Source organism: Luteibacter flocculans (assembly GCF_023612255.1).
Classification (GTDB): Bacteria; Pseudomonadota; Gammaproteobacteria; order Xanthomonadales; family Rhodanobacteraceae; genus Luteibacter; species Luteibacter flocculans.
Map to the genome: position 1 here is coordinate 3,433,276 of NZ_CP063231.1, position 57,671 is coordinate 3,490,946.

Sequence of the window (57,671 nt, forward strand, 5' to 3'; positions counted from 1 at the left end):
GGGGATGCTTTTCAGCTAACCGGCCATGGGGCACATTGGCGCTGGGCCGCCGCAACCGCTAGTCTCGCCGGACTTCACTGGGGAGACACGCATGTTCCGACGACTCACCCTCGCCGCCGCCGTGACCTTCGCGGTCGGCAGCCTGCACGCCGAGACCGCCACGCAACCCGCCTGGATCGCCCGCAGCAACGCCGACGCACAGCCGCTGCTCGACGTCACCGCGCGGTTCAGTCCCGAATCGGCCACCGACATCGGCCTCAAGGGTTACGACGAGAAAACGGTGGACCTCGGCCCCGACGTGGACAAGCGCCAGCGCGCGGCTCTCGTGGCAGTACGCGACACCGTGAACAAGCGCCTCGCTGTGGAGAAGGATCCCAACGTGAAGCAGGATTTGCAGATCCTGCTCAAGCAGATCGACGGCAGCATCAAGGGCATCGATCTGAACGGGAAATACCTGCTTCCCTGGTACGACGCGGGACAGATCGTCTTCAGCGGCGAATTCTCGCTGCTCAACGCCGAGAGCACCCCGGAACAGAACAAGGCGGCCCTGGGTCGCCTGAAGTGCTACGTGGGCATCGCGCCGGGCTGTACGGCACTGGTCGACCAGGCACGTGCACGGACCACGGAAAAACTCAGCGATACGAAGCTGCTCGGCCCCGTGAAGGCCGACGTGGAGCAGAAGCTGGGCAATACGCAGCGCTACGTCGACGGCATCCGCAAGCTGTTTGCGGAAAAGAAGATCGCTGGCAGCGACGAGGCGATGGCCAAGCTCGACCAGCAGCTCAAGGATTACAACGCGTGGGTGAAGAAGGTGGTGCTCCCGCGTGCACGCACGGACTTCCGGCTGCCCGAGCCACTCTACGCATATAACCTCGAACAGGTCGGTCTGGACATTTCACCGCGCGAACTCATCGACCGCGCGCAGCTCGAGTTCATGGAAACCACGTACGCCTTGCAGATGCTCGCGCCCGTGGTGGCGAAAGCCGAAGGCCTCCCCGATGGCGACTACCGCGACGTGCTGAAGGCGCTCAAGAAGAAGCAACTCGCGAAGGACAAGGTCGAGCCCACGTACCACGCGGTCATCGGCAAGATCGAGGACACCATCCGCGCGCAGCGCATCGTGGAGCTGCCGAAGCGCGAGATGGCGATGCGACTTGCCTCCGAAGCCGAGAACGCACGCACGCCGGCACCGCATATGGACCCGCCTCCGTTCGTCGGAAACACGGGCCAGCGCGGCACCTTCGTGCTCACCACGGGCAATCCGCCCGCGGATGGCGACAAGACCCAGACCTACGACGACTTCACCTTCGAGGCCGCAGCCTGGACGCTCACGGCGCACGAGGGCCGCCCGGGGCACGAGCTGCAATTCGCCGCGATGGTGGAACAGGGGGTGTCGCTCACGCGCAGTCTGTTCGCCTTCAACAGCGTGAACGTGGAAGGCTGGGCGCTGTATGCGGAAGCGGAGATGATGCCGTACGAGCCGCCGGCCGGACAGTTCATCGCACTGCAATTCCGCTTGCTGCGCGCGGCGCGCGCGTTCCTCGATCCGATGCTCAACCTGGGCATGATCACGCGGGATCGCGCACACGACATCCTGGTTCATGACGTAGGCCTGTCCGAGCCGATGGCGCGGCAGGAACTGGATCGCTACACGCTGAACTCGCCCGGTCAGGCCACCGCCTATTTCTATGGCTACAGCCGCATCCTGGAACTGCGTGCGGAAACGCAGACCCGGCTCGGCACGAAGTTCGACCGCAAGGCGTTCAACGACTTCCTGATCGCGCAAGGCCTGCTGCCGCCGGATCTGCTCGCCGAAGCCGTGCGCACGCAGTTCGTCCCGGCGCAGGAAAAGAAGTCCCCGTAAGGGCCGCTCCGCTCTAACGGTGAGAGGCCAACGAAGCAAAGGTGGGAGCCACCCTGGTGGCGAAAAGCCAACGAAGCGGTGTAGCGGCGAGGCAAGCCCCATCGCCAGCAGGCTGGCTCCCACCGACAAGCCTCTCGCTGTCCTCAGCGGTCGGACGCCCCGGGGATCACGTACAGCAGCACCGCCAGATAGTGCAGCACGCTGCCGACCAGCACGAAAAGGTGCCAGATCGCGTGGTGATAGGGCAGCCGGCGCGCGACGTAGAACGGCACGCCGGCCGTATAGGCAACGCCGCCACCGAACAGCAGCACGAGGCCGCCGGTAGGTACGTTGGCGCGAAGCGGTTCCACCGCGACCAGCGCGACCCAACCCATGGCCACGTACATCGCCACGGCGGCCTTGCGATAGCGCTTGAGCAGACCCAGTTCGGCCGCGCTGCCGATCAGCGCGAGCGCCCAGATCGTGCCAAACAATCCCCAACCCCATGCGCCGGGCAAGGCCAGCAGGGTGAAGGGCGTGTACGTGCCGGCGATGAGCAGGAAGATGGCGATGTGATCGAGTGTGCGCAGCACGCGCTTGGCAGCCACGCCAGGCACGGAGTGATAAAGCGTCGACGCCGTGTACAACAGAATCAGCGTCGTGCCGAACACTGAACTGGCGACGACGGCTCGTGCGTCGCCCTGCATGGCCGAGAACGCCACCAGCACAGCCAGCCCCGCGATGCTGAGCACCCAGCCGATGCCATGAATCACGCTGCTGGCAATCTCTTCGCCGAACGGATAGCGCGGTTGTGCGCTGTCGATGACCATCACTGACTCCACGAGAACCCGTATCCGAGGGTACCCGATGCGACGGGTTATCGAGAACCGCTCGCAACGAGCGCGGCAATTGACCGCGACGTCCTGTCGGTGTTCCATGGCGCCATGACCCTCGAATTGCTCGTGCACATCCCCCGTCTGCCACCCCAGGGCGCCGGCCTTCGCGCAGCGCTCGCCATGGCGTCGCGCCTGGGCGCGCGGCTCGACGCGATGCATGTGGTGGATCTTCCCGCCGCCGCGTTCACGGTGCCGGAAGCAGTCCCTATGCAACTGGACGCGGTGCGACAACGTGCCAGCGATGCCAAGGCGGTAGCGAGCGATTGGGCCACCCTCCTCCAGTCACGCAGGCTGCAGGGCAACTGGCGGGTGGGCAACGGCGATACGGTGACCTTGCTGGCCCATGCCTCGGCCGGCTACGACCTTGTGGTCATGGAGCGCTCCTCGACGATGCGTGGCGATGCCCCGGTCGGATTCGGCGTCGTTTCGCGCACCGTCTTCGCCTCGAGCCGCGGCGTGCTCGTGGTGCCCGAGGCCGCGCCTGTGGAGACGCTCGGCGATCACGTGCTCGTGGCGTGGAGCGGTAGCCGTGAGTCCGCCCTCGCGGTGCGCTCGTCGTTGCCCCTGCTGCGCAAGGCGTCGCGGGTGACCGTGATCGACGGCAGCCGCGACGAGGACGTCGGCACCTGCGCTCTGCCGGATACCGACATCTGCGGCTGGCTGCAGACCCATGGGGTCACAGCCGAGGTGCGCCGCCTCGACGACGCGGCGCTGCCGTCGCCGGGCCCCGCCCTGCTGGAACTGGCGCACGCGGAGAACGCGGATCTCATCGTCATGGGCGCATGGGGTCGGTCACGACTGTCGGAAATGGTGCTCGGCGGCACCACGCGCTACCTCTTCATGCAGTCCGACGTACCGATGCTCGTGGCGCACTGACGGCCGCCTGGACGTCCATACATCCCTATTGCAAGTTCTCGCAACGCACGCCTAATCTGCAACCGGACCCGAACACGATCCCCGCCGGCCCCCACCGGCCGTGTTCCCGACCGCGCATCACCTTCCCCCCACGTTGCAGGAGGTGGCTCATGTCGTTCGCTCGTCCGCAGTCCCTGGCCGGAGTCCATCCGGATACCGTCCGCATCGTCGCCATGAGTGCGGCCATTGCGCTCAATGCCGCCGCCCTGCTTGCCGTGATGCGGCCCATAGTGGCGACGTTGTCGCCTGCCCCGCTCCCATCGCCGACCATTCGCCTGATCGACCATCCGGTGGAGCCAACGGTGGTTCCACCTCCATCGATTCTTCTGAAGCCCCTTCCACCGAAGGTACAGGCGCAACCCACCCGGACGCCGAAGACGGTCGAAGTCGTGCCGCAACAGGTGCAGGCACCGAGCGACGAAGGGCATGTGCCCGTAACGCTCACGACGCCGACCGAGGTGGCCCCGACGTCACCCACCACCGAACAGGCAGCACCAGCGGAGGAACGGCTGGCCTACGTCTCGGCACCCGTCCCGGCATATCCACGCGCGGCGATCGGCGCCCGCATGCAGGGCACGGTGACGCTCCGCGTGCTGGTCGACGAAACGGGCAAGCCTATCGATGTGGTCGTGGAGAACACCAGCGGCCACGAACTGCTCGACAAGGCGGCGCGCGATCAGGTCCTGGCCCGGTGGCGATTCCAGCCAGCCACCGCGAACGGCCATGCAGTCAAGGCGTGGGCGCGTGTGCCGATCACCTTCGACCTGCGTCATACCTGACGAAACCGGGAGGGCGCCGCGCTGCGGTCCCTCCCTTTCCGCGCCGGTGATCAGCGCGGCATGACCACCACGTCGGGCTTGCGGTTGGCCCGGGCGATGGCCCAGACCAACAGGGCCAGAAGCCCCACGGGGATCAGGATGGGCAGCAGTGCCACCATCACGACCGGCGCCACGAGCAGCATCACCACGCCGCCGATCACGGCGCCCAGGATGCTGCCGAGCAGGCTGAACACACCGCCGATGATGCCGAAAGCGAGCTTCAGCACCGCGCCGACCAGCGCAAAGACCAGGCAGAAGCCCGCGGCGAGGATGACGAGCGAGGTAAGGACGATCATGGCGGTTCTCCGTGGACGGGACGACCGCGCGAGGGCGGTCGCCGGTTCGATGCACGGTTTCGTGAAAGGGTTTAACCCTCTCGCGAAAGCCCGAGGTTACGACGGTTTAACAGGCCCCATGCTCCACTCCCCGCCAGTCGATCTACCGGACGCGCCTTCATGGGCAAGCGTTTTTCCATCATCCGAACCTTGCGCGACATCGCGTTCGACCTGTCGGACGCCGCACACCCCGACCTCGCCTCCATGGGGCGCGAGATCGGGCGCGTGTTGCATGGTCGCAGCACCGAGCTGGCCTCCACGCTGGGCCCGCTGCGCGAGCGTCGACGCGGGTTCGAGCGCTGGATGCTGGCCGAGCGGACGCGTCCGCCCGTCAGTGTGCTGGTGCTCGCGTGGCCGCCGGGCTATGCCACGCCGGTGCACGATCACGGTGGGCTATGGGGCCTCGAGGCCACCATCGCGGGCGCTATCGAAGTGGAGTCCTTCGATAAGGACGACGCCGATGCCTCGCTGCGCAGCACCGGCCGGACGTGGCTGGGCCCTGGGGATGCCACGTGGTTCGACGCCACCGAGCAGCATGCCCATCGATGCCGCAATTTGTCGCGGCACGACACAGCCCTCACGCTTCACGTATACGGTGGCGATCTGGCACAGTACCTCGCGTATGAGCAGCCCGGTCCCTCCGGACACTGGATCGCACGACCGAGGCAATCGATCATTGCGGGACGCCTGACGGCCTGACGGTCTCACGGCCCTCCACCCCCCAAGAACGGGCGAAGGACCAAAGCATGTTTCACAAGGTCGCCATCATTGGCGGTGGCGCAGCAGCGGCGACGCTGGTGAGCGAGTTGTTGGAGCGACGCACACCGCGTCCGCTCCATCTCGACTGGTATTGCGGCGCTCCGGGCGCCGGTCGCGGCGTGGCTTACGGCACGCCGTCGGAACGCCATCTGCTCAACGTACGCGCCGCGTCGATGGGCATGTTCGTCAGCAAACCCGGTGGGTTCCTCGAATACGCCCAGGCGCTCGATCCCACCGTGAAGGGCTCGGACTTCCTGCCGCGGCGCATGTACGGCGATTTCCTGCAGTCGCGCGTCACGCAGGCGGTGAAGAACGCCCCCTCGCTCGGTCACGACGTCAACGTGTTGCCCTTTCCCGCCGATTCGCTGGTGCCTTCGGCGGACGGCGTCACCATCGGCTACGGCGACGAGACCTCCCAGGCCGACGCCGCGGTGCTCGCCATCGGCTCGCTGCCACCGCGCCCGTTGCCCGGCGTGGAAGACGCCGCCATCGCGAGCGGCCGTTACGTCACCGATCCCTGGCCGTTCCTCGCCTCGGCCGAGGACGACGATCGCCCGTTGCGCGTGCTGGTCATCGGCCTCGGCCTCACGGCTGTCGATGTGCTGCTGGAGCTGTCCAGTCGCTGGCCCAACGCACACTTCGATGCGCTGTCGCGCCATGGCAAGTTGCCCGAACCGCATCTCTCCGCCGCGTCGGCACCCAACGACGATGGCGGCGAACTGATCGAATCCATGCGCGACGATCCGAATCTGCGCGTCTGGCTGCGCCGTCTGCGCGACGCCGCCGCACAGGCCGAGGACTGGCGCACGGTAGTGGACGGCATGCGTCCGCATACGCAGTCGCTGTGGCGCGAACTGCCTGCCAAGGAACGCGCACGCTTCCTGCGCCACGCCCGCTGGGCGTGGGAGCGGGCACGCCATCGCATGCCACCGCAGGTCGCGGCACGCGTCGCGGCGCTCGAAGCCGAAGGTCGTCTGCACCGGGGTCGCGGTCGCATGCGCTCGGTTCACCTCACGCCGCAAGGCAAGCTCGACGTGGCGAGCGCCGTGCCCGGTGGCAATGAAACGATTGCCGGGTACGACATCGTGATCCAGACCGTGGGTCTCAACACCGATACGCAGCGCACCGAGCACCGCCTCATTCGTCAGTTGGTGCTCGGTGGTCTCGTGACGCCGGACCCGCAAGGGCTGGGCCTCGCGGCGCTGCCGGACGGTCATCTGCTGGACGGTGCGGGCAAGCCCCGGGCGAACCTCTTCGCCATCGGCAGTCTCCTGCGTGGTGCGTTGTGGGAATCCACGGCAATCCCCGAGATCCGCAAGCAGGCGCAGGGCGTGGCGAACATGCTTCTCGCCGAAAAGCCGGAACGCGTCGCGGCACGCTGAATCGCGTGGCCGCCCCGCCGCTGGAGCGTGCTCCAGCGGCGATTACTTTCATCAGGTGCAAGAGGCCGCAACGAGCGGTGCACGCCGTTCGATGGCAACGCTCGCGATCGTCGCCAGCAGCCCCGCCACGGTGACCGCCGCGCCAGCAAGGCTCACCACCGGCATGGCATAGCCCGCGGCAAGCACGGCGCCACCCAACCACGCCCCACCGGCATTGCCGAGATTGAAGGCGGCAATGTTGAGCGTGGACGCCAGATTCGGTGCCTCGCCCGCCACGTGCACGACACGCGACTGCAGCGGCGCGACCGTGGCGAAGGCCGCGATGCCCCACACGAACACCGTGACGATAGCGCCGACCGTCGAGTGCATGGTCCATGCGAACAGAACCAGCAGGAGTGTCAACACCACAAGGATGCCCGCCAGCGACGGCATGAGCTTCCAGTCCGCCAGACGACCGCCAAGGATGTTGCCCAACGTGGTACCTAGCCCGAACAGCACCAGCACGGCGCCGGTCCAGTGCGGGCTGATGTGCGACTGCTGCTGCAGGATCGGGGCGATATAGGTGAACACGGTGAACACGCCGCCGAATCCGAGCACCGTCATGCCCAGGGCGATGAGCACCTGCGGCTCGCGCAGTACGCGCATCTCGCGCGCCATGTGCGGCGCCTTCAGCCCCGGCAAGGCCGGAACGAAACGCGCCACCGCGAACGCCGCGGCCACGCCGAGGCCGGTCACCGCCCAGAACGTCGCCCGCCAACCGGCCCATTGGCCGAGAAAGGTGCCAAAGGGCACGCCCAGCACGTTCGCCAACGTGAGGCCCGCGAACATGAGCGCGATGGCACGCGAGCGCTGGCTGGTCGGGACGAGGTGCGCGGCTACCACGGCACCGATGCCGAAGAACGAGCCGTGGCAGAACGCGGCGACGATACGCGCCACCATCAGCACGCCGTAGCTCGGTGCCACGGCACAGAGCAGGTTGCCGACGATGAACAGGCCCATCAGCAGAAGCAGAGCGCTCTTGCGCTCCAGCCTCGCGGTCAGCGCGGCGAGAATGGGAGCGCCCACTGCCACGCCGAGGGCGTAGCCGGACACCAGCATGCCTGCGGCGGGAATGTCCACGCGGAGGTCGGCCGCCACTTCGGGCAGCAGACCCATGATCACGAATTCGGTGGTGCCGATGGCGAAAGCCGCCACGGCGAGTGCCATCAGTGGCAGGCGGGACGAAGGGAGGTTCATGGGTTAGGCTCGGTGGAAAGCGATACCGCCCATTGTCCCGACATGAGAACCATGCAAAAACGCTCCCTGGCGCCAAAGACTGTTGCCGCAGATGCGAAAGTGGGGGTCACTGCGCCGTGATCGCCACTGTCATCGCCATCACGGCACTCGCCCTGCATGTGGCGGGCGTGTTCGCCGCCATGCATGCCGTCATGCATACGCGCACCGCGCAGGGAGCATTCGCCTGGGTGCTGGGCCTGGTCCTGCTTCCCTACGTGACCCTGGTGCCTTACCTGTTCCTGGGTTCCAGCCACTTCGGCGGATACGTGGACCTGCATCGGCAGCGGCAGTCGCGCTTCTTCGTGCTGCATGAGGAGGCCGCGCAGTCCACCTGGCTCGGCACGCTGGCCCACTCGGAACCCGTGCGCGACGCCCGCTACGACGCGATCGGGCGGATGCTGAAGACGGCGATGCACGGCGGCAACGCGCTGTCTCTGCACGTAGACGGCGAAGCAGCCTTCACGGCTATGTTCGAAGCGATCGCACGCGCGGAACGCTATGTGCTGGTGCAGTTCTTCATCATCCACGACGACGTGCTGGGCCGTCGCCTGCGCGACGCCTTGCTCGAACGGGCCGCCGCGGGCGTCGAGGTCTGTCTTCTCTACGACAGCGTCGGCAGCCACGCCTTGCCCGACGCGTACGTCGATCGGCTCCGCGACGGAGGCGTGCGCGTGCGCCGCTTCGCCACGCGTCGCTGGCGCAACCGCTTTCAGCTGAACTTCCGCAATCATCGCAAGGTGCTCGTGATCGATGGCGTGCGCGGCTTCGTCGGCGGGCTCAATGCCGGCGACGAATACCTGGGTGCAAAGCCGCCGCTGTCGCCATGGCGCGACACCCACATGCAGATCGAAGGCCCCGCCGTGGCCGACCTCCAACGTGCGTTCGCGGAAGACTGGTACTGGGTCACCGGCGAGCGCCCGCCGCATGCACCGCCACCGGAACGCTGTGGCCGTGCAGCAAGCATGATCGTCGCGACGGGCCCGGCTGACCGGCAGGAAAGCTGCTCGCTGTTCTTCACCCAGGCGATCCACGCTGCGACGAAACGCGTGTGGATCACCACGCCCTACTTCGTGCCGGACCAGGCCGTATTCGGCGCGTTGCGCCTGGCGGTGTTCCGCGGTGTGGACGTACGCATCCTCATTCCGTCCCGCCCCGATCACCGCACGGTCTTCATGGCGTCCACGCTCTACGCGCATGAAGCCATCGTGGCGGGTATCCGCATGTTCCGCTACCAGCCGGGCTTCGTGCATCAGAAGGTGATGCTGATCGACGACGACACGGCGGTCGTCGGCAGCATGAATCTCGACAACCGCAGCTTCCGGCTCAACTTCGAGATCGCAGCGTTGAACGTCGACCAAGCCTTTGCCGCCGACGTCGAGGCCATGCTCGAAGCCGACTTCGCAAGAAGTGACGAAGTGAATCCCAACGACTATCGACGGCTCTCGTATTTCCGCCGCGTGGCGCTGCACGTCGCACGATTGTTCGACCCCATCCTCTAGGGATAGGGTGACGTTCGTACCTTGCGCACACCGGCCGTTCGCGCCAGTCTTGCGACACGCCAATGGCGTCGCGCGCAACGCGCACTCCCTCACACCGGCCCTGGGAAACCCGTCCACATGCTTCGCATTCTTGCCGCTCTCACTGCCATGGTCGCGACTGCTGCCGCAGCCGATCCTTCCCATTTCGTCGAACGCTCGGTCGATCTGCACGGCAAGACCTACCGCTACCAGGTCTTCGTTCCCGCCGATCTGCACAAGCCGCCCGCGGTGGTGCTGTTCCTCCACGGTAGTGGCGAGCGCGGCAACGACAACCAGAAGCAGATGTCGCAGGGCCTGCCGCCGTGGTTGAAGCAACACACCGATTTTCCCGCGGTCGTCGTGATCCCGCAGGCGCCCGATGACACCGAATGGACCGATCCCGCCGACACCGCGCTGGCCATGGCCGCGTTGGAGAAAAGCGTGAAGGAATTCCACGGCGATCGTAAGCGCCTCTACGTCACCGGCCTGTCCATGGGCGGCTATGGGGCGTGGCAACTCGCGGTGGATCATCCGGGCACGTTCGCGGCTGCGGCCATCATCTGCGGGGGCATCGAGGTGCTCGATCCCGAAGATCGCGATCTCTACGTGCATGCACCGAAAGGCAGCGATCCGTTTGCCTGGGTGGCCGAACACATCGGCAAACTACCGGTTTGGATCTTCCATGGTGGCGACGACAACGTCGTGCCCACCGAGCAGTCGCGCAAGATGCATGCGGCGCTGGTCAAGCTCGGCAAGGACGTGAAGTACACCGAGTTTCCCGGTGTGAATCATGGTTCGTGGGAGAAGGCGTATGCCACGCCGGATCTGTGGGACTGGATGTTCAGCCACACGCTGTAATCGCAGCAGGCAGGCATGCGCCAGTCAGGACTGGCGCATGCTCGCGAAGAGGCGCTTCAAGCCGCCGGAGAACATGGCCCAACCCAGGCACACGCCCACCAGCGCGCCGACGAACTCGAAGAACACGCGCAGGCCGATCGCGTCCGGATCGTGCACGGCGGCAAGCTTGGCCTTCAACAAGGTCAGCGACTGCAACGGCGCCATGTTGAAATAGAACAGATCCCACATGTCCTGGCCCGAGGCCAGCGCCACGGCAAAGACGTAGGCAATGGCGAGTTCCTTACCCGGGCTCCAGCCGTCGTTCCTGACGATGGCACGCAGCACACCGTAGGCGATGATGCCCACGAGCAAGGCGATGGCGCCCGTTTCCAAGGCACCCACCATGCCGTAGCCCATCCAACTGCGATCGTATGGCATGCGGAACCTCTAGCGGGGGGACAGGCGCATTATGCCCGGGCGCCGGCTCGCTTATCCCGCCCTTCGATATCACGACCGAAACGCAGGTACAGCGAAGCGGCCAGCAAGGCGGCGGCGAGCGCGGCGAAGCCGGCCAGCAGGAAGATCGCAGGATAGTCATAACGCCCCGCGATCCAGCCGCCCACGGGTCCCGTGAGGCCCAGGGCCACATCGAGGAAAACCGAATACGCGCCCAGTGCGGCACCCCGGTTGTGCGTGCTGACGCGCCCCACCGCTTCCACGCCCAGCGCCGGAAACACCAGCGCGAAACCCGCGCCCGTCAATGCGGCACCCATCAGGGCGGCGTGCGGCGTGGTGCCCTGCCAGAGCAGGACGAGTCCCACACACTCCACGATCAGCGACGCCATCGCCACGCGATAACCGCCGAACCGATCGATCGCGTTGCCAAAGACCAGGCGTATGCCGATGAAGCAGCCGCCGAACACGGACAGCGACAGCGCCGCGTCCGCCCAGTCGCGGCTCGCGTAGTAAAGGGCCACGAAGGTGGACAGCGAACCGAAACCGATGGAGCCCAGGGCCAGCCCGATGCCATAGGGCATCACGCGAGTGAGCACGCTCTTGAACGGAAGACGCTCGCCATGGCTCGGCGCAACGCGCGCTTTCCACAGCGCGAACGGCAAGGCCACGAGACCCAGCGCGAAGGTCAGGATACCCAGGGCGATGAACCCGTGATCGCGCGCCAGCATCACGCCGAGCGGCGCACCCAGTGCAATCCCGCCATAGGTGGCGATGCCGTTCCAGGAGATCACCCGTGCGGTGTGCTCGCCGCCGATGCCGCCGATGCCCCAGGTGATCGATCCCGTGCTCACCCAGCTTTCCGCAAATCCCAAGCCGAGTCGGCTCAACAGGATCAGCGCGAGGGCGAGCGCAGGGATGGTCGGCACCAGCGCTGCCAGCGCCAGGAACAACCCCGACAGAGCCAGCACCACGAGACCTGCCACGACGGTACGTTTCGGCCCCATCGCATCCGCCATGCGTCCCGCATGAGGGCGACTGAGCAGCGTCGCAAGATACTGCGCGCTCACCGCCAGCCCGGCCACGATCGTCGAATAACCGAGATCGAGATGCGCGAATCCCGGCAGGACGGCCAGCGGAATACCGATGCAGAGGTAACAAACGAACGAGAAGACGACCGCCGAAAGAATTCGCGCGGTCACCGCAAGTCGCCGACCACGATGGGGGACGAGAGAAGGAAGGGACATGGCGACGGATTATAGCGTCACGTTGTTGCAGCGCGTCATTGCCGATCTGCCTGAGTTGGCAGTTGTTTGAGCTGTGGCGGTAGCCATGCCTCGGTGGGAACCATGCCTCGGTGGGAACCATGCCTCGGTGGGAACCATGCCTCGGTGGGAACCATGCCTCGGTGGGAACCATGCCTTCGGTGGGAACCATGCCTTCGGTGGGAACCATGCCTTCGGTGGGAACCATGCCTTCGGTGGGAGCCAGCCTGCTGGCGATGGGCGCTTGCCGCGAGCACCCATCGCCAGCAGGCTGGCTCCCACCATGTCTCTCTCCACCATGGCTGACTCCCACCATGTTTATCCCCACCATGTTTATCCCCACCATGGTTAGGTCCCACCATGGTTAGGTCCCACCATGACTAGGTCCCACTGTGGCTAGCTCCCACCATGACTGGTTCCACTTTGGCTGGTTCTCACTAAGGCTGGCCCCACCATGGCAAACCTCGGCCCATCACTGCAGGTGCACGGGTTCGCCGCTGTGCAACGATTCGCGCAGGGCCACGGCGATGCGCGTCGCCTCCACCGCGTCGTCCATGGTGAGATCGAACGGCGTACCGTCCAGCACCGCGTCGACGAAGTGACGCGCCTGCGTAACGAAGGCCGGCGAGAAGCGCTCGTAGAACGTCGGCAGCACGGTGTTGCGCACGCCGGACGCATCCGCGATCTCCACGCGATCTGCGCGCGGATTGCGGCCCACGCTCACACGGCCGGCGGTGCCGATCACGTCGGTATGCGTGTCGTGCCCATGCGCCTGCGTTCGCGACGCGTAGAACATCGCCATGCGTCCGCCTTCGAACTCGACGATGCCCACGCCGTTGTCCACGTCGCCCATGGCCTCCAGCGCCGGATACATCGCCACGGTACCGGCGCCGTATGCCTTGATCGCCTTCGGCCGGCCGAGCAGCCAGCGCGCGAGGTCCACATCGTGCACGCTGCAATCGAGGAAGATGCCGCCGCTGGTCGGCGCGAACTTCACGAAAGCGCCGGTCGGATCGGCGAGGTCCGTCGTCTGCGAATAGACGAGGAACGGACGCCCGATGCCGCCTGCCTCGATGTGCTGAAAGGCGTGTCGATAGCTTTCGTCAAAGCGCCGCACGAAGCCGACCATGGCACGCTTCGCCGCATGCTCGGCATGCCGCGCCGTGCGACGACAGTCGTCGAGTGACAGCGAAAGCGGCTTCTCGCAGAACACGTGCTTACCAGCGTCCAACGCTTGCTCGATCTGAGTGGCGTGCAGCGACGTAGGTGTCACGAGGAACACCGCATCGAGGGAGGGGTCCGCAATCAGTTGCTCGAAGCTCTCGTGAACCACTTGCACACCCAGCGTGTCGCGCGCCCACGCCCGCTCGTCATCCATCGGGCTGCAAACGGCCACCAGTTCCGCCCGCGGAACGTTGCGAGCAAGATTTTCGGCGTAGCGCTGCCCAAGCCGGCCGAGGCCGGCGAGACCGATCCGTAACGTGCTCATGGACGCACTCCTCAGATGGCGACCTGCACGACTTGGCCTTCGCGCCACGAACGGGCGGCGGCCTCGGCCAGTTCCAGCGCCTTGATGCCGTCGGCGATCGTGGTACGCACGGGCGTGCCGTCCGACAACGCGTCGAAGAAATGGGCGATTTCAGCGGCATAGGCTTCCCGGTAACGCTGCAGGAAGAAATGCTCCGGAAGATCGTGCGCGATGTGCGCGGCGGTATGCGACACGACCTGCGTAGGCGCCACATTGCCGGCTTGCAGCATGCCCTTGCTACCGAGCACTTCGAAGCGCTGGTCGTAGCCGTACGCGGCGCGGCGCGAGGTATTGATCTGGCACAGCCGACCCTGCTTCGTGCGAATGGTGACCGCCGTGGTATCGATGTCGCCGGCCTCCTGGATGGCCGGGTCGGTGAGGCAGCTGCCCATGGCATGCACGCTCACCGCTTCGTCGCCCAGAATCCAGCGGAAGATGTCGAAGTCGTGGATCAGCATGTCCTTGAAGATGCCGCCCGAACTCTTGATGTAGTTCACCGGCGGTGCCCCCGGATCGCGGCTGGTGACCACCAGCACTTCCGGCGTGCCGATCTCGCCATCGTCCAGACGCTTCTTGAGCGACGAGAACGTCGGATCGAAGCGGCGCTGGAACGCGATCATGCAGACCACGCCCGCCTTCTCCACGGCCGCCTGGCACGCGCGTGCCCGCTCCACGTCGAGATCGACCGGCTTCTCGCAGAAAATGGCCTTGCCCGCTGCCGCAGCGCGATGGATGAGGTCGGCATGGGTATCGGTGCTCGACCCGATCACGACGGCGCCCACGGCCGGGTCGCTCAGGGCCTCGTCGATCCCGGCCACCTTGGCGCCATGCGCGCTCGCAAGTTCCTGCGCCGAAGGGGCGTGCACGTCGACCACGTAGCGCAGCCGCGCTTGTGGATGCCGCGCCACGTTGCCAGCATGGATCTTGCCGATGCGGCCGGCACCGAAAACCGCTACTTCAATCATCGTATTCTCCTCGGGGAAGCGTTTCTTCGACTGTGAGTTCGAGCTTGTAGGCCAGCGCGACGAACAGCGCCTGGCAGAGACACATGGTGCTGGTGAGGCCGCGGAACGCGAAGGCACTGCCCTCCTTCACCTTGAGCAGCACGTCCGAATGCCGGGCCAACGGCCCGAGGTCGCTCTCGGTGATGGCGAGCACGTTGGCACGATGTTGCTGCGCCACCCGCATCGCGTAGAGCGTTTCCTTGCCGAACGGCGGAAAACTGATGGCGATCAGCGCATCGCCTTTGCCGATGCTGCGCAGTTGTTCACGGAACATGCCGCCCAGTCCGCTGACGAGGTGTACGCGCTTCGGCGTGTGTTGCATGGCATAGGCGATGTACGTGGCGATCGCGAAGGAACGCCGCACGCCGATGACGTAGATGTTTTCGGCGTTGGCGAGCAGATCCACCGCCTTCTGGAAGCGTGTTTCGTCCAGTTCCGTCGCCAGCTCGTCGAGTCCAGCGCGGCTGGCATCGATGAAACGCGAGGCGATCTCCACGGTCGGCATGTCGCGGGTACGGCCTTTGACCACGCTACGGATACGCTGCTGGTAGCTGCGTGCAGGCGCCGTCTGCGCCGTCCACGCATCGCGGAATACCGCCTGCATTTCGGAGAACCCGGAATAGCCGAAGCGCTGGGCGAAGCGCACGACCGCCGACGCATGCACGCCGCAACCTTCGGCGATCTCGCCCACGCGCTGGAGCATGATCGATCCGCGATGTTCTTCGAGGTACCGGGCCACGCCCTGCAACTGCCGGGGCAGAGCTTCGAATTCCTCGGCAATGCGCTGCATGAGGAGATCGGCTTCGCTGCGTTTGGGCATGGGAGGCTCCGAGGGTGACCGGCGGCATTCAAGCACGGGATGGAATGTTTTTTCCATTTATTTTTTTGCTGCAATGCAAATTGCACGATGCGAAAAGCCGGTCCATGCTCGGCTCGCTTTCGGCACCACGCGGCCCCCAGGCCGCATCGCACCTCGTCACCCATCCAACGGCCGCGCAGCGGCCACCTGTGGAGGCACCATGCGATCCAAACTGTTCCACGCCTCGTTGGCGGCAGCCCTGGCCCTCGGTCTCGGCTTTACCGCCCCCGCCTCGCAGGCGGCCCCCGGCGACCGCTACGTCCTGGTTACCCACGCCGCCGATTCCGATTCCTGGTGGAACACCATCAAGAACGCCATCAAGCAGGCGGGCGAGGACTTCGGCGTCGACGTCGACTACCGCGGCTCCGGCAATGGCGACCTGAGCGAAATGGCACGCCAGCTGGAGTCGGCGGCCGCACGCAACTACAAGGGCGTGTCGTTCGATATCGCCAGCTATGCGGTACTGAAGGCGCCCGCCGCCAAGATCACGGCCAAGGGCATTCCTATCGTCACCATCAACTCCGGCACCCCCGAGGAGAGCAAGAAGCTCGGCGCGATCATGCACGTGGGCCAGGGCGAGTACGACGCGGGCAAGGCGGCGGGCGAACGCGCCAAGACAGCCGGTGTCACGAGCTTCGTCTGCGTGAACCACTACGCGACGAACAACGCATCGTTCGAGCGCTGCCAGGGCTTCGCGGATGCCATCGGCGTGAAGGACTGGCGCAAGACCTCGATGATCGACACGGGCATGGACCCGACGGTCGTCGCCAGCAAACTCAGCGCTTACCTGCGCAGCAATCCGAAGACCCAGGCCATTCTCGCGCTCGGACCCAACGCGGCCGAACCCGCAATCAAGGTGGTCCAGGACATGCACCTGGCCGGCAAGATCAACTTCGGCACCTTCGATCTCTCGCCCGCGATCATCAACGGCATCAAGTCCGGCACGATCCAGTACGCCATCGACCAGCAGCCCTACCTGCAGGGCTACATGGGCATCGCGGCACTCGTGATCGCGCATGACCAGAACACGAAGGACCCGGCGAAGATCATCGCGGCGCTCAAGGCCAATCCGAAGTTCCAGGCGCGCCTCAAGCAGTACGACCTGAAGCCCGTGTACACCGCGACCGGCGTCAGCTCCGGCCCGGCGTTCGTCACCAAGGACAACGTGGCGACGGTCGAGAAGTACGCCGGTCAGTACCGCTGATCGCAGGAGCACCGTCCATGAGCGTCATCAACGAGAGCGTCACCACCATGATCCAGGCCAAACGCGCGAAAGCGCCGGAGGAAGCGGTACCCACGGATGAACGCGTACGGAAGATCTCTCCGTGGCGCGTGCTGCTCGACAGGCCCGAACTGGGCTCCATCGCGGGCACCGTGCTCGTCTTCGCCTTCTTCGGCATCTTTGCCGGCGGCTCGGGCATGTTCGCGCTCGATGGCGTCATCAACTGGGCGCAGGTGGCAGGCTACCTCGGCATCATTGCCGTGGGCGCCTGCCTCCTGATGATCGCTGGCGAATTCGATCTATCGATGGGTTCGATGATCGGCTTCGCCGGCGTGATGGTCGCCATTCCACCGATGTATCTCGGCTGGCCGTTGTGGGCCGCCGTGTTGTTCGCCTTCGCCGGCTCCATGGCCCTGGGTGCGCTGAACGGGTATCTCGTCGTCCGCACGAAGCTGCCGTCGTTCATCGTCACCCTCGCCTTCATGTTCATCCTGCGCGGCCTCACCCTCGTGCTGTCCACCGGCTTCGCGAACAGCACGATCGTGAGCGGCATCGGCGACAAGTTCAGCGAGGACCCGGTGATCTCCGCCTTGTTCCAGGGCACCACGCTGCACTGGCTGTTCAACGCACTGGCTGGCATGAATCTCATCGAGAAGCTGCCCAGCGGCGATCCGGTCGTCGGCGGCCTGCCGAAGGTGCTGATCTGGTGGTTGGCCATGGCCGTGGTGGCAGGCTTCGTCCTGGCACGCACGCGCTTCGGCAACTGGATCTACACCGTGGGCGGCGATGCCAATGCCGCCAAGAACGTGGGCGTACCCGTGCGCCGGGTGAAGATCTCGCTGTTCGTGCTGACGGCGTTCTGTGCGTGCCTGTTCGGCGTGCTGCAGGTCGCCGACGTGGGTTCCGCTGCCGCGGACCGCGGACTGCAGAAGGAATTCGAGGCAATCATCGCCGTCGTCATCGGCGGCACCTTGCTCACCGGCGGCTTCGGTTCGGTGATCGGCGCGTGCTTCGGTGCCCTCATCTTCGGTGTCGTGCAGATCGGCATCTCCTACACCAACATCGATTCGGACTGGTACCGCGTATTCCTCGGCGGCATGTTGCTGCTGGCGGTGCTGTTCAACCATTACATCCGCAGCCGCGCTGCGGCGACGAAGTGAGGAGCGCCAACATGGCCGACGATTACATCCTCGAACTGGACAACGTCAGCAAGTATTTCGGCACGGTCATCGCCCTGCAAGGCGTCACGCTCCGCCTCAAGCGCGGCGAAGTGCACTGCCTGCTCGGCGACAACGGCGCGGGCAAGTCCACGCTGATCAAGACCCTTGCCGGCGTGCATACGCCGAGTACCGGCGCGTATCGCGTCGAAGGCGAGGAGGTCCGTTTCAGCTCGCCACGCGAAGCACTCGATCGCGGCATCGCCACTGTTTACCAAGATCTGGCGCTGGTGCCGCTGATGAGCGTGGCGCGCAACTTCTTCGCTGGACGCGAGCCGCGGCGCAAATGGCTCGGCGTGCTTCCCGTGATCGATATGGCCTATGCCAACGAAACGGCGCGCGAAAAGCTGGCGGAGATGGGTATCCACGTGCGCGACGCAAGCCAGCCGGTCGGCACCATGTCCGGTGGCGAGCGCCAATGCCTCGCCATCGCGCGCGCCATCCATTTCGGCGCGAAGGTGCTGATTCTGGACGAGCCGACCGCAGCGCTGGGCGTCAAGCAGTCGTGCAACGTGCTCAAGCTGATCCACAACGCCCGCGCCCGCGGCATCTCGGTGATCTTCATCACCCACAACGTGCACCACGCCTATCCCATCGCGGACAGCTTCACGCTGCTCAATCGCGGGCAATCCATGGGCACGTTCGCCAAGAACGACATCAGCAAGGAAGAGGTGCTCGACATGATGGCGGGCGGTACCGAGATCCAACAACTGGTCGACCAACTGGAAGGCCGCGCGGCCTGACCTAGGAATTCGCATGCAGAGTCCCGCACCCCGCTCCGCCGCCCGTCCGATCGATGTCGCCTGCCTCGGTCGGCTTGCCGTGGACCTTTACGCCCAGCAGATCGGCGCGCGCCTGGAAGATGCCACGAGCTTCGCCAAGTACCTCGGCGGCTCGTCGGCCAACGTCGCCTTCGGTACCGCGCGACTCGGCCTTCGTTCGGCCATGCTCTCGCGCGTGGGCGACGACCATATGGGTCGCTTCCTTACCGAAACCCTGCAAGCAGAGGGTTGCGACGTGCGCCAGGTGAAGATCGATCCGGATCGACTGACGGCCCTCGCGATCCTCGGCATCAAGGATCGCGAAACCTTTCCGCTGCTGTTCTACCGCGAGAACTGCGCCGACATGGCGCTGGCGGACACGGATATCGACGAGGACTTCATCGCCTCGTGCCGCGCGCTGGCCATCACCGGCACGCACTTCTCCCAACCCGGTGTCCACGCGGCCAGCACGCGCGCGATCCAACTGGCGCGCAAGCACGATGTCCGCACCGTGCTCGACATCGACTATCGTCCCGTCCTCTGGGGCCTGACCGGCCGCGGCGAGGGCGAGCGTCGCTTCGTCGCCGCCGAGCACGTGACGGCGCACCTGCAAGGCATCCTCGGCGGCTTCGACGTCATCGTCGGCACGGAAGAGGAATTCCACATTGCGGGCGGCAGCGAGGACCTCGTCGCTGCGCTGCGCGCGGTGCGCGGGATCAGTGCCGCCACGCTCGTGGTCAAGCGTGGCCCACTCGGCTGCAGTGTCATCGAAGGCGCCGTACCCGATAACGTCGACGATGCACTGACCTACCGCGGCAGCCGCGTGGAGGTGCTCAACGTGCTCGGTGCGGGCGACGCGTTCCTCTCGGGTTTCCTCGCCGGCTGGCTGCGCGGCGAGTCCGTCGAACGTGCCTGCGCCTTCGCCAATGCCTGTGGCGCGATCGTCGTGTCGCGGCATGGCTGTGCTCCCGCGATGCCGGGGCGTGCCGAACTGGACGCATTCCTCGCCCGCGAGGGCGGCGTGACCCGTCCGGACCAGGATGCCGAGCTGGCCCATCTGCATCGCACCGCTGTGCCGCGCAAGCCGTGGCACGAACTCTACGTCTTCGCCTTCGATCATCGCGTACCGTTCTTCGAGCTGGCGCGTGATGTCGGGGCAGACGAAGCCCGCCTGCCACGCCTCAAGAATCTGCTGGTGGACGCCGTGGCCGCCACCGAGCAGGCGGGCAAGCTGCACGGGCATGTCGGCCTGCTTTGCGACGATCGCTACGGGCAGGACGCATTGAATGCGGCCACCGGACGGGGCTGGTGGATCGGCCGTCCCGTGGAAGTGTCCGGCTCCAATCCGCTGGAATTCGAACGCGGCCGGTCGATCGGCAGCCAACTCGTCGCATGGCCGCGCGAGCACGTCATCAAATGCCTGGTCGCGTTCGATCCGGATGCCGATCCGCTGGATCGCGTGGAACAGGAAACCCAGTTGCGGTCGCTCTACGACGCCGCGCAACTCAGCGGCCACGAACTGCTGCTGGAAGTCATCCCGCCCGGGTGCACGAGCCAGGCGCAGCGCGATGAACGCGTGCTGCGCTCGCTCAAGCGCATCTACAACCTCGGCATTCGCCCCGACTGGTGGAAGCTCTGCCCGCCAGCGAGCGACGCCTGGGGCGCCATCGACGCCCTGATCCAGGAGCGCGACCCGCACTGCCGCGGCGTGCTGTTGCTCGGGCTCAACGCCACCGCCGAGGTGCTCGGCGACGGCTTCGCCAACGCCGCGGCAAGCGAAACCTGCCGAGGCTTCGCGGTCGGCCGCACGATCTTTGCCGAACCGGCACGGGAATGGCTGGCGGGACGCATCGACGATGCCACCCTGGTCGCCCGCGCGCGTGCCTCGTTCGAGGCGATGATCGCCCTCTGGCGCGGCAGCCGGCAGCACCCCGGCGCCCGCGCGAAGGAAGGGGCCGCCGCATGAGCGACACGATCCGCCTGACCTGCGCGCAGGCACTCGTCCGCTATCTGGCGGCGCTGCAGGCGCGCGATGCGGACGAGGAAACGTCCTACCCCCTGTTCGCCGGTGTGTTCGCCATCTTCGGCCATGGCAACGTCGCGGGGCTGGGCGAGGCGCTGTACGACATTCGCGACGAACTGCCCACGTACCGCGCGCACAACGAGCAGGCGATGGCACACGCGGCCATCGCCTATGCGAAGGCGAGCATGCGCCGCCGGATGATGGCCGTGACCACGTCGATCGGCCCCGGCGCAACCAATCTCGTGACCGCCGCCGCGCTGGCGCACGTCAACCGGCTTCCCGTGCTGCTCCTGCCCGGCGACATCTTCGTCTCGCGTGCGCCCGACCCCGTCCTGCAGCAGCTCGAAGACTTCACCGACGGCACGGTCTCCGTGAACGATTGTTTCCGCCCGGTCTCGCGCTATTTCGATCGCATCGTCCGTCCGGAGCAATTGCTGAATGCACTGCCCCGCGCCATTCGCGCACTGACCGATCCCGCGCTGTGCGGCCCGGTGACCCTTGCGCTGCCGCAAGACGTGCAGGCCGAGGCGTATGACTTCCCGCTCGCGTTCTTCGAGCCTCGCGAGATCGTCTTCCGCGCACCGCAGCCGACCGACGACGAACTGATCGAGGCGCTGGACGCCATCGAGCAGGCCCAACGGCCGGTGATCGTTGCCGGTGGTGGCGCGCTGTACGCCAAGGCGACGCCCGCCCTGCTCGCGTTTGCCGACAAGCACGGCGTACCGGTATGCGAAACCCAGGCCGGCAAAGGTGTCATGCCGTGGAACCACCCCCTGCATCTTGGTCCGGCGGGTGTCAGCGGTTCCAGCGCGGCAAACGCGATCCTGCGCGAAGCCGACCTTGTCATCGCCCTGGGCACGCGTCTACAGGATTTCACCACGGCGTCCAACACGCTGTTCCGCCACGTGCCGATCCTGTCGATCAACGTCAACGGCTTCGACGCGTTGAAGGGCAACGGGCTTGAGGTGATCGGCGACGCGGCCCAGGTGATCGACGACCTGAGTTTTGGACTGGAAGACTGGGCAGCACCGGTCGCCTGGACGGCACGTGCTCGCGAAGCGGCACGCGGCTGGGTGGATGTGGTATCGCGCATCACCGAACGTCGCACACCGCCCGAAGGTCGCCTGCCGTACGACGGCGAGGTCATCGGCGCGGTGCAACGCTCATCGCCGCAATCGGCCATGAGCGACGTCGTGGTTTGCGCGGCGGGCACGCTGCCTGCCGAACTGGAAAAGCTGTGGCGCACCGAAACCGCGGGTGGTTACCACATGGAGTATGGATACTCCTGCATGGGCTACGAGATCGCGGGCGGCCTGGGCGTGAAGATGGCCCTGCCCGAACGGGAAGTGATCGTGATGGTCGGCGACGGCAGCTACCTCATGATGAACTCCGAGATCGCCACGTCGGTGATGCTGGACGCGAAACTCATCATCGTCCTGCTCGACAACCGCGGCTACGGCTGCATCAACCGCCTCCAGCAGAGCACCGGCAGCGCGCCGTTCAACAACATGTTCGACGACTGCCTGCACGGGCGGCACGCCGCGCCCGCGATCGACTTCGCCGCACACGCGCGCAGCCTCGGCGCCATCGCCGAACACGTGGCGGATATCGCCGAACTGGAAGCCGCGATGCAACGGGCGCGCGCCGCCGATCGCACCTATCTCATCTGCATCGACACCGATCACACGCGCACCACCGACGAGGGCGGCTCGTGGTGGGAAGTGGCCGTGCCGGAAGTGTCGACGCGCGACGCGGTGCGCCAGGCGCGCAACGCGTACGAAACCGCCATCGAAAGCCGCAAGGCGCGGAGCAACCCCGCATGAAGAACGACCCGATCCGCATCGGCATCAACCCGATCTCGTGGAGCAACGACGACTTACCGACCCTCGGCGGCGAGATCCCGCTGTCCACGGCGCTCGAGGAGGGCAAGGCCATCGGCTACGAAGGCTTCGAGCTCGGCAACAAGTTTCCGAAGGACCCGGCCGCATTGCGTTCACTGATGGCCGGTTACGGCCTTGACGTGGTGTCGGGCTGGTATTCCGGCCGACTCGGGGAGCGCAGCGCGGCTGAAGAAATCGTTGCGGTAGAGAAGCACCTGCACCTGCTCGCCGAGAACGGCTGCAAGGTGATGGTCTATGGCGAAGTGGCGCACGCGATCCAGGGCGAGCCGATTCCGCTGTACAAGCGCCCGCGCATGCGCACGGACGACGAGTGGAAGCGCTATGGTGAACGGGTGACCGAGTTCGCGCGCTTCACGCTGTCGCGCGGCGTGCGCCTCGCCTATCACCACCATATGGGTGCGTACGTGGAATCGCCGGACGATGTGGACCATCTCATGGCGCATACCGGAGAAGACGTCGGGCTGCTGTTCGACAGCGGGCACACCTATTTCGGCGGCGGCGATCCGCTCACCGTGCTGGATCGGCATATCGCGCGCATCTGTCACGTGCATTGCAAAGACGTGCGCCCCGGCATCGTCCGTCTCGCACGCAACCGGCAATGGACCTTTCTCGAATCGGTACTCAATGGCGCGTTTACGGTGCCGGGCGACGGTGTGATCGACTTCGCAGCGATCATCGCGCGCCTCAAAGCACATGGTTACCAGGGCTGGCTTGTGGTCGAAGCCGAACAGGACCCGGCCGTCGCGCCCAGTCAGCGCTTTGCGAAGAAGGGCTACGACACCCTGCGATCCCTGCTCGACCGCGATGCGGTAAGGGAGGTCGCATGACACTCCTGGTCAAGGCCGCGCCTAAGGGCGAGGCCATCGTCGAGGTCACACCACAAACGGCGCACTGGACTCACGTGGGTTTCGAGGCGCGACGGCTGGCGGCCGGGCAGCGGACGGAAATTCGCCTGCCCGCAGACCGCGAAGGCTGCCTTGTCGTGCTCACCGGAACGATCGATCTTCGCGTGGGCGATGAAGCCTGGCAGGGCCTCGGTGATCGTACGAGCGTCTTCGACGACGCATCGCCGCATGCGGTCTATGCACCGCCGTCGTCGGTGTTCGAGATAAGCGCCAGTACCGATACCGAGATCGCTCTTGCCTCCGCGCCTGCCACGGGGCTTCACGGCGTGCGGCTGATCCCGCCGTCGAGCATGAAGCGTTCCGTACGCGGCACAGGCGCCAACACCCGCTACGTCTGCGACATCCTCCCCGAGTCGGAACCGGCCGAGTCACTTTTGGTGGTCGAGGTGCTCACGCCGGCCGGGCATTCTTCGAGCTACCCGCCGCACAAGCACGATACCGACGCCCTGCCGGAAGAAAGCGTGCTGGAAGAGACCTATTACCACCGCATCGATCCACCGCAGGGCTTCGCGTTCCAGCGCGTCTACACCGACAGCCGCGACATCGACGAGTCGATGGCGGTGGGCGACCACGACGTGGTGATGGTGCCGCGCGGCTACCACCCGGTGGTGATGCCGCACGGCTATCGCGGCTACTACCTCAACGTCATGGCCGGACCGCGCCGCGAATGGCACTTCCGCAACGACCCCGCCCACGAATGGATGATCGCGCCTCCTGCGTCGCGATCGGAGTAACCCTATGTCTGCCCAACCCTCGAACCAGAATCTTCCCCGCATCGGCCACTTCATCGCCGGCAAGCCTTACCTCGGCTCGCCTGCGGGTACCGCGCCCGTCTACGATCCGGCACGCGGCGTGCCCGCCGCCGAGGTCGATCTGGCCTCCCCCGCCGATGTCGATACCGCAGTGCGTGCCGCGCACGACGCGTTCTTCGCCTGGTCGCAAACGCCACCGCTCAAACGTGCGCGTGTGATGTTCCGCTTCAAGGAACTGATCGAGCGCGATATGGACCGTCTTGCTCGCATCATCGTCGCCGAGCACGGCAAGGTGCTTTCCGATGCGAAGGGCGAACTGGTCCGCGGATTGGAAGTGGTCGAGTACGCGTGCGGCATCCCCGAACTGCTCAAGGGCGAATACACCGAGCAGATCGCGAATGGTATCGACGCGTGGACGATGCGCCAGGCACTCGGCGTGTGCGCCGGCATCACACCGTTCAATTTCCCGGCCATGGTCCCGATGTGGATGTTCCCCATGGCGATTGCCTGCGGCAACACCTTCGTACTGAAACCGTCGGAACGCGATCCGACCCTGGCCGTGGAACTGGCGAAGCTGCTGAAGGAAGCCGGCCTGCCTGACGGCGTGTTCAATGTCGTGCATGGCGACAAGACGGCGGTAGACGCGCTACTCGATCATGACCGCGTGCGCGCGGTGAGCTTCGTCGGCTCCACCCCGATCGCCGAATACATCTATGCACGCGGCTGCGCCAAGGGCAAGCGCGTCCAGGCCTTGGGCGGCGCGAAGAACCACATGATCGTGATGCCGGACGCCGATCTCGACAAGACCGCCGACGCCTTGATGGGCGCCGGTTACGGCGCCGCGGGTGAACGCTGCATGGCGATCTCCGTCGCCGTCGCAGTAGGCGACGCGACCGCCGATGCGCTCGTCGCCAAACTCGCACCGCGAGTGAAGGCCTTGCGTATCGGTCATGGTCTCGATGCGGATGTGGAGATGGGCCCGGTGGTGACGGGCATCCATCGCGACCGCATTACCGGCTACATCGACGACGGCGTCGCCGCCGGTGCCGAACTGGTCGTGGATGGCCGTGGCCATCGCGTCGCTGGTTGCGAGCAAGGATTTTTCGTCGGCGGCACGCTGTTCGATCGCGTGACCCCTGCGATGCGCATCTACAAAGAGGAAATTTTCGGTCCCGTGCTGTGCATCGTGCGCGTTCCGGACTTTGCAAGTGCATTGAAGCTGGTCGATGAGCACGAATTCGGCAACGGCACGGCGATCTTTACGCGCGATGGCCAGGTAGCCCGCGAATTCGCGCACCGCGTTCAGGTGGGCATGATCGGGATCAACGTGCCCATTCCCGTTCCGATGGCCTTCCACAGCTTCGGGGGCTGGAAGAAGAGCCTGATGGGGGACCACCACGCCCACGGCCCGGAATCCGTGCGTTTCTACACGCGTCAGAAGGCCGTTACACAGCGTTGGCTGAACCACGACGAAAGCGCGGGTGCGGAATTTGCGATGCCCACCCATTAGTCAGACAAAAACACTATGATGCGCCGGTTGTGCGCAGCAATCGTGTTGTGCGTTGCAACTTAGATAATCAAAAGCGAAGTACGAAAAAGCATAATTTTTCATTCAGGGAGAAGGGTCAATGCGCAAACAATTCATCAAGCGTCCGCTTGCCGGTGCGATGCTCGCGTGCCTCGCTCTCGGCACCACCGTCGCCCACGCCGACGACGCCGCCGGAAGCAAGTACCTGTTCGGAGACTGGAACGGGGAGCGTACGCGGCTCGAAGACAAGGGCATCACGTTCGACTTCGGCTACGGCTTCGAAGCGGCGCACAACTATTCCGGTGGCGATCGCAATATCACGCGATACACCGACCAGTGGAAATTCGGCAGCGCGTTCGATCTGGACAAGCTGTGGGGTTGGCACGGCGCCACGTTCAAGATGATCATCACCGACCGTAACGGTCGCAACATCGGTGCGGACGCCAACATCGGCAACAATCAGCTGATTCAGGAAGTCTACGGCCGCGGCCAGACCTGGCACCTCACGGTGTTCTCGCTGGAGCAGAAATTCTTCGACGATCGCCTCACCTGGAAACTCGGCCGCCTGCCGGTCGGTGAGGACATCAACCAGTTCTCGTGCGACTTCCAGAACCTCACGTTCTGCGGCGCGCAGCCCGGCAACATCGTGGGCGACTACTGGGTCAACTGGCCGACCAGCCAGTGGGCTACCGTGGTCAAGTTCAACACCACGACGGACACCTTCGTGCAGATCGCCGCGTACCAGGTCAATCCGAAGTATGTCGACGACTCCTATGCACGTCACAACGGCCTCAAGCCGAACTTCCCGGGTGGCACGACCGGCGCGCTGATTCCGCTGGAATTCGGCTGGAAGCCGACGATCAACGGCCTTCCGGGTTCGTATCGCGCTGGCGTCTGGTACAACACCTCGAAGGGTGACGACCTGTACCTCAATCAGGATCACCAGCCGCTGGCCGTCGCCGGTGGCGAGCCGTTGCAGCACGACTCGCGCAAGGGCGCGTGGATCACCTTCCAGCAGCAGGTGACGGGCGATGCCGGTGGCAAGGGCGCCACGGTGTTCCTCAACATCACGTCTGCGGACCACGCGACCTCGGCGACCAACAACCAGATCGCCCTCGGCATGGAATACAAGGGCATCTTCGATCGCCCGAACGATTTCATCGGCGCGGCGCTCGGCGGTTCGCATGCAAACGGTTATGCCGCACGCAACCAGCGTCTGTTCAACGCGACGCATCCGGGCCAGGAAGGCATCGTCAACGACGGTTACGAGAAGGTGGCCGAAGTGTTCTATAGCTGGTCGCCGATCCCCTCGATCGCGATCCGTCCGAACCTGCAATACATCAAGGATCCGGGCGGCAGCAAGCAGAACGACGACGCGTTCATCCTCGGTCTGAAGACCAGCATCGCGTTCTAAAGCCGTCGATCAAACGACACCAAGAAGGCCTGGGTATCCCCCAGGCCTTTTTTTGCGGAGAGTCAGATGCAGGGGTGGGAGCCACCCTGGTGGCGATAAGCCAACGAAGCGGTGTAGCAGCGAGGCAAGTATCCCATCGCCAGCAGGCTGGCTCCCACCAGCAAGCTTCACCACCAGGGCGCCCCCACGTGCGCCTTGTGCGCGAGCGTCTTTCGCGCCAGTCTTCGCGGTTTCCCCTTAGGGCATTGACAGCATGATCGATCTTGTCGGCTTCGATGGCGACGACACGCTCTGGCGCAGCCAGGAGTTCTACGACGCGGCCCAACGCGAATTCGAGGCGATCCTGGGCCGCTACGTGGATCTGGAAGGCCACGGTCTGCACGACGCCCTGCTCGCCACGGAGAAGAACAACATCGCCTTGTTCGGCTACGGCGCGAAAGGCATGGCCTTGTCGATGATCGAATCGGCCATCGAACTCACGGACGGCCGGATCGAGGCGAAGGACATTCACCGCATCGTGCGGCTCGGCAAGGACGTGCTGGCCCATCCCGTGGACCTGCTGCCCGGCATCCGCGAGGCCGTGACAGCCGTGGCGTCCCGGCATCGTGTGGTGCTGATCACCAAGGGCGATCTGTTCCATCAGGAATACAAGGTCGCCCGCAGCGGCCTGGCCGACATCTTCCATCGCATCGAGATCGTCTCCGAGAAGGATACGGCCGCCTACACGAGGCTGTTCGCCGAGCTGGCCGTGACGCCGGACCGTTTCGCAATGGTGGGCAATTCGCTCAAGTCCGACATCGCACCGGTGGTCGCGCTGGGCGGATCGGGCGTGTACATGCCCTACCACAGCACCTGGGCACATGAATTGGTGGCGGACTTCGCCATGGGCGAACGCGTGATCGAGGTGGCGGGCGCAGCGGAAATCCCCGAGGCCGTGGCACGCCTGCACGACCAGCGCCCGCAGAGCGCCTGAGCCGAAGGGTCGACGGCTGCACGCTTTTTTCGCGCAGCTGCCGTGAAGCTGACCCCGCAGACGAAGCGGAGCGATGGCGTGCATGCGACGGTGAAACAGGTGTGGCGGGTGATCCGGACGACCGCCAGAGGCTTCAGCGACGATGAGCTGATGACCCGGGCGGCGGCGCTCGCCTTCTATTCCGCGCTGTCCTTTGCGCCGCTGCTGGTGTTGCTGCTCTGGGTGGTCGCTTCGCTGCGGCCGGAATGGCAGGCGCAACTGGTGGATGGCCTGACCGGTCTGGTCGGGCCGCGGGCGTCGGAAGGTGTGCGGCTGGTCATCGAGAACGCCAAACAGCGGCCCAGCGTGGGCAGCATGGCGGGCATCATTGGCCTGGGCGTGACGCTGGTGGGCGCTTCGGCCGTGTTCACCCAGCTCCAGGGCGCCTTGAACCGCGTATGGAGCCTGCAACCGCGCCCCAAGTCCACGAAGGGGGCGGTGCTGGACTGGCTCCGCGCCCGCCTGCATGCGCTGGGCCTGCTGCTGTCGCTGGCGTTCCTGCTGGTGATCTCGTTCTCCGCCAGTGCGCTGATTGCCGTGTTCGTCCGCGGCGGCACCACGGGCTGGCAATTGCTGGAGATCCTGATCTCGCTGGTGGTGTTCGTGCTGGTCTTCGGCGCGATCTACAAGGTCTTGCCCGACGCGATCATTGAATGGCGCGATGCCATGGTGGGCGCCACCCTGACCGCCCTGCTCTTCGCCGTGGGCAAGTTCGCCATCGCCATCTATCTGGACCGCAGCAATGTGGGCGGCCCGTACGGCCCGGCCGGTGGCGTGGTGGTGCTGCTGGTCTGGGTCTATTACTCAGCGCTGATCCTGCTTCTGGGGGCCGAGCTGACCGAGGCCGTGGCGGAGGCGCGCGGTACGCCAATTAAACCGCGGCCATACGCGATGTCGACGCGACCGGCCCCAGAGCCCCGGATTGACCCCTCCGTCACGAGGTCGGCGGTATCCCTTGAGGCCACTGATAAGGAGGACCTGCCATGAAGAGCACACTGCTCGCCACCGCCGCCATCGCTCTTGCCAGCGCGGCAGCCTTTTCCACGCCGCCGGCCGAGGCCCAGTCCCGTCGCAGCCAGCATCAGGTCTGCGAGAACGTGCGCGTGAAGCAGATCAATTCGAAGGACGACAACCGCCTGATCGGCACCGGCGTGGGCGCCGTCGCGGGCGGCCTGCTCGGCAATCAGGTCGGTGGCGGCAAGGGCAAGACCCTCGCTACGGTCGCGGGTGCGGTCGGCGGCGGCTACGCCGGCAACCAGATCCAGAAGAACCACCAGGACAAGAACGCCAGCTATACGACCGAGCGCCGCTGCCACTGGGTGAACGACTGACGCGAACCTCGCGTAAGGGAAACGCGCCCCGAACGGTCTGATGGGAAGGCCCCGGATCATCCCGGGGCCTCCCTGCTTCCGGAGGCCACATGCGCAACGATCCCGATCGCCGTCGTTTCCTGGGGGTACTGGCCGCCACGGTGGCCGCCTCCGCGTCCCTGCCCTTCATCCTGCGCGCCACGCGACCCGCCATGGCCGCCGATGCACCCGCTCCGAAAGGCGGCAACGTGACGCTCGACTGCTTCGGTAACGACAAGAAGCCGCTGGGTACCTGCGTGCAGCCTCGCGTCGTGCTGACCGACGACGCATGGAAGGCCAAGCTGAGCACGAAGTCGTATTACGTGACACGCCACGAAGGCACCGAGCCGCCGTATACCGGCGAAGGCTGGGACCGCCACGACAACGGCATCTACCGCTGCATCGGCTGCGACACGGCGCTGTACGACTCAGCCACGAAGTTCGATTCCGGCACCGGCTGGCCGAGCTTCTGGCAGCCGATCTCGAAACGGAACATCGTGCAGAAGACCGACCGCAGCCTCATCGAAGAACGCACCGCGGTGAACTGCGCGCGATGCGATGCCCACCTGGGCCACGTGTTCGACGACGGTCCCGATCCCACAGGCTTGCGTTACTGCATGAACGCAGCGGCCATGCACTTCGTGCCGGTCACCGCATGACGCAAAGAAAAAACCCCCGCTTCGCAGCGGGGGTTTCTCATCAACCGCCCGGAGGCGTCATCGACGTCAGCTCGAATTCCTTCGGTGGCGTTTCGCCCTTGAGATAGCGCACGAAGTAATCCCAGCGGCGACGCGTCATGTACTGCGTTGCCGCGCCGTAGCCGTGATGCGCGTTCGGGATCATGACCAGGTCGAAGTCCTTGTTGGCCTTGATCAGCGCGTCCACGACGAGCAGGGTTTCGTACGGCGGTACGTTGTCGTCCGAGGTGCCGTGGGCGAGCATCAGGTGGCCTTTGAGGCCCGAGACCCACTTCTGGTTCGCCTGGTCGTCGTAGTTGGACTTGCCATCCTTGTCCATGACCAGCAGGCCCTGCCACTTCTCGGCCCAATCGTCCTCGTAGTTGCGGTTGTCGTGATTGCCGGACTCGGAGATGCCGACCTTGAAGACGTCGGCATAGCGGAACATCGCCGTGGCCGTGGCGTTGCCGCCACCGGAATGCCCCCAGATACCGACGCGATCGCCGTCGAGCCAGGTGTACTTCTTCACCAGTTGCTTCACTGCGGCGACCTGGTCGGGAAGCGTGTTGTCGCCGATGTTCTTGAAATAGGCGTCGTGGAACGCCTTCGAGCGCCACGGCGTACCCATGCCGTCCACGGCGACCACGACGAAGCCGAGTTCGGCCAGCGCCTGGTTGTCACCGTGCGACGGAATGAAGCTGCGCGTACGCACCGAGCCGGTCTGCGGACCGGGATAGATGTAGACCACGAGCGGATACTTCTTCGACGGATCGAAGTTCGTCGGCTTGAACATCTGTCCGTAGAGATCGGTCTTGCCGTCGCGCGCCTTCACCGTGAATGCAGTCGGCGGCACCCAACCCTTCGCCTTCAGCCGCGAGATGTCGGCCCGGGCGACTTCCTTCACCGTGGCACCCGTATCGGCACGACGCACCACCGCGACAGGCGGCGTGTCGATGGTCGAATACGAATCGAAGAAGTACGTGCCGTCCTTCGACATGGATACGCTGTGATCGGCGTTTTCCGGCGTCAGCAGCGTCAGGTCCTTGCCGTCGAAACCTACCTTGTAGAACTGCTGGTAATACGGATCGACGCCCTTCTCGCGACCCACACCACGGAACCAGATCGTCTTGGTCTTCGGATCGATATGAAGCACCTGGGTGACGTTCCAATCACCCGAGGTAATCGCGTGTTCCAGCTTGCCGGTCTTCAGGCTGTACATGTAGAGGTGGCCCCAGTTGCTCCGTTCGGAGAACCAGATCACCTCGTCGGTTTCCGGCACGTACTGCCAGTTGGCCATGTCGTTGCCGCCTTCGAAGTAGGTCTTGGCCTGTTCTTCGAATACGGTGCGCACGTCACCCGTCTCCGGGTTGGCAACGCGGAACCACTCATGCGTGTGGTCGCGTGCCGTGGACACGAAGGCAATGCTCTTGCCGTCGGCAGACCAACGCACGTCGTCCCATACGCCAGGGCTGCACGACACGTCGTCGCAAATGGTGGAACGGTGCTGGTCGGGCGGCATCTTGAAGCGCACGACCTTCTTCGTCGGCACGTCGATGACGACGCGCTCGATCATCGTTACATCCTTGTCGCCCGGCAGCGGGTACTTCCACGTATCCACCTTCGGATGGCCGACGTTGACGCTGACCAGCGTCATCTCGCCGGTCTTGCGCTGGTCCTGCTGGAACGTGGCGATCTTCTTCGAATCCGGCGACCAGACGAGGATGGCCTCGTCGGTGTGCTTCCAGCCGGCATTGTCGGTGGCGTAGCCGTAGTCCTTGATGCCGTCGGTGGTGAGCTGCGTTTCCGCACCCGTAGCGATATCGCGCACCCAGAGATTCCAGTCGCGAATGAAGGCCTCGGACTTGCCGTCAGGCGACTTCAGGCCCGGCTCCTGGCCGAGCGACTGGCCCTTGGCGTCTTTCTTCGCGGCGGCGAGTTCGCACTTGCCGATGGCCTTGTCGCAAACGTAACGCTTGCCACCCGAGGTGATGTCGAGGCCGTCGTCGGGACGCACGACGAAGCCACTGACGGGCAGCTTGGCCGCGTCGATCTTCTTGCCCGTGGCGGCGGAGAGCGCGGCGGCGACCTTGTCGCGGTCGAACGCGCGGGTGGCTTCGCCGGTCGCGGCGTCCACCTTGAGGAACTGATCGCCGTTCTTGTCGTGGTCGCGATACCAGAAGTGGCTGCCATCGATCCAGGTGACGCGCTGGACCGAGTGATCCACGAGCGGCATCGTGTTGTTCGGCAGGAACGAGTCCGCGCGGCGGTAGTCGTCGGTGGTGACGGTCTGGGCCGAGGCGGATGCCCCGATCAGTCCAAGAAGGACGGCGCCGCTAAGCACCGCATTGCGTTTGGTCGACATCGATGGTCCCCGTGGCGGCAGGGCGGTGCGGAAAGCACCGCAAACCGGACGAGGCTAGCCCCCGGCGGTCGGCGGGGCCTATGCCAGAGGTCACGGGTGGCGCGCTAGCCGGTGTGCGCCCCAGTCCGGAAGCGCCGCCCCTGCCGCTCGATCATTTTCAGGGCCAGGCCATCGGGGAGCAGCTTAAACAACGTCTTGATCGCGCGGTTCACCCCGCCGTTGACGTACACGGCCGTCCCGGCATCCACCGCATCCAGCCCCTGGCGCGCCACCGTAAGCGCATCCATCCACATGAAGGCCGGCATTTTCGATACCAGGTTGCGTGAACCGGTCACGTCGTGGAACTCCGAATAGGTGAAGCCGGGGCAGACCGCGGTGGTATGCACCCCCGTGCCCTTGCCTTCCAGCGCCAGCGACTGGGAAAACTTGATGAGATACGCCTTCGACGCCGCGTAGAGCGTATGCCCTGCCGACCCGGGCACGTGCCCCGCAAGCGACGCGACGTTGACGATGCGCCCATAGCCACGCGCTTTCATCCCCGGCAACAGCCGATAGGCAAGCTCGGTGGGTGCCGTCATCAGCACCTGGATGAACGCGGCATGGGTGGACCACGGCTGCTCGTTGAAATAGCCAGGCACGCCGTAGCCCGCGTTGTTGACCAGCACGTCGATCGTCAGCCCCTGGGCCTCGAGCGCCGCGACCAGGGCTTCCGGACCGTCCGGCCTTGCGAGATCGAGCGGCGCGACGATGGCTTCTATCGCGTGGCGATCGCGCAGCTCCTGCGCCAATGCTTCGAGCCGATCGGCACGACGTGCCGTGAGCACCAGGTCGTGACCACGACGGGCGAGTTCGCGCGCGAAGGCTTCGCCGATGCCGGCGGAAGCGCCGGTAACGAGGGCGCGTCGATTCGATGGCATGGAAACTCCGTACTGGCTGCGTGATCGTTAAGTATGCGCCGACGTCGCATGAATGAATGAACGCCACGTGTGGTGAACGATGCCACGTCCTCTTCACGGTTCGTGCCCTTCTCAACCTCGAAGCTGGTCTCCGCGAAACATTCCCCACGAGTCAACAGGAGCTCACGACGATGACCAGCACCGACCACGATCTCAAGGTTCTCAATTCCCTCATCGAAACCACCATCGATAGCGCCGAAGGTTACGGCGAAGCCGCCAAGGACGCCGAGAACACTCGCTACGCTGCAACCTTCCAGCAGCGCGCCGCGGAACGCCGTCAGGTGGTGCAGACCCTGCAGCAGCAGGTTCGTTCGCTCGGTGGCACGCCGGAAGACGACGGCACGATCCTCGCCAAGGCTCACCGCATGTTCGTGGAACTGCGCGCGAAGATGAGCTCGAAGGACGACACCGCCATCGTCGACGAAGTCGAGCGCGGCGAAGATCACATCAAGGCGAAGTACGAAGACGCCATGAAGGACAACGACGTCACCGCCGGCACGCGCTCGTTGATCAATGAGGCTTATGTGTCTGTGAAGGCCGGCCACGATCAGATGCGCGATCTGAAGCATGCGCTGCATGCGAATCGCTGAGGACGGCGAGCATTATTTGCTCAGCTTGTGAGAGCGAACGCGCAATGACCTGATCCGCGGCAACGCGGGTCGACATGAGAAGCCCCCCGCATGCGGGGGCTTTTCGCGTTGGGGATTCGAATTAAACAGCGCGCTCAGCCGGCGCTACCCACCTGTGCTCGGCCCGCCAAGCCGAAGCCCGTAGTCGAGCGAGATTTTGTCGCAATGCAAAACCGGACCGGGCCAACGATTACAGCGTAATGACGGCCAGATAGCTAGATGTTGACGCACTGCAACATCCGCGCTTAGCCTCGAAGTGTCGCAGTTGGGGGGAACCATGCTGCGACGCAGATCCAGCCTAGGAGCCTTTTCTACTGACTGCCTGACCGGGGAACCCATCCATGACCAGACGACTCAAGCGACGCCTGCCGGCGGTCGCGCTGCTACCCCTTTGCTTGATGCATGCCCTCGCCGCCTCGGTAGCCTGGGCCGACGACACGCCGACCGCCGACACGGTCACGCCCGAAAAAGCCAAGCTGCTCCAGCAAGTCGTCGTCACCGGAACACGAAGCACCGACCGCACCGCGTCCGAATCCCTCGCACCGATCGACGTACTGAGCCCCGCGGATCTCAATGCCACCGGCAGTACGGATCTCGCCAGCGCCCTGAGCACCCTGCTCCCGTCGCTGGACTTCCCCCGCCCCGCTATCAACGACGGCAACGACGCGATTCGGCCTGCCAGCCTGCGCGGCATGTCGCCCGACCAGGTACTGGTGCTGGTGGACGGCAAGCGGTATCACACGACCAGTCTGGTCAATTACAACTCATCGGTCGGCCGCGGCTCGGCACCGGTGGACCTCAATTCCATTCCGATCGCCGCGATCGACCACATCGAAGTGCTGCGCGACGGCGCCGCGGCGCAGTATGGCTCCGACGCCATCGCTGGCGTGATCAACGTCGTGCTCAAGCGAGGCGGCGCCGCAGGCGGCAACAGCATCACCGCCAGCGGCGGCATCATGGACAAGGGCGACGGCGCGCAGAACGGCGTGCAGGGCAGCATGGGGATACCGCTCGGCGGCCCTGAAGGCAGCGCGCCCGGCTGGATGCGCGTGGCGTGGAATTACCAGAACACCATGAACACCAATCGCGCAGAGAACCGCGACAAGTCCACCACGCTCGCCGGCGCCCCGAACCCTTCCGGTATCCCATACGAGCGCTATGGCGACCCGGCGGTGAAGACGTACCAGTTGCTGCTCAACTTCGGCTACGACATCGCGCACGGCGTCGAACTGTACGGTTACCTCAATGGCAGCAAACGCGATGTCACCTCCAACGGCTACTACCGCGCCTACGACTCCGCGCGCAACGTGCCGGAGATCTACCCGAACGGATTCCTGCCGCAGATCGTCAATCACAGCAACGACATCGCCGCGGTACTGGGCGTGCGCGGTACCACGGACGGCGGCTGGCACTGGGACTTTTCGGCCGATCATGGCGAGAACAACCTGGGGTTCGACATCGCCAACAGCGTCAACACCAACCTGTACTACACGCAAGGCTATTCGCCGACGTATTTCAACGCCGGCACGTTCCGCAACAAGCAGAGCGTCGCGAACCTGGACCTGAGCAAGGACGTGCACATCGGCTTCCTGCCCAATCCGGTGACAGTGGCGTTCGGCGCGGAATACCGCAAGGAAACCTATGACATCGAATCCGGCGATCCGGACTCCTACTTCTTCGAGCCCGCTACGCTGATCCCCGGCACCACCACGCCGTATGCGGGAGGCTCACAGGTGTTTCCGGGCCTGACGCCCCAGGTCGCCGGCAGCTTCGGACGGCATAGCCAGGCGGCGTACGTGGATCTGGAAACCGATGTGACCAGCAAGCTCTCCGCGGGTCTGGCCGGTCGCTACGAGCACTATAGCGATGCCGGTTCCACGCGCTCGGGCAAGCTGTCGGCGCGTTATCAGTTCACTGATACGTTCGCCTTGCGCGCCACCGCGTCCAACGGCTTCCGCGCGCCATCGCTGGCACAGCAGAACTACGAATCGGTCGTGACGCTGATCCAGAACGGCACACTCGCGCAGATCGGCACGTATCGCACGTCGGACCCAGTGGCGATCGAACTCGGCGCCAAGCCTCTGAAGCCGGAGAAGTCGACCAACTATGGCCTGGGCGCGGTATGGCAGCCATGGAACGATTTCAGCGCGACCCTCGACCTGTATCAGATCCGTGTGGCCCACGCGATCCTGTATTCGGATCAGATCGCGGTAAACATCCCCAACAGTCAGGTCACCGGCGCGCAGTTCTTCGTCAATGGCGCCACCACGCGCACGCGCGGCGCCGACCTGATCGCCGACTACCGCATGGACCTGACTGACTGGGGCCAACTCAACCTCACGGCCAGCGGCAACTACAACAAGACCAAGGTACTGGAAGTTTCCACACCGGCATTTGGCCGTGCCAGCGAAGGCTTGCTGACCTCGTCCACCCCGCGCACCAAGTACGTGTTCGGCGGCGACTGGGAACTGAACGGTTTTGGTGTGCATGCGAACCTCACGCGGTATGGCTCGGTGATCCGCCGCGGTGACGCCGACGACGGCAGCCAGGACCAGAAGTTCGCCGCGCGATGGCTGCTCGATCTTTCCGGCAGATATGCGTGGCAGGCATGGACCTTCACCGTGGGCGTGGACAACGTCACCAACCAGTATCCGACCAAGGCGTCGCTGGCCAACGTGTACGAAGACCGCGCCGATGGCTTGCAGTACTCCTCGCTGTCGCCCTTCGGCTTCAACGGCCGCTACTGGTACGGCAAGGTCGCCTACCGCTTCTGACGGCACCCCCTCCGCGCCGCACGCGCGGAGGGGCCATGTGCGGCATTCCGGATTCAAGGTCAGAGGTGATCGATGCACGACGAGGTTTCTTCGCGCGGAGGCGATGCGCCGCGCAGCATGAGGCGGCGCGACCTGCTGCGCATGATTGGCGCCACCGCGGGTGGCGCGGCGATGTACCAGGCGATGAGCAGTTTGGGTCTGGCGACCGAGTCGCCGTTTCGTGGTACACCGACGCTGCAAGAAGCGCCGCGCGGCGCATCGGTTCTGGTGCTTGGCGCCGGCATTGCCGGCATGGTGGCCGCCTACGAGTTGCGTCAGGCCGGCTACAAGGTGCAGGTGCTCGAATACAACCACCGTCCCGGCGGCCGCAACTGGTCGCTGCGCGGCGGCGATCGCTTCACCGAACTGGGTGGATTTACCCAGCACTGCCAATTCGATGACGGGCTGTATCTCAACCCCGGACCGTGGCGCCTGCCTTATCACCATCACGGCATCCTGTCGTATTGCAGGAAGCTCGGCGTGGCGCTGGAGCCCTTCGTGCAGGTCAACCACAACGCGTATCTGCACAGCGCCGATGCGTTCGGCGGCAAGCCGCAACGCTATCGCGAGATCAATGCCGACTACCGCGGCCATGTCGCCGAACTGTTGGCCAAGAGCACGCAGCAGGCGAAGTTGGACCAGAGCGTGAGCAAGGAGGATCAGGAACGCCTGCTGGAATCGCTCCGCGAATGGGGCGCGCTGGACCGACAGTTCGCCTACGCGCGCGGTGAGACCAGCAGCAACCGGCGCGGCTACGATCGCGACGCCGGTGGCGGACTGTCTGCCAGGCCGTCACCTTCCACGCCACTGCAATTGACGGACGTGCTCGGTTCGCGCCTGTGGCAGTACCTGGTGGCCGGGGAAATCTACGAGTTCCAGACCACCTTGTTCCAGCCCGTCGGCGGTATGGGGCGGATCGGCGAGGCATTCGGTCGTGAACTGGAAGGTGTAATCCGCTATGGCGCCAAGGTCACCGCTATCCAGCAGGACGATCGCGGCGTCACCGTGGCCTACGAAGATGCCGACACGCCAGGCACCACGCATTCCGCGAACGCGCAGTGGTGCGTCTGTACCATCCCGCTGTCGATCCTCGGCCAGTTGCCGATCAACGTGTCGCCCGCGATGGCCGAAGCCATCGCCGCCGTGCCCTATGCCGCTTCGGTCAAAGTGGGCCTGCAATTCAAGCGGCGCTTCTGGGAAGACGACGAGCAGATCTACGGCGGCATCACCTATACCGATCTGCCGATCGCCAACATCGGCTATCCCAGCACAGGTTTCCATAGCGGCGGCAAGGGCGTGCTGCTGGGCGCCTATATGTGGGGGCAGGACGCTTACGAGTTCACCGCGATGGCGCCGGAGGAACGCGTGCGCAAGGCCGTGGACTACGGCAGCCGCATCCACCCGCAGTATCGCGAGGAATTCGAGAACGGCATCGCGGTGGGCTGGCACCGATCGCCGTTTACCCTCGGCTGCTTCGGCGCATGGTCCGACGAAATGCGCGAGCGCCATTACGACAACCTGTGCCGGATGGACGGCCGCATCGTGCTGGCCGGCGAACACGCGTCGTATCTGCCGGCCTGGCAGGAAGGCGCAGTGACATCCGCGCTCGACGCCATCGAACGGTTACATCGGCGCGCCACGGGAGGCATGGGATGAACCGGCACACAAAACATAGCGCATGCGCGCTGGCCTGCATCGCGATGCTGCTCGTTGCAGGCGTTGCGGTGGCGCAGTCCTCCGACAACGCCGGACATGCCGGTGGAAAAATTGCCGCTGCCAATGGCGAAGCGGTTTATCGCAGCATCTGCCAGGGCTGCCACATGCCCGACGCCAAGGGTGCGCGAGGCGCGGGCGCTTATCCTGCGCTGACCGGCAATCCTCGCCTGGTATCGCCGCAGTACATGGCGGCCGTCATCCTCCAAGGGCGGCGAGACATGCCCTCATTCAAGCCCGCTGCAGAAGGCGAAGATCGTTTCTTGCGCGACGCCAGCCTAAGCGACACGCAGATCGCCGACGTAATCAATTACATCCGCACGCACTTCGGCAACCAGTATCCCGACCGCATCAGCGCCGAGGAGGTAGCGGCGATGCATCCGTGAGGCCTTTTCTCGGAACGGTCGGGGCATGCAACGAGACATCGTAGTAATACCTACCCCCTACCAGACTAAGCCTGCCTTGTAAGAAGATTCCCATTCAAGCGACTAAGGCACCAAAGGAATGGGATACCAACGCCGTGTTGAGCCTCGAAGAGATCGTCGATAAACACGCCGGCATGGTCCGTCGCATTGCGACGGTCTATGAGCGCCATCCCGACCGGATCGATGATCTCGTGCAGGAAGTCTGGCTGGCGGTCTGGCAGGCGCTACCTCGCCTGGACAATCCGTCGATGCTCAAACCCTATATCGCCCGTATCGCCCAGAACATTTGTGTCACCCACGTGCGTCGCGCACTCGTACGCAAGGACGAACGCCTGGGTGACGGCATTGCGGATATGTCCATGCCTGTCGACGAGGCCACCGATCACGCCAGGCAACTGGCGCGCCTGACCGAAGTGATACGTCAATTGCCAGAACCATTAAAGGCCGTCGCCGGCCTCTATCTCGAGGAGATACCGATCAAGGAGATCGCAACGATCCTCGGCATCAGTGAAAGCAACACGTCGGTGCGACTGCATCGCGCCAAAACTTTCATCCGGCTGAACTTCGGAGCGAAGACATGAGCGAACCATCGCAAGCCGATCCTTTCGCCACGCTTTGGCAATCCGCGCCCAAACCGGATACCGGGCAGCTCCTGCGAGACCTGCAGCGGCTGCAGATAGCGCAGCGGCGGCACACCCGAACCCTCACTATCATTCTCTGTGGCATTGCATTGTTTTTTATTTTCGAGGAGGCCACCGGACGATCCGATACTCACGGGCTCATCAGCGCGTTGTGGATCGCCTTCGTTGCCGGTGCGATCGGATATCAGCGCGTGCGCTGCCGCTCCGTGGATCCGCTCGATCTCGATACGGTCAGCCTTCTCAAGCGAATGGTCACCCGGGCAAAGCGGGGACTCTTCCAGGCGCGCTGTCTTTACCTGGGAACACCCCTGGGCGCAGTGACGGGGGCCCTTCTGACGAGGGTTATGGCACCAGGGGTGGCGCCGAGTGAGCCTATGACCCAATCCAATCTGACGCTGATGCAGACGCTCGTCGGCCTGATAGTGCTGGTCGCCATGATCATCTCGGGACTCGTGCTGGCGCGCACAAGACAGCGCCAACTGCTGGAGCTCACCGGAAAACTGAAGTCTCTGGAAGAAAGTCTGTAAGAAATCCCACGTAGCCGCGACTTTGGGTCCGACGGATCAAGATCAACACAGGTCTATCCGGCACCCATACTTGGAGGAACCCATGTCGAACGCACGCATCGCATCCATTCTTTTCGGTCTTGTCGCCGCCTGTGCTCTGATCGCCCTGGCCTGGTACCAGGCACATGGTGACCACATGATTCTGTCGATATCCAGCGCTATCGCCATCGTAGTGACGGTGCTTGCACTGATGCGTTTCATACCTGCACTGATTCGCTGTATGTCCAACAAGGTGATCTGCGCTGTACGCCACGACAGGATCAGGTGATGGGGATCCTGCAGCGTACGAAAGAATCTTTTTCAACTGTCAGAACAGCCAAAAAAAGGCCCCGTCGACGGGGCCTTCTGCACATCGATCTCAACACTCTGAAGTAGGTGTTGTCTAGAACGGTTGTGCACACCTCATGGCGTCGCGAGATGAAAGTAATTTCCCAATAAATAATTACTTATCTGGAAATAACTCAACAGTTCGTCCTGAAATCGTAGAAATCCTTGGCGAAACCTGTACCAAATACTACGAAGCGCTGCCTGCGCTAACTCTAGGGATCCCATGCTCGGGCGACGCAACTACAAGTACCGACGGTAGCCAATGGGCCGCTGCGCCGCTGCGGGTTGGGTCGATCACTCGTCGCCGAAGTCGTGGTCACCGCCAAGGGGATCGAAGTTCGCAAAGGTCGCCCCCGTCCCCCGCCACCATTCGGGTGTCGGAGCTGGAGAATCCCAGTTCAGGGGCTCGGAAACCGAAGCGATCTGAATAAACTCACGCATGTAGGCCCCGACTATCGCTTCATCCTTCAACAGCACGGCGTTCTCGAGCGACCGTGTTGCGTTGACGCTGATGTTGAAGGATCCCGTCCAGACCGCATAAGGGCATATCCTCCCGTGCTGCAAATCGCAAAAGACGAGAAACTTATTGTGCATCCTCGGTTGCGCGGACCCGCCTAGTTCGGCCTGACCGACACAGCGAATCGGGTCCATGTGATCTTCAATGACCCATTCACGCGACAGCTCCTCGGCGTGCGAGCGGTATTCTCGCCCCAACATTTCACCAAGAAGGCCGCCGAGCTTGCCACGCGACAAGCCTACAGGGATCGCCTCATACGCGTGTCGTAACCTCTTACGCCACGCGTATGGATCAGATACCGCCGTGCTGTCGGGACGGAGAAAGTCCTCCTTCTGAACGATGATCGAAACACCGTCCTTTTTCGCAAGAGCCTCTAGTACGTCGAAGTGGCTGAGCCATGCGACGCAGCCCACAACCATCTCGGCGGCGTCGATCTGTTCCATGAGCCGGTCAAGAATGTCCCTGAAGAACACCTGCGTTGTCGCATCCGCAGACGTCGCTCCATAATCTTTCAATCTGCCCGATTCGCCGAAAGCCGATGGGATTGACAGCTCGTTCAGATTGATCCTTTCAGTCCCCATACCCTCGATGCCCCCGTCGTCCAACAAGAAAGTTGTTCTGTCATTCACTACGGCTGGCGTATCAGGAGTACGAAGTTGGTCGATAATGGAGGCAAGAGCCATATCGTTCCAGCCTTCTCGGTCCGTCGGCGCCCATCCGTTTCGGGAGGATTCGTCGAAAGGCCGAAACTAGGGTGACCGCTTGTCATGCAGACATCGAAGACAAGCGGTCGACGGGACAGGCCGTCAGCTACGGCTTCGGAACGGCAAGGAGCTTGGACAGCTTTTCGAGGTCATTTTGAAATAAGATATCTCCGTCACGTATCCACGGCTTGAATCGATCGTACATATCGTGAAATACGCCACCAAGTGAGTGTCCAATCACCGTCGCGTCGACCCGATCATTCTCAATCGAGACGCGGATCCATTCGAAGTAATTGAAGACAAGAATTGCCGACTGCTTCAGATCCGGGTTCTTATTTATCTTCTCCTTGAGTTCATCCGGAGAAAGCTTACTGTGCTGCTCCTTTAACTCTCTCGTGAACTTTCTTGCCTCGAAGAGCGAAGTGGAGTCCCATTTCTCAAGCAAGGAAAAAGTATTCTCGACTTTGTTTCGACGCGCCTGGTCGCTCAGCAAATCGGCCGTTTCAAGGGACTGCCATACGTTGAGGTATGTGGGAAGGATTACCCCGAGACCTCCCAGCATGATAAACACAACCTTTATGGCTTCAACGATCGGCGAGGCGCCGCTCGCGCTTGTTGAGTCATATGTATGCCATCCTCCACCTGCGACCCCAATAAGATAAAGAGTGACAAACGCAATCAGTATTTTCCATTTTAAAGTCATTAATTCACCAAATTATTCATAAATAGTGAAAATCAGGGATTTGATGGGCCGGAAGCGAGCGGCTGGCCCAGGATTTTGGCGGGCAGTTGCAGCAAAATTGGTGCCGCTCTCAATATCCATACTGTCCATGTGCACGGCCGTCCGTCGTAGATACGTTTGGATGCGTATCGGTACAACCCGGGAATTCTTTAGCGTCTTGATCCGCGCTGGGACTTACGGATCGTGCCGATCACGACGAGGAGCCCGCCTAACATGTCGGTCGTCCATATGACATTCACTTTGTTCCCTTGTCCATCGCTCGCCCCCATTTTTTTCTGGGCAGATATAGTTGCCTTCCCGACCCGTCTCGGCCGAATACGCGTTGCGAGCGTGCAATGGTTTTTTGGCTGCTCAGATCGTACCGCCTTTCTAGACTGCAATTGGGTATCGCCGCGCCTCCGACAACCTTGAACGGCAGGTCCACGACGGACGCGCCTCGCGACACTACGAATACCGGAGAGGCATATATAGATCTATAGGTGTCAGTCGGCACCGCCAACTGAATGCGGGTGTATGGGTCCGCGAAGCTTGCGCATCCTCTTTGAGCTTGCGTCAACGCAGCAACGCAGCGCATTGCTTCGATGTCGTCCGCGCCAACGCCCCCCCCGCGCTCGCCACCCAAGCGCGGTCCGTGTGGTGTCTCGCGAGCGACAATCGGACACGGCAGCTCCATCGCAGTACGGCAGTCGTTCGCCAGCCTGCGTGGGACCTCATGGGAGACATCGTAGAATGGTCGACAAGTAACGTACCTGTCAGTCCTCCGAACAAAAACGAGCTCCCACAATCGCGAGGTAAATCCGAGGCAACGCTTGACTAGTTTCTAGTCTAGCCGCTCGCGACTCTGAGCAACCACACCTCAAGTTGATTCTTTGGCGCCGGAATGCCGACGCGCTGAAGAATGGCGGCTGTGTATTGTTGCTTCAATGCCTGCAGTGCCCGCTCGGCGGATGCCCTGTGTCCGCATTGAAGTATCTGACTTGCGCCTTCAGCGGCATTTTGTCCGATGCGATGCTGTCCACCGCACGTACTACGGGGAATGACTGAGACGACAGCGCTTGAGATACAAAGCCCGCAGCACCCGAATTGCCGGCCTGATCGCGTTGAATGTAGACACGACCGAGAGTTGCGTCGGTTTTGGTGATGAGATGGCAGCTGGGCCCGAGGTAGCTGGTCGAGTGATCTCGGAGACGATCTGCAGGAAGTCTGTATCCGATTCATCCGTGATTTTTACCGGCTCGGTGCGTGAACCCGGGTTTACGTCGAATGTGTCCACTTTCTCGACCTTCGCCGAAACTTTGGTAACCCCGACGTCCCCCCGCTTTCAGTAGCGGAGCGAATTAGAGTCCGGGGGTTACTTTAGCTGCTCGGCGTAGGCGGCGGGAGTCAGCCCGCCCAACGCCTTCTTCGGCCGTTCCTCGTTATATTCCCTGCGCCAGTTTTCGATCTCGGTGCGTGCGTGAAGCAGGCTCGGGAACCAGTGTTCATTGAGGCACTCGTCGCGCAAGCGGCCGTTGAACGATTCGATGTAGGCGTTCTGGTTCGGCTTGCCCGGTTCGATCAGGCGCAGCTGCACGCCACGCTCGTGGGCCCAGGTGACCATCGCCTTGCCACAGAACTCTTTGCCGTTGTCGCTACGAATTACCTTCGGAAGGCCGCGGGTCAGCGCCAGCCGATCCATCACGCGCGTCACGCCCATGCCGGAGATCGCGCGTTCGACTTCGATAACGACAGCCTCGTGCGTGGCGTCATCAACGACCGTCAGACACTTGATGACGCGGCCCTCGGCCGTGCGATCAAACACGAAGTCCATCGACCAGACCTCGTTGGGTGCCATGGGTCGGAACAAGGGTTGCCGTTCGCCTGCTGGCACCTTTTTGCGCTTGCGGCGACGCACCTGCAGCTTGGCGGCTTGATACAGCCGCTCTACACGCTTGTAGTTCACGAGCATCCCTTCTTGCCTAAGCTTCAGATAGATCATGCCGACGCCATAGCGCTTGTGCCGCTGCGCCAAGGCCACGATCCGCTGTCGAAGTTCGCCATTGCGGTCCGCGCGCGGCGCGTAACGCAATGCACTGGCGCTCATACGAAGCACCATCAAAGCACGACGTTCGCTGAGTCCTTGGCTCGTCATCTCCCGCACCAGCAACCGTCGCGCCGGTGCCGTCACCACTTCTTTCGCAGTGCCTCACGAGTGATCTCGTTCTCCAGCATCGACTCCGCCAGGAGCTTCTTCAGCCGGGCGTTCTCCGCCTCCAGTTCCTTAAGTCGCTTGGCTTCGGACACCGTCATGCCGCCGAACTTGCTACGCCACAGGTAGTACGAGGCTTCGCTGAAACCGTGCTTGCGGCACAGGTCCTTCACTGCCATGCCGGCTTCGGCCTCACGCAGGAAGCCAATGATCTGCTCTTCGGAAAAGCGCTTTTTCACGTCCAATCTCCGTCAGTTGGGGGATTGGACTCCAAATCACCGTGCTACTCAAAATCGGGGGGACGTCGCGCTTTCGTGATCACTTATCGATTCCTTTCGGCCGCCGGATCGTCTTTTCCTGCAGCTGAAGTTGCGTCTCGTGAGTCTTTCGCTCAACGAATCGGCGGTTGTACGTTGCCGAGGTACCGGAACCCTCCTTCCAACCTTGCGCATAGGAGCGCATAGCTTCTTGCTGTTCCGGAGACGGCGGCGCCTCTTGTCGATCCATATATTCGGAGAAGCGTTCATTCCAGCCGTGCCGGAACAAGTGTCCGTGGAGCCCCTTGAGCTCGGCGGACGCGGCGGCAATAGCCCGTATCACCTTCCGGTAGCTAGAAATAGAAAGTGGCTGCCCCTGCGTCGCTCCACTCTTATGAGTAACAAAGAGAAAAACGTGTCGTCTTGCGCCCGACACCTTGTTGCGATGCTTGACTATGTAGGTGTGCAGTCGATCGACGAGCGCATCTCCTAAGGGAATTCGGCGATCGAGTGTCTTGACTAAGGGTTGGCGTTTTCGTGGGTCCGTTCTTTCATCCGGGCGACGGGCAATCACGATCTGGCAGCGGTCCCAGTCGATATCTGTCGTACATAGGCTGAGGAGCTCTCCACCGCGAATACCAAGGTAGAACAGAAGATCCACCATCAGTGCGTTTCTTATACGCACGCTATTGTCTTGAAATGGCGATTTTTTTCCTTCGGGATCCACTACCTCCCAGAGCGTCGCTACCTGCGCAGGAGTCGGCCCCCTCTTTACCTCGGCGTTTCGTCTTCCGATGGGCCGACGACTCGTTAGTCCGCGATGAATCAGTTCAATTTGGCGTGCGGCCGACTCATCCACTGCTGAGCCCAGCATGGTATGGGACAGCCAGCGTAGATAGTTGGCCATATGCGTCAGGCGGACGTACTCGCTTCCCGTCTGTACCCGTTGGTTCGCCTTGCTATGCCGAAGAGGCACTACTACCGCGCTGTCATGTTTACCAAAGCGCCTCTGGCATACGTCTCTGATCGCATCCAGTTCCGCGGGGTTCAAGAAGCACCGATCTCTGATTCGGCCCTCCAGATCGATACCACACGTGCTGCAGTGAGTAAGAAGTACATTTAGGGCAGCACATACAGCATCCATGCTCGCCACTGACAGTGATCGATTACGCACCTGTGCCGTTACGAACAGGTTCGGATAGAAGAGGGGCATGCCCGAGCGGGGATCAACAAGGACTCGGTACCTTTCACCATCTTCCATGATGAAACCTCGAGTTCGGTATCTCAGTAGCATCTCCGCACTCCAATCAATCGCTCGCAACACTTCTCAAGGCGCAGCTTAGGCGAAGAATCAGAACGGAGCGCAGTACGAAATTGTCGAGTCTTGAAAAAGAAAAACCCCCGACGAATCGGGGGTTTGTAAGTCAAAACCGTACAAAGACGGTCTAAGGTATGTCCTAGAACGGAATATCGTCGTCGTCGAAGCCTTCGTTGGCGGGCGGTGCCGAACGCGGGGCGTTGCCGCCACGCGGCTGACCGTAGTCGTCGCCACCGCGCGAGCCGCCGGCATAGCCGCTGCGCTGCTGGCCGCCACCGCTGCTCCAGTTGTTGCCGCCACCGCCGCCCTGACCACCACCGGCGCCGCGGGACTGCTGCGGACGACCGCCGCCCTGCCCACCGCCGAAGCCGCCGCCTTCGCCGCCGCCCTGGCCGCCGAGCATCTGCATCTCGTTGGCGATGATGTCCGTGGAGTAGCGCTCGACGCCGTCCTTGTCGGTGTACTTGTCGGTGCGCAGCGAGCCTTCGATGTAAACCTGACGGCCCTTCTTGAGGTATTCACCCGCGATCTCGGCGAGCTTGCCGAACAGCTTCACGCGGTGCCACTCCGTGCGCTCCTGCTTTTCGCCGCTCTGCTTGTCGGTCCACGCCTCGGACGTGGCGATACGCAGGGAGGTGATGGCCGTACCGCTGCCGGTGTAACGGGTTTCCGGATCCGCGCCGAGGTTGCCGACGATGATGACCTTGTTGATGCCGCGTGCCATGGATTTACCTCGTATGCGTGTCGTTGGCGCCACCCGGGCGGGAGCGGGCGCCGCTGCCGCCGATCATAGCCAGCCCCGGCGCGAGAGGTGGGGCTGGCGGATCGGCTGGACCGGTTAGTTTGGTCGAAGGCCGCGTCGAGGGCAATTCGTCATCGACGAGACGCCATGGCGCGGCCGTGGGGCCAGGTTTCTCATTCCCAGGTGATCTGGATCTGGCCGGTCGCCCCGGCCTGACCCGGCGAAAGGCTCCCCACGCGGACGTAGCGAGCCCGAAACGCCAGCTCCGGCTGCCCGCCTGCCCAGGTGAAGACAACCGGCCTGCTGCCGTCCGGAGGTAGGGGTTGGCCCGACGCCGATTGCGTTTCGATGGCGACGCCCACCGCCGGCCCCGAGACGGCGAGGTATCGCGCATCGGGGGCGTAGATCGGAGCGCGCAGGGTGACGTAGGCGCGTGTCGCCCCGATGCAGTCGATTCCCTTGAGGCTAGCGTGGCGCCAGGGACTGGTCGATCCGATCACGGGCAGTTCGGAGGCCGACACCGTACCCAGATCGATACGGATGAATTTGGCCGTCAGGCCGCAGGACGGCGCGATGGCGCCCCGCACCTCGAAATCGACCTTATTCATCGGGGGCGTCAGCCCCGTGCTGCCGACGATGGCAGCAACCATGGCCAAGCTGCGTCCACCGCTACGAGGGGGCTTGTTCGTACTCATTCGCATACTCCGTTGTGTTGTGTCGACGACGCGGTTCGTGGGTCGGCATCGCTCCAACGCAATGCGCAACGCGTCGTGGCGCCATCGGACCAGCGGATGGTCCACGGCCCTGCCCCCTCGTCCGATCGAAGGAAGACGCGGCCGCCCTGGCCCACGATCCCTACCGAGCGCTCTGACCGATCGAGCACTTCCGCGCCGAAAGGCACGGGTTTCCCATCGGCGAGCGAAACCGTTACGAGCACGGTTCTTGCGACCTCGGTCTCGAAGGGCACTAGCACCACCGCGCCTGCAGTGGGGGCTACCTGGCGGTGCGTGGAAGTGAAGCCCACGTCCAGCGACGTGCCCGAGGGATCGAGATCGACAGCGTTCCAGCGATAAGGCATGAGATAGGGCACGACGGCATAGCCGCTGCGGCCGACGCGCACATCGCCACTGCCGCCGACATGGGCGCCATGCGCCTGCGCTGCCCTGACCAACCCGACGGCATCGCCGATGCGGTGCGTCGGCGTGATGCCGCCACCGTGAACCACGAGACCGCCTGCCGCCGAGAACGAGGTCGACCTCACTGCCGAGGTGCGATCGAACGCGACGTTGATCTCACCCGCGCCGAAGCGGCGACCCCACGAGCCATCGATACGGCCACCTTCCTGCCGATCGCTGCCGATGGCCACGCCGTACGTCGTCTCCGCCCTCGCGCCCGTCGTGCCATGCACGCCGACCCGCGTGCCTGCTGCTGCCGGCCCGCCATGTAGCGTGGCATGCAGGCTTGCGGTGGAAGGCGACCCGCCCAACGGTACGGAAACATTGAGTTGGGCAGCCGCATCGTTCGTCGCATACCGCGAGCCCCGACGACGCGAGGCCCGGACCGATAGATCCATGCTCATGCGCTGCCAACTGCGCGCCCAGGAGAGAGCGAGTTCCGCGCTGTCGCCTTCGCCATGCGCAAGCGCTGCGTGTGCCGCCGTGACACTGAGGTAGCCGTAGTTGGCGCCGAGGTCGGCCTGCACCAGCACGTCGATACGCCGTCGTTCGGTGGACGCCCTGCGGTCGTAACGCCCGACCGATGAGGTCTCTTGCCCGAGCGCAAGCCCGACCGAAACCACGATGTCGTCGCGCCATGACCTGCCGTGCCGAAGATTCCAGCGCTTTGCGCCGGATGACGGCCACAGCGCGCCCGTCACGTCGAGCGAAAAGGCGCCCACGCGAGTCCCCCGTGCCGCACCCATCAACAACGACGTGCGCGCGTGTGTATGGCGCAACCCCGCATAGGACGTGATCTGGCCAACGAACCCATGTCGCCAGCCCGCATCGACCACCGCAGCGCGTGTATCGCGAAGTCCCACGCTACGGCCCGCGCTGACAGCGTAGGTCGTCCGCCCTTCGCGCAGCAGGTCCGGCACCGGAAAGAACGGAACGCGAAAGGTCTGGCGTTGACCGTCGCGCTCATCCACCTCGACGTCCAGATCGCCTGCCCTGCTCGCGGTGTACAGATCGTCGATCACGAACGGGCCCGGCGGCACGTCGAGCTCGCGGATCACGACACCGTGCTGCCGAATCCTCACCGTCGCATGCGTACCGGCGAAGCCCCTCACGGGTGGCGCGTAGCCACCGAGCGCGTCGGGCGCCATGCGTGCATCGCTGGCGATGGACACGCCATGCAGCCGCAACGGCGAGAACGAGCTTTGCGATACCGGTATATCGCCGAGCCGGAGTTGCGAACGCCACGCGTCCACCTGCCGCTCGACGTAGGCGTGGCGTCTGAGGTAGCCCTTCGCCGACCACAGACCCGCCTGGCGCAAACGCCACGCGCCGATGTTTACACCGGTGTCGGCGGCCAGAACGACCGACTGGCGACGGCCCGTGCGCGAGGCCACTTGGCGAGCGCTCGCTCGCCAGGCGAGCAAGCCAGCCGTCACCCCCTGCTCCCACTGACTCGGCGACACGGCATGAGGACGTCGACGCAGTACGAAGGCCTGAGGAATGTCGATGTCCAGACGCTGCTCGCTCACATCCATCCGGCTGGACGCGGAAGGTAGGCGCGCCTCCAGAGGCATGCAAGGATCGTCGTCATCGGCGATCGGGGCACCGGGCGCCAAGCCATAGGAAACCAGAGCGGCGTGATCGATGCATGGATGGGCATTGGCACCGTCACTTGTCGCCGCGAAGCGGATCGACTCGCGCGCCTGCCACTCGCCGTTCATCCAAATGTCCACGTCGTAATGGCCCGGAAGCACGGGATTGCCGTGGGCGAAGCGCGAGAGGTCGAGCGTCTCGGCGCCATCGCCCGGGAGAAAGCTGGGATCGAAAATCGCCTCGGGAGCTTCTTGGGCGTGGATGGACGGGGTCAGCATGAGACACCCCACCATGGCGATACGTGCTCTGCGCGGGCAATCGACGCGGCGCCTGCCCCGATCCGGCGCCACGCCCTTCGTGTCACCGGCCATGCGCGGGTCACGGCTCCACCGTTGCGGACGAGGGAAGGGTCGCGCCGTAGTCGTTGATGGTCGAAAAATCTACCTTCGTCACCCTCACGGCGCGCTTGTCGGGCGGCAGGGTGAAATGCGCCGAAGCGCCGGGGGCGACCATGCCTCCCCCCAGGGCCATGCGTGTCGCGTCCTTTTCGCCCACGACGTCGATCGCGTGGAAAGACACGTAGTAAGGCGACGGGTTGTCCACGCGAAGCGAGATGAGCTTGTCTTTTCGATCCATCGTCCAGCGCAACATCGACGCAGCGCTTTCGGGCGGCGACTTAAGACCCGCGGGTCGATGGAACAACTTCAGGCGGTGGCGGAAGGCGAACTGCAGTACGTTCTTGCCTTCGGCCTCGGGCGCCTTCGGCGGTATTTCCAGCACGTTCAACCAATAAAGCGTCTCGCGGTCGCGAGGCGCCGAATCGCCCACGTGCACGATGCGCAATGCATGACCCTGGCCCGGATCGATCCGGAACATCGGGGGCGTGATGGCGAACGGGGCGCGTGCATTGGAAGGCGACGACGCTTCATCGCCGTCATCGATCCACACCTGAACAAGAGCAGGGTCGCTACCCTTGTTCTGTATTTTCAATGAGACGTCGCGTGCTTGCGCGGGGAATACGACGCGCGTGCCCCCGATGACCACGGCACCCAGCACTGGCTGGGCAAGCACAAAAAGGGTAACGGCACACAGGGCCGATATCGCTCGAAACATGACGAATCCTCCGTCGGTGACTTCCTTGGACCGGCCGGGTCTTTCGATCCGGCCGGTACGATGATCGGTGCGATTACTGATACACGACCTGGAAACCCACCCTGGAGTTGGCGGCGCCACCCTTGACGCTGCCGAGGCTGTAATACCGCGCGATCAGCGGGATTTCGGCGACGTGGCCAGCCACGATGACGCCTTGCGAATCTTGCGTGTACATGTTTATCGGCGAACCATCTGCGTTGGCCATCTGAATCTGCACGCCGCTGGCGGCATTCGCTCCGGGATCGACATTGAGCCGGCCGGTACTGCGGTCCAGCAGGGGGCTTGCCGGGTCGAAGCGGACCTTGGCAGTCACGCCATCCGTGCAATTCGTATCGGCATCGCCGCCGATGCGGATCGTGAAACCTCGATCGCCAGCGACGTCGCCCGCGTTGGCGAGCACGCCCGCGCTGATGTCGCCGAGTGCCACCGCCTTGCTGGCGTTGCCACCGCCCGGTGGCTTCCCCTCGACGAGGCACGTGGTGGCGACGATGTTGCCCGTGATTTCGATGACACCGTCGTTGCCGGCGACCGCAGGGGCGGAGCCGACGGCAAGGGACGACGCGAACAGAGCTGCCGCGGTGAATGTCTTGTGCATGGCGCTTCCTTTTGTGAAATGGCGCGCCGGCTCGCGGCGCCTACCGATCTCCGCATGCGGGAAGCAAGGATTCGATACGCAAATTCTGAAAAATCGGTCGTATCGACTGCACTCCAAGGGCAAGCCCGTCGGCGTTTGTGGCGTTCATCTGGGTTAGACCAGGGCGCGGGACGTCGGAGCACGCGGCCCGCCTCGCCAGCGGCGAACCGGGCGCCGCGAAGCCTCGGCCACCGAAACGGGCCGGTAGCCCCCTATAATGCGGGTTGCTCCGCCGCACGCGACCAAGGTCCATGTCCTCCACCGCCGCTCGCTCCAACTCCCTAGATTTCGCTGGTGTCCGCGCACTGGCGGCGAACGACATGAAGGACGTCGATGCCCTCATCCGGCACCGCCTGTCGTCCGACGTCGTCCTCATCAACCGCATCGCCGACCACATCATTGCCGGCGGCGGAAAGCGACTGCGCCCGATGCTCCACGTGCTTGCCGCGCGTACCGCGGGCTATCAGGGCACGGAACACGCGAAGCTGGCGGCGATCATCGAATTCATCCACACGTCCACTCTGCTGCACGACGACGTGGTCGACGAATCGGACATGCGCCGCGGCCGAAAGACTGCGAATGCCCTGTGGGGCAATGCCGCCAGCGTGCTGGTGGGCGACTTCCTCTATTCGCGGTCGTTCCAGCTCATGGTGGAACTTGACGACATGCGCATCATGCGCATCCTCGCCGACACGACGAACACCATCGCGGAGGGCGAAGTGCTGCAGTTGCTCAACATCGGCAATGCGGACGTCGACGAATCGGCTTATCTCGCGGTGATCGAGCGCAAGACCGCCGTGCTGTTCGCCGCAGCGACCGAACTGGGCGGCGTGCTCGGTGGTTTGCCGGAGACCCAGGTGGCCGCACTGCGTCGCTACGGCATGGAACTCGGCTACGCCTTCCAGATCGCCGACGACCTGCTCGACTACGTATCGGACGCCGAGACCTTGGGCAAGAACATCGGCGACGATCTCGCCGAGGGCAAGCCCACACTGCCGCTCATCTACGCCATGCAGACGGCGGATGCCGACCAGTTGGCGTCGCTGCGCCATGCCATCGAACACGGCGGACTCGATTCGCTGGATCGCATCGTGGCCGCCATCCGCGATTCGGGCGCCCTGGAGCGCACGCACGAACGTGCGGTGACACACGCTACCGCGGCGCGCGAGGCACTGAGCGACCTTCTGCCGTCGACGCATCGCGACGCCCTGGCCGCGCTGGCGGATTACTCCGTGGAACGACGCTTCTAAACGCACAACCACCCGCCGGCTGCTGCGGGTGCAAGAAATGACGGACGCCAACGTCGCGTCCTGCTGTCGAGGACGACGCCACGCGGCACCTGCCGCAGGTGGCGTCGTCTACCGGTCACTTCCCGGCAAAGGCCTCATCCAGCCACGCACGCATGGCCGCATAGGCACGGTGCGCAACCTTGGCGTCGTAGCGGCAGTTGCCCGTGGTGGCAGCGGCTTCCTTTTCGGTGAAGCAATGCACCGCGCCGCCAAAATCCTCGGAAGCCCAGTCCACCTTGGCGTCGCGCATTTCCGCTTCGAACGCCGTGCGCTGTTCGGGTGGCACGTTCGTATCGTCGGCGCCATTCAACGCCAGGACCTTCGCCTTGATCTTGCTCGCAAGCTTCGGGTCATCAGTGGCGAGCAGCCCGTGGAAGCTGACGACGGCGGCCACATCAGCCCCGGTGCGGGCGAGATCGAGTACGGCAGAGCCGCCAAAGCAGAAGCCGATCGCCGCAAGTTTGCGCGGATCGATCGGCGCGTTCTTTTCCTGCGCCTTGAGCTCGGCAAGAGCACGCGACACGCGGGCACGCATGATCGAACGGTCGGCATACAACGGCTTGACCGCAGCACCTGCTTCCGCCTCACTGGTGATCTTCTTGCCACCACCGTACATGTCGGTGAGGAGGATGACGTAGTCCTTGCCGGCGATGTCCTTGGCCTTGGCGAGGGCCATGTCATTCACGCCGTACCAGTTCGGCACCATCACCAGACCCGGACGTTTCGTGGTGACGGCGTCGTCGTAAACCAGGAAGCTCTTGTAGGTCACGCCCTGGTCCGTCCATTCGACGGGCTTGGCGACCATGGCCGCCGATGCGGCACCTACGTGACCCAGGAACAACAAGGACAAGGCAAGCAACGGACGGCGCATGGGCATGGCTCCTCGGAAAGTCGAGCAAGCATAGGCGCCGCCGGAGAGAGCCGCCAGCATGACAGGCAGGACCGAGGCCCGCCCGTCACCGTGGATCAGACGCCCGCGGCGTGACGGGCCATGCGCCGCTTCAACGGACCGAGCGCCGCGATCAGGCGAACGCCTACCCCGCGGGCAGCGACCAGCGGCGGCGCCTGCCAGGCATAGATGCGCGCCAAGGCATCGAACGACCATGCATCGAGACCGTCCGCACTGCGGCGACGACGCGCATAGCGACGCAGTACGTGCGGCGCGGCGATATCGCGGCCCGCCTCCCGGGCGGCGACCAGCGTGTCGCGCAACTCAACCACGTCGCGAAGACCGAGGTTCACGCCCTGCCCCGCCAGCGGGTGGACGGCATGCGCGGCATCGCCGAGCAGCACCATACGTTCGGCCTCGTACCGATCGGCGAGCTTCAAGCGCAACGGGAACGCCGCACGCTTCGTCACGTTGCCGATCGGGCCCAGCCGGAAGTCGCTGGCGATGCCGAGTTCACCGCGAAACGCGTCGTCATCGAGCGCCAGCACCCGGATGGCTTCTGCTTCGGGCAACGACCAGACGATGGAACTGCGACCGTCCGCGAGCGGCAGCAACGCCAAGGGGCCTGAGGGCAGGAAGCGTTGCCAGGCCGTGCGCTGGTGTGGCAGCGAAGTCTCCACGTGCGCCACGACGCCACGTTGTCCGTAGTCGCGGCCGTGCGTACCGATACCCGCCATGGCGCGCAGCGGCGAATTCGCACCGTCCGCGGCCACCGCGAGGCGAGCCGTGACCGCCTGCCCGTCCGCCAGCTCGAGCTGCACCCGATCGTCGCGCACCGCGCAGGCCACGACTTCCGCCGGCACGATGCAGCGCACCCCGGCCTTGTCGAGCGCCTGCCAGAGCGACGCCTGCACGAGGTTGTTTTCCACGATGAAGCCGAGCACGTCGCGGCCTTCCTCGGCAGCGTCGAAGCGGATCGTGGCGCCGTTCTCGGCATCCCAGACTTCCATACGTTCGTAGGCGGAAGCGCGTGCGTCACGAATGGACGTCCAGACGCCTATATCGTCGAGCAGGGCGATGGACGATGGTGCGAGGCCCACGACGCGCAGATCCACCTCATCCTCGGCGGCCCAAGGCGCGGGCACGCGAGCATCGATCAGTGCCACGTCGAAGCCGGCGCGCGCGAGCGTCAGTGCCGTCGCCGCGCCAACCATGCCACCGCCAACGACGGCGACATCGAGCGAGGCGCCACGTCGGCGCGGCAGCGAATCCATCCCGCGGTCGCTCATGGCGTTTTCTCCCGTACGGCGAACGGCGCGTTGGCGCGAAAACCCATGCCCCGCCGGCTCATGGCGTGGCGTAGCGGGGGGACACGGTCGAGCGCGAGCATGGCCAGCGAGCGCAGCGGCCGCAGCAGCGGCTGGTCGAGGCAGGCGAGGCGCACCAGGCCGTGACTCATGGCCATGGTGCCTTCGCGATCGGGGGCGCGGCGCGCCGCGTAGGCCGCGAGGACGGCCGACGCGCCGGGGTCGCCGCCCGCGGCCACCAGCTCGGCCAGTGTCAACGCGTCGCGCAACCCGAGGTTGAAGCCTTGTGCGCCGATCGGATGGATGGTCTGGGCGGCATTGCCCACGAGCACCGCGCGCTCCGCGACCAGCGCTTCGGCAGCGACCCGGCGAATCGGATAGGGCACGCGTTTGCCGGGACGACTGAACCGGCCGAGGCGCCAGCCGAAACGCTGCTGCGCGAACGCAAGAAACGCCGCGTCGTCCATGGCCGCGACCTCATCGACGTGCTCGGTGTCTACCGTAAGCACCACGCCGACGCGCCGCTCGGCCAGCGGCAGCACCGCAACCGGGCCATCGTCGGTGAACCGCTCGAAGGCGCGACCCCGCGGATCGCGCTCGGGCGTCATGGTGCTGACGAAGAGCGCCTGCGCGTAATCGTGTTCGCGCGTACCGATGCCCAATTGCGCACGGACCACGGACTGGGTGCCATCGGCACCCACCAGTAACGGCGTCATCAACCGACGGCGCTCGCTTCCGGCCAGCACCGTGACCGCCCAGCCGTTCTCGACGGCCTCGATGCTTTCCACCCGCGCCGGTGCAAGCCGGGTCAGATGGCGGCAGGTGTCCAGCCGGCGCAACAGTGCCGCGCCGAGTTCGCGAGCCGGCAGCGTCCAGCCCAGGGCGTCCACGCCCTCGTCGGCGGCGTTCATCCGCACGCTGCCGAAGTCGCCAGCACGACTGGTGTGGATGTGGGTGATCGGGGTGGCGCGGGCTTCGGCGAAATCCCACACGCCAATGGCGCGCAAGCCATTGACCGTGGCCCTGGCGAGGGCGAGGTTGCGTTCGTCGTAGCTCGGCTGCGCGTCGACCGTGGGCATGGCGGCTTCGACAAGCACGGCCGGAAGGCCTGCCGCATCGAGCGCAATGGCGAGGCTGGCCCCGACCAGGCCGCCGCCGACGATGAGAATGGGTTGGGACTGGCTCATCCGCGGATCATACCCTCGCCAAGTGAAGGCGCCGCCGCGGCCCTCTGCCGCATCGCCCGCGTGCCCCGATAGAATGGCCCGATGGGTAACCGACTCTCGAAGATCTACACACGCACCGGCGACGACGGCAGCACCGGCCTCGGCGACGGCAGCCGAACCGGCAAGGATTCGCTCCGGGTCACGGCCTACGGCACCGTGGACGAGCTGAACAGCGCCATCGGCATGGTCATCGCGTCCGACAAGGTGGGCGACGATGTGCGCGAAGCCCTGTTTCAGGTGCAGCACGAGCTGTTCGACCTGGGCGGCGAACTGTGCATCCCCGGCATGGCGATGATCCAGGCCGCCGACGTGGACCGCCTCGAAACGGTGCTGGACGGCTTCAACGCCGACCTGCCGCCACTAAAGGACTTCATCCTGCCCGGGGGCGGCATGGCAGCGGCCAGTTGTCACCTTGCACGCACGATCTGCCGCCGCGCCGAACGCGAGGTCGTGGCGCTCGCGCGGGTCGAAACGGTGCGACCCGAGGCCCAGCACTACCTGAACCGCCTGTCCGACCTGCTGTTCGTCATTGCCCGTGTACTGGCTCGGCGCAGTGGCCACGGCGAGGTGCTCTGGCAGCATCAGCGTCGGCCACGCGGATAGAAACACGCCAGGAACACCCTAGGGAGGCCGGCGGTGCCGGTGTAAGCTCGCCCGGCCGGTGCGGCGATTCACGTCGCACCTCTAGGAAGGGGTTGAGGTATGGGCGACGAGCCATCGTGCGGTAGGGCTGGCGATTCTGCTAAGTTGGCCGCCTTTCGAACAAACAAGACCGAGCCCGTGACGCCACGCATCAGCATCCTGCCTAAACGCCGCCTGCTGGCGACCGCCGTCGCCCTCATCGTTTCGGGTCTGGCCCTCGATGCGCAGGCCCAGAGTGCACCGACCCAGGGCGAGACGCGCGCCGTCGTCGCGCCCGCGCCTGCACCCGCCGTTGCGGAAACCTGCCCGCTGGGCTCCTTCATCTGCCCGCCGCGGCCCATCAGCTACGCGCAGTGCCGGCCGAACGCGATGCTCGATTTCTACGAGCCGCAGATCACCAAGGACAGTACGCTCCGT

At 64.4% G+C, this 57,671-nt stretch carries 53 protein-coding genes (2 of these 53 only partly in view); 31 read left to right on the top strand and 22 right to left on the bottom strand.

Going from position 1 to position 57,671, the window contains the following annotated elements; all coding sequences use genetic code 11:
* Together IM816_RS14960 and IM816_RS14965 are read left to right on the top strand one after the other, a co-directional pair.
* Window positions 1–19: the final stretch of a DUF456 domain-containing protein gene (locus IM816_RS14960; RefSeq protein ID WP_250338689.1), read on the top strand. 464 nt of this gene lie to the left of the window's left edge; the window shows 19 of its 483 coding nt (coding positions 465–483); the start codon falls outside the window, past its left edge; the stop codon is at window positions 17–19.
* Between the two features lie 72 nt (window positions 20–91).
* Window positions 92–1,864, top strand: coding sequence for a DUF885 domain-containing protein (locus IM816_RS14965; protein ID WP_250338690.1), 1,773 nt, complete (start codon window positions 92–94; stop codon window positions 1,862–1,864).
* Between the two features lie 143 nt (window positions 1,865–2,007).
* On the opposite strand, the gene trhA is transcribed toward IM816_RS14965, so the two are convergent.
* Complete coding sequence (trhA, locus tag IM816_RS14970; RefSeq protein WP_250338691.1) at window positions 2,008–2,673, bottom strand: PAQR family membrane homeostasis protein TrhA; 666 nt, start codon at window positions 2,671–2,673, stop codon at window positions 2,008–2,010.
* A gap of 114 nt (window positions 2,674–2,787) precedes the next feature.
* Here trhA and IM816_RS14975 point away from each other — a divergent pair, with 114 nt between their 5' ends.
* Window positions 2,788–3,615 carry a universal stress protein gene (locus tag IM816_RS14975; RefSeq protein ID WP_250338692.1) on the top strand — a complete coding sequence of 276 codons (828 nt, stop codon included), beginning with the start codon at window positions 2,788–2,790 and terminating at the stop codon, window positions 3,613–3,615.
* 149 nt (window positions 3,616–3,764) lie between these two features.
* On the top strand, window positions 3,765–4,433 hold the full coding sequence (locus tag IM816_RS14980; protein WP_250338693.1) for an energy transducer TonB: 669 nt from the start codon (window positions 3,765–3,767) through the stop codon (window positions 4,431–4,433).
* A 50-nt stretch (window positions 4,434–4,483) separates the two neighbouring features.
* On the opposite strand, the gene IM816_RS14985 is transcribed toward IM816_RS14980, so the two are convergent.
* The gene (locus IM816_RS14985) at window positions 4,484–4,768 is read right to left on the bottom strand and encodes a hypothetical protein (RefSeq protein WP_072321985.1); all 285 of its coding nucleotides are present in this window, start codon (window positions 4,766–4,768) and stop codon (window positions 4,484–4,486) included.
* 159 nt (window positions 4,769–4,927) lie between these two features.
* On the opposite strand from IM816_RS14985, the gene IM816_RS14990 reads away from it, so the two are divergent.
* Together IM816_RS14990 and IM816_RS14995 are read left to right on the top strand one after the other, a co-directional pair.
* Entirely contained in the window at window positions 4,928–5,506 is a 579-nt protein-coding gene (locus IM816_RS14990) for a cysteine dioxygenase (RefSeq protein ID WP_250338694.1), read from the top strand.
* 47 nt (window positions 5,507–5,553) lie between these two features.
* Window positions 5,554–6,948 carry an FAD/NAD(P)-binding protein gene (locus IM816_RS14995; protein WP_250338695.1) on the top strand — a complete coding sequence of 465 codons (1,395 nt, stop codon included), beginning with the start codon at window positions 5,554–5,556 and terminating at the stop codon, window positions 6,946–6,948.
* A 51-nt stretch (window positions 6,949–6,999) separates the two neighbouring features.
* Here the strand turns inward: IM816_RS14995 and IM816_RS15000 are convergent, their stop codons facing one another.
* Entirely contained in the window at window positions 7,000–8,184 is a 1,185-nt protein-coding gene (locus IM816_RS15000) for an MFS transporter (RefSeq protein WP_250338696.1), read from the bottom strand.
* A gap of 116 nt (window positions 8,185–8,300) precedes the next feature.
* Between IM816_RS15000 and cls the strand changes: the two genes are divergently transcribed.
* Together cls and IM816_RS15010 are read left to right on the top strand one after the other, a co-directional pair.
* Window positions 8,301–9,722: a cardiolipin synthase gene (gene cls, locus IM816_RS15005; protein WP_250338697.1), complete on the top strand. Its 1,422-nt coding sequence runs from the start codon at window positions 8,301–8,303 to the stop codon at window positions 9,720–9,722.
* Window positions 9,723–9,839: 117 nt separating this feature from the next.
* Complete coding sequence (locus IM816_RS15010; RefSeq protein ID WP_250338698.1) at window positions 9,840–10,598, top strand: carboxylesterase family protein; 759 nt, start codon at window positions 9,840–9,842, stop codon at window positions 10,596–10,598.
* A gap of 24 nt (window positions 10,599–10,622) precedes the next feature.
* Here the strand turns inward: IM816_RS15010 and IM816_RS15015 are convergent, their stop codons facing one another.
* From IM816_RS15015 to IM816_RS15035, 5 genes are all read right to left on the bottom strand, one after another.
* Window positions 10,623–11,015, bottom strand: a complete 393-nt coding sequence (locus IM816_RS15015) for a hypothetical protein (protein WP_250338699.1) — start codon at window positions 11,013–11,015, stop codon at window positions 10,623–10,625.
* 29 nt (window positions 11,016–11,044) lie between these two features.
* Window positions 11,045–12,277 carry an MFS transporter gene (locus IM816_RS15020; protein ID WP_250338700.1) on the bottom strand — a complete coding sequence of 411 codons (1,233 nt, stop codon included), beginning with the start codon at window positions 12,275–12,277 and terminating at the stop codon, window positions 11,045–11,047.
* A gap of 490 nt (window positions 12,278–12,767) precedes the next feature.
* Window positions 12,768–13,784, bottom strand: a complete 1,017-nt coding sequence (locus IM816_RS15025) for a Gfo/Idh/MocA family oxidoreductase (protein WP_250338701.1) — start codon at window positions 13,782–13,784, stop codon at window positions 12,768–12,770.
* An 11-nt stretch (window positions 13,785–13,795) separates the two neighbouring features.
* Window positions 13,796–14,788, bottom strand: a complete 993-nt coding sequence (iolG, locus tag IM816_RS15030) for an inositol 2-dehydrogenase (protein WP_250338702.1) — start codon at window positions 14,786–14,788, stop codon at window positions 13,796–13,798.
* Window positions 14,781–15,647, bottom strand: coding sequence for a MurR/RpiR family transcriptional regulator (locus IM816_RS15035; protein ID WP_250338703.1), 867 nt, complete (start codon window positions 15,645–15,647; stop codon window positions 14,781–14,783). The genes iolG and IM816_RS15035 overlap by 8 nt, the downstream gene beginning before the upstream one ends.
* Before the next feature lie 199 nt (window positions 15,648–15,846).
* Between IM816_RS15035 and IM816_RS15040 the strand changes: the two genes are divergently transcribed.
* The 13 genes from IM816_RS15040 (at window position 15,847) to msrB (ending at window position 30,429) form a co-directional block, all read left to right on the top strand.
* Window positions 15,847–16,890, top strand: coding sequence for a sugar ABC transporter substrate-binding protein (locus tag IM816_RS15040; RefSeq protein WP_250338704.1), 1,044 nt, complete (start codon window positions 15,847–15,849; stop codon window positions 16,888–16,890).
* Between the two features lie 17 nt (window positions 16,891–16,907).
* Entirely contained in the window at window positions 16,908–18,068 is a 1,161-nt protein-coding gene (locus IM816_RS15045) for an ABC transporter permease (RefSeq protein ID WP_072321996.1), read from the top strand.
* A gap of 11 nt (window positions 18,069–18,079) precedes the next feature.
* Window positions 18,080–18,868 (top strand): ATP-binding cassette domain-containing protein, encoded by a 789-nt coding sequence (locus tag IM816_RS15050; RefSeq protein WP_250338705.1) that lies wholly within the window; start codon window positions 18,080–18,082, stop codon window positions 18,866–18,868.
* A gap of 13 nt (window positions 18,869–18,881) precedes the next feature.
* Window positions 18,882–20,852, top strand: a complete 1,971-nt coding sequence (locus IM816_RS15055) for a bifunctional 5-dehydro-2-deoxygluconokinase/5-dehydro-2-deoxyphosphogluconate aldolase (RefSeq protein ID WP_250338706.1) — start codon at window positions 18,882–18,884, stop codon at window positions 20,850–20,852.
* Window positions 20,849–22,732 carry a 3D-(3,5/4)-trihydroxycyclohexane-1,2-dione acylhydrolase (decyclizing) gene (gene iolD / locus IM816_RS15060; RefSeq protein ID WP_250338707.1) on the top strand — a complete coding sequence of 628 codons (1,884 nt, stop codon included), beginning with the start codon at window positions 20,849–20,851 and terminating at the stop codon, window positions 22,730–22,732. Before IM816_RS15055 ends, iolD begins: the two co-directional genes overlap by 4 nt.
* Entirely contained in the window at window positions 22,729–23,637 is a 909-nt protein-coding gene (gene iolE, locus IM816_RS15065) for a myo-inosose-2 dehydratase (protein ID WP_250338708.1), read from the top strand. Before iolD ends, iolE begins: the two co-directional genes overlap by 4 nt.
* A complete protein-coding gene (iolB, locus tag IM816_RS15070) occupies window positions 23,634–24,449 on the top strand; it encodes a 5-deoxy-glucuronate isomerase (protein ID WP_250338709.1) in 816 nt (271 codons plus the stop codon). The genes iolE and iolB overlap by 4 nt, the downstream gene beginning before the upstream one ends.
* 4 nt (window positions 24,450–24,453) lie before the next feature.
* On the top strand, window positions 24,454–25,977 hold the full coding sequence (locus tag IM816_RS15075) for a CoA-acylating methylmalonate-semialdehyde dehydrogenase (RefSeq protein ID WP_250338710.1): 1,524 nt from the start codon (window positions 24,454–24,456) through the stop codon (window positions 25,975–25,977).
* A 118-nt stretch (window positions 25,978–26,095) separates the two neighbouring features.
* Entirely contained in the window at window positions 26,096–27,409 is a 1,314-nt protein-coding gene (locus IM816_RS15080; protein ID WP_072322003.1) for a carbohydrate porin, read from the top strand.
* Window positions 27,410–27,662: 253 nt separating this feature from the next.
* Window positions 27,663–28,382 carry an HAD family hydrolase gene (locus IM816_RS15085; protein WP_250338711.1) on the top strand — a complete coding sequence of 240 codons (720 nt, stop codon included), beginning with the start codon at window positions 27,663–27,665 and terminating at the stop codon, window positions 28,380–28,382.
* Window positions 28,383–28,424: 42 nt separating this feature from the next.
* Window positions 28,425–29,408, top strand: coding sequence for a YihY/virulence factor BrkB family protein (locus IM816_RS15090; protein ID WP_250338712.1), 984 nt, complete (start codon window positions 28,425–28,427; stop codon window positions 29,406–29,408).
* Window positions 29,405–29,752 carry a glycine zipper 2TM domain-containing protein gene (locus tag IM816_RS15095; protein WP_072322005.1) on the top strand — a complete coding sequence of 116 codons (348 nt, stop codon included), beginning with the start codon at window positions 29,405–29,407 and terminating at the stop codon, window positions 29,750–29,752. Before IM816_RS15090 ends, IM816_RS15095 begins: the two co-directional genes overlap by 4 nt.
* Window positions 29,753–29,841: 89 nt before the next feature.
* Window positions 29,842–30,429, top strand: coding sequence for a peptide-methionine (R)-S-oxide reductase MsrB (msrB, locus tag IM816_RS15100; RefSeq protein WP_250338713.1), 588 nt, complete (start codon window positions 29,842–29,844; stop codon window positions 30,427–30,429).
* A gap of 40 nt (window positions 30,430–30,469) precedes the next feature.
* Here the strand turns inward: msrB and IM816_RS15105 are convergent, their stop codons facing one another.
* A complete protein-coding gene (locus tag IM816_RS15105) occupies window positions 30,470–32,809 on the bottom strand; it encodes a S9 family peptidase (protein WP_250338714.1) in 2,340 nt (779 codons plus the stop codon).
* 104 nt (window positions 32,810–32,913) lie between these two features.
* Entirely contained in the window at window positions 32,914–33,726 is an 813-nt protein-coding gene (locus IM816_RS15110; protein WP_250338715.1) for an SDR family NAD(P)-dependent oxidoreductase, read from the bottom strand.
* Between the two features lie 170 nt (window positions 33,727–33,896).
* Here IM816_RS15110 and IM816_RS15115 point away from each other — a divergent pair, with 170 nt between their 5' ends.
* The 7 genes from IM816_RS15115 to IM816_RS15145 all read left to right on the top strand — a co-directional run bounded on the left by IM816_RS15115 (window position 33,897) and on the right by IM816_RS15145 (window position 40,820).
* Window positions 33,897–34,355 (top strand): PA2169 family four-helix-bundle protein, encoded by a 459-nt coding sequence (locus IM816_RS15115; protein ID WP_072322009.1) that lies wholly within the window; start codon window positions 33,897–33,899, stop codon window positions 34,353–34,355.
* Window positions 34,356–34,792: 437 nt separating this feature from the next.
* A complete protein-coding gene (locus IM816_RS15120; RefSeq protein WP_425602648.1) occupies window positions 34,793–37,168 on the top strand; it encodes a TonB-dependent receptor plug domain-containing protein in 2,376 nt (791 codons plus the stop codon).
* Window positions 37,169–37,285: 117 nt separating this feature from the next.
* Complete coding sequence (locus tag IM816_RS15125) at window positions 37,286–38,863, top strand: flavin monoamine oxidase family protein (protein ID WP_250340780.1); 1,578 nt, start codon at window positions 37,286–37,288, stop codon at window positions 38,861–38,863.
* A complete protein-coding gene (locus IM816_RS15130; RefSeq protein WP_250338716.1) occupies window positions 38,860–39,306 on the top strand; it encodes a c-type cytochrome in 447 nt (148 codons plus the stop codon). The genes IM816_RS15125 and IM816_RS15130 overlap by 4 nt, the downstream gene beginning before the upstream one ends.
* A 134-nt stretch (window positions 39,307–39,440) precedes the next feature.
* The gene (locus IM816_RS15135) at window positions 39,441–39,926 is read left to right on the top strand and encodes an RNA polymerase sigma factor (RefSeq protein ID WP_250338717.1); all 486 of its coding nucleotides are present in this window, start codon (window positions 39,441–39,443) and stop codon (window positions 39,924–39,926) included.
* A complete protein-coding gene (locus IM816_RS15140) occupies window positions 39,923–40,513 on the top strand; it encodes a hypothetical protein (protein ID WP_250338718.1) in 591 nt (196 codons plus the stop codon). Before IM816_RS15135 ends, IM816_RS15140 begins: the two co-directional genes overlap by 4 nt.
* A gap of 82 nt (window positions 40,514–40,595) precedes the next feature.
* Window positions 40,596–40,820, top strand: coding sequence for a hypothetical protein (locus tag IM816_RS15145; RefSeq protein WP_250338719.1), 225 nt, complete (start codon window positions 40,596–40,598; stop codon window positions 40,818–40,820).
* Between the two features lie 353 nt (window positions 40,821–41,173).
* On the opposite strand, the gene IM816_RS15150 is transcribed toward IM816_RS15145, so the two are convergent.
* The 9 genes from IM816_RS15150 to IM816_RS15190 all read right to left on the bottom strand — a co-directional run bounded on the left by IM816_RS15150 (window position 41,174) and on the right by IM816_RS15190 (window position 51,862).
* Window positions 41,174–42,079: a phospholipase D-like domain-containing protein gene (locus IM816_RS15150; RefSeq protein WP_250338720.1), complete on the bottom strand. Its 906-nt coding sequence runs from the start codon at window positions 42,077–42,079 to the stop codon at window positions 41,174–41,176.
* Between the two features lie 127 nt (window positions 42,080–42,206).
* On the bottom strand, window positions 42,207–42,803 hold the full coding sequence (locus tag IM816_RS15155) for a DUF4760 domain-containing protein (protein WP_250338721.1): 597 nt from the start codon (window positions 42,801–42,803) through the stop codon (window positions 42,207–42,209).
* Window positions 42,804–44,193: 1,390 nt separating this feature from the next.
* Window positions 44,194–45,209, bottom strand: a protein-coding gene (locus tag IM816_RS15160) for an IS3 family transposase (RefSeq protein WP_425602631.1) whose coding sequence is annotated in 2 segments (ribosomal slippage) — window positions 44,194–45,011 and window positions 45,011–45,209 — 1,017 coding nt in all. Because the reading frame shifts where the segments join, the coding sequence is not laid out codon by codon here.
* A 139-nt stretch (window positions 45,210–45,348) separates the two neighbouring features.
* Complete coding sequence (locus tag IM816_RS15165; RefSeq protein ID WP_345779953.1) at window positions 45,349–46,581, bottom strand: tyrosine-type recombinase/integrase; 1,233 nt, start codon at window positions 46,579–46,581, stop codon at window positions 45,349–45,351.
* Window positions 46,582–46,744: 163 nt separating this feature from the next.
* Complete coding sequence (ssb, locus tag IM816_RS15170; RefSeq protein WP_250338723.1) at window positions 46,745–47,329, bottom strand: single-stranded DNA-binding protein; 585 nt, start codon at window positions 47,327–47,329, stop codon at window positions 46,745–46,747.
* A gap of 191 nt (window positions 47,330–47,520) precedes the next feature.
* Entirely contained in the window at window positions 47,521–48,042 is a 522-nt protein-coding gene (locus IM816_RS15175; RefSeq protein WP_250338724.1) for a fimbrial protein, read from the bottom strand.
* Window positions 48,039–50,393 (bottom strand): fimbria/pilus outer membrane usher protein, encoded by a 2,355-nt coding sequence (locus IM816_RS15180; protein ID WP_250338725.1) that lies wholly within the window; start codon window positions 50,391–50,393, stop codon window positions 48,039–48,041. The genes IM816_RS15175 and IM816_RS15180 overlap by 4 nt, the downstream gene beginning before the upstream one ends.
* A 100-nt stretch (window positions 50,394–50,493) precedes the next feature.
* Window positions 50,494–51,228: a fimbrial biogenesis chaperone gene (locus IM816_RS15185; RefSeq protein ID WP_250338726.1), complete on the bottom strand. Its 735-nt coding sequence runs from the start codon at window positions 51,226–51,228 to the stop codon at window positions 50,494–50,496.
* A gap of 73 nt (window positions 51,229–51,301) precedes the next feature.
* Complete coding sequence (locus tag IM816_RS15190) at window positions 51,302–51,862, bottom strand: fimbrial protein (protein ID WP_250338727.1); 561 nt, start codon at window positions 51,860–51,862, stop codon at window positions 51,302–51,304.
* Window positions 51,863–52,152: 290 nt separating this feature from the next.
* Between IM816_RS15190 and IM816_RS15195 the strand changes: the two genes are divergently transcribed.
* A complete protein-coding gene (locus tag IM816_RS15195; protein ID WP_250338728.1) occupies window positions 52,153–53,151 on the top strand; it encodes a polyprenyl synthetase family protein in 999 nt (332 codons plus the stop codon).
* 115 nt (window positions 53,152–53,266) lie between these two features.
* Here the strand turns inward: IM816_RS15195 and IM816_RS15200 are convergent, their stop codons facing one another.
* The 3 genes from IM816_RS15200 to ubiH form a co-directional block, all read right to left on the bottom strand.
* Entirely contained in the window at window positions 53,267–54,061 is a 795-nt protein-coding gene (locus IM816_RS15200; RefSeq protein WP_250338729.1) for a dienelactone hydrolase family protein, read from the bottom strand.
* A 95-nt stretch (window positions 54,062–54,156) separates the two neighbouring features.
* On the bottom strand, window positions 54,157–55,368 hold the full coding sequence (locus IM816_RS15205) for a UbiH/UbiF/VisC/COQ6 family ubiquinone biosynthesis hydroxylase (RefSeq protein WP_250338730.1): 1,212 nt from the start codon (window positions 55,366–55,368) through the stop codon (window positions 54,157–54,159).
* Window positions 55,365–56,573: a 2-octaprenyl-6-methoxyphenyl hydroxylase gene (ubiH, locus tag IM816_RS15210; protein WP_250338731.1), complete on the bottom strand. Its 1,209-nt coding sequence runs from the start codon at window positions 56,571–56,573 to the stop codon at window positions 55,365–55,367. Before ubiH ends, IM816_RS15205 begins: the two co-directional genes overlap by 4 nt.
* 81 nt (window positions 56,574–56,654) lie before the next feature.
* Here ubiH and IM816_RS15215 point away from each other — a divergent pair, with 81 nt between their 5' ends.
* Both IM816_RS15215 and IM816_RS15220 read left to right on the top strand, forming a co-directional pair.
* Window positions 56,655–57,215: a cob(I)yrinic acid a,c-diamide adenosyltransferase gene (locus IM816_RS15215; RefSeq protein ID WP_250338732.1), complete on the top strand. Its 561-nt coding sequence runs from the start codon at window positions 56,655–56,657 to the stop codon at window positions 57,213–57,215.
* Window positions 57,216–57,392: 177 nt separating this feature from the next.
* On the top strand, window positions 57,393–57,671 hold the 5' end (the start) of the coding sequence (locus tag IM816_RS15220; RefSeq protein ID WP_250338733.1) for an LPS-assembly protein LptD. 2,259 nt of this gene lie beyond the right edge of the window; only the first 279 of its 2,538 coding nucleotides appear in the window; it begins with the start codon at window positions 57,393–57,395; its stop codon lies beyond the right edge, outside the window.

Coding starts and splice junctions, on each gene's coding strand:
- IM816_RS15200 (WP_250338729.1), bottom strand. CDS start 54,061: ATGCGCCGTCCGTTGCTTGCCTTGTCCTTGTTGTTCCTGGGTCACGTA.
- IM816_RS15085 (WP_250338711.1), top strand. CDS start 27,663: ATGATCGATCTTGTCGGCTTCGATGGCGACGACACGCTCTGGCGCAGC.
- IM816_RS15175 (WP_250338724.1), bottom strand. CDS start 48,042: ATGAGTACGAACAAGCCCCCTCGTAGCGGTGGACGCAGCTTGGCCATG.
- IM816_RS15015 (WP_250338699.1), bottom strand. CDS start 11,015: ATGCCATACGATCGCAGTTGGATGGGCTACGGCATGGTGGGTGCCTTG.
- IM816_RS15035 (WP_250338703.1), bottom strand. CDS start 15,647: ATGCCCAAACGCAGCGAAGCCGATCTCCTCATGCAGCGCATTGCCGAG.
- IM816_RS15095 (WP_072322005.1), top strand. CDS start 29,405: ATGAAGAGCACACTGCTCGCCACCGCCGCCATCGCTCTTGCCAGCGCG.
- IM816_RS15080 (WP_072322003.1), top strand. CDS start 26,096: ATGCGCAAACAATTCATCAAGCGTCCGCTTGCCGGTGCGATGCTCGCG.
- iolD (WP_250338707.1), top strand. CDS start 20,849: ATGAGCGACACGATCCGCCTGACCTGCGCGCAGGCACTCGTCCGCTAT.
- IM816_RS15075 (WP_250338710.1), top strand. CDS start 24,454: ATGTCTGCCCAACCCTCGAACCAGAATCTTCCCCGCATCGGCCACTTC.
- IM816_RS14980 (WP_250338693.1), top strand. CDS start 3,765: ATGTCGTTCGCTCGTCCGCAGTCCCTGGCCGGAGTCCATCCGGATACC.
- IM816_RS15110 (WP_250338715.1), bottom strand. CDS start 33,726: ATGCCATCGAATCGACGCGCCCTCGTTACCGGCGCTTCCGCCGGCATC.
- IM816_RS15155 (WP_250338721.1), bottom strand. CDS start 42,803: ATGACTTTAAAATGGAAAATACTGATTGCGTTTGTCACTCTTTATCTT.
- IM816_RS15190 (WP_250338727.1), bottom strand. CDS start 51,862: ATGCACAAGACATTCACCGCGGCAGCTCTGTTCGCGTCGTCCCTTGCC.
- IM816_RS15125 (WP_250340780.1), top strand. CDS start 37,286: ATGAGGCGGCGCGACCTGCTGCGCATGATTGGCGCCACCGCGGGTGGC.
- iolE (WP_250338708.1), top strand. CDS start 22,729: ATGAAGAACGACCCGATCCGCATCGGCATCAACCCGATCTCGTGGAGC.
- IM816_RS15185 (WP_250338726.1), bottom strand. CDS start 51,228: ATGTTTCGAGCGATATCGGCCCTGTGTGCCGTTACCCTTTTTGTGCTT.
- IM816_RS15010 (WP_250338698.1), top strand. CDS start 9,840: ATGCTTCGCATTCTTGCCGCTCTCACTGCCATGGTCGCGACTGCTGCC.
- iolG (WP_250338702.1), bottom strand. CDS start 14,788: ATGATTGAAGTAGCGGTTTTCGGTGCCGGCCGCATCGGCAAGATCCAT.
- IM816_RS15020 (WP_250338700.1), bottom strand. CDS start 12,277: ATGTCCCTTCCTTCTCTCGTCCCCCATCGTGGTCGGCGACTTGCGGTG.
- ssb (WP_250338723.1), bottom strand. CDS start 47,329: ATGGCACGCGGCATCAACAAGGTCATCATCGTCGGCAACCTCGGCGCG.
- IM816_RS15115 (WP_072322009.1), top strand. CDS start 33,897: ATGACCAGCACCGACCACGATCTCAAGGTTCTCAATTCCCTCATCGAA.
- IM816_RS15130 (WP_250338716.1), top strand. CDS start 38,860: ATGAACCGGCACACAAAACATAGCGCATGCGCGCTGGCCTGCATCGCG.
- IM816_RS15045 (WP_072321996.1), top strand. CDS start 16,908: ATGAGCGTCATCAACGAGAGCGTCACCACCATGATCCAGGCCAAACGC.
- ubiH (WP_250338731.1), bottom strand. CDS start 56,573: ATGAGCCAGTCCCAACCCATTCTCATCGTCGGCGGCGGCCTGGTCGGG.
- IM816_RS15120 (WP_425602648.1), top strand. CDS start 34,793: ATGCATGCCCTCGCCGCCTCGGTAGCCTGGGCCGACGACACGCCGACC.
- IM816_RS14985 (WP_072321985.1), bottom strand. CDS start 4,768: ATGATCGTCCTTACCTCGCTCGTCATCCTCGCCGCGGGCTTCTGCCTG.
- IM816_RS15205 (WP_250338730.1), bottom strand. CDS start 55,368: ATGAGCGACCGCGGGATGGATTCGCTGCCGCGCCGACGTGGCGCCTCG.
- IM816_RS15000 (WP_250338696.1), bottom strand. CDS start 8,184: ATGAACCTCCCTTCGTCCCGCCTGCCACTGATGGCACTCGCCGTGGCG.
- IM816_RS14975 (WP_250338692.1), top strand. CDS start 2,788: ATGACCCTCGAATTGCTCGTGCACATCCCCCGTCTGCCACCCCAGGGC.
- IM816_RS14965 (WP_250338690.1), top strand. CDS start 92: ATGTTCCGACGACTCACCCTCGCCGCCGCCGTGACCTTCGCGGTCGGC.
- IM816_RS15140 (WP_250338718.1), top strand. CDS start 39,923: ATGAGCGAACCATCGCAAGCCGATCCTTTCGCCACGCTTTGGCAATCC.
- IM816_RS15195 (WP_250338728.1), top strand. CDS start 52,153: ATGTCCTCCACCGCCGCTCGCTCCAACTCCCTAGATTTCGCTGGTGTC.
- IM816_RS15150 (WP_250338720.1), bottom strand. CDS start 42,079: ATGGCTCTTGCCTCCATTATCGACCAACTTCGTACTCCTGATACGCCA.
- IM816_RS15040 (WP_250338704.1), top strand. CDS start 15,847: ATGCGATCCAAACTGTTCCACGCCTCGTTGGCGGCAGCCCTGGCCCTC.
- msrB (WP_250338713.1), top strand. CDS start 29,842: ATGCGCAACGATCCCGATCGCCGTCGTTTCCTGGGGGTACTGGCCGCC.
- IM816_RS15145 (WP_250338719.1), top strand. CDS start 40,596: ATGTCGAACGCACGCATCGCATCCATTCTTTTCGGTCTTGTCGCCGCC.
- IM816_RS15050 (WP_250338705.1), top strand. CDS start 18,080: ATGGCCGACGATTACATCCTCGAACTGGACAACGTCAGCAAGTATTTC.
- IM816_RS14995 (WP_250338695.1), top strand. CDS start 5,554: ATGTTTCACAAGGTCGCCATCATTGGCGGTGGCGCAGCAGCGGCGACG.
- IM816_RS15055 (WP_250338706.1), top strand. CDS start 18,882: ATGCAGAGTCCCGCACCCCGCTCCGCCGCCCGTCCGATCGATGTCGCC.
- IM816_RS15215 (WP_250338732.1), top strand. CDS start 56,655: ATGGGTAACCGACTCTCGAAGATCTACACACGCACCGGCGACGACGGC.
- IM816_RS15165 (WP_345779953.1), bottom strand. CDS start 46,581: ATGCTACTGAGATACCGAACTCGAGGTTTCATCATGGAAGATGGTGAA.
- IM816_RS14990 (WP_250338694.1), top strand. CDS start 4,928: ATGGGCAAGCGTTTTTCCATCATCCGAACCTTGCGCGACATCGCGTTC.
- IM816_RS15105 (WP_250338714.1), bottom strand. CDS start 32,809: ATGTCGACCAAACGCAATGCGGTGCTTAGCGGCGCCGTCCTTCTTGGA.
- iolB (WP_250338709.1), top strand. CDS start 23,634: ATGACACTCCTGGTCAAGGCCGCGCCTAAGGGCGAGGCCATCGTCGAG.
- IM816_RS15180 (WP_250338725.1), bottom strand. CDS start 50,393: ATGCTGACCCCGTCCATCCACGCCCAAGAAGCTCCCGAGGCGATTTTC.
- IM816_RS15025 (WP_250338701.1), bottom strand. CDS start 13,784: ATGAGCACGTTACGGATCGGTCTCGCCGGCCTCGGCCGGCTTGGGCAG.
- trhA (WP_250338691.1), bottom strand. CDS start 2,673: ATGGTCATCGACAGCGCACAACCGCGCTATCCGTTCGGCGAAGAGATT.